The sequence below is a fragment of the Vibrio rumoiensis genome, from assembly GCF_002218045.2.
GTDB lineage: Bacteria > Pseudomonadota > Gammaproteobacteria > Enterobacterales > Vibrionaceae > Vibrio > Vibrio rumoiensis.
Map to the genome: position 1 here is coordinate 1,095,758 of NZ_AP018686.1, position 57,671 is coordinate 1,153,428.

At 43.3% G+C, this 57,671-nt stretch carries 51 protein-coding genes and 2 pseudogenes (1 of these 53 cut by a window edge); 25 read left to right on the forward strand and 28 right to left on the reverse strand.

What is annotated here, in order from left to right; translation table 11 throughout:
* Positions 1–149: 149 nt before the first annotated feature.
* Positions 150–3,029 carry an aminomethyl-transferring glycine dehydrogenase gene (gene gcvP / locus VRUMOI_RS17405; protein WP_089139401.1) on the forward strand — a complete coding sequence of 960 codons (2,880 nt, stop codon included), beginning with the start codon at positions 150–152 and terminating at the stop codon, positions 3,027–3,029.
* Between the two features lie 251 nt (positions 3,030–3,280).
* On the opposite strand, the gene VRUMOI_RS17410 is transcribed toward gcvP, so the two are convergent.
* The 4 genes from VRUMOI_RS17410 to VRUMOI_RS17425 all read right to left on the reverse strand — a co-directional run bounded on the left by VRUMOI_RS17410 (position 3,281) and on the right by VRUMOI_RS17425 (position 6,224).
* Positions 3,281–3,865 carry a GNAT family N-acetyltransferase gene (locus VRUMOI_RS17410; RefSeq protein WP_089139400.1) on the reverse strand — a complete coding sequence of 195 codons (585 nt, stop codon included), beginning with the start codon at positions 3,863–3,865 and terminating at the stop codon, positions 3,281–3,283.
* Positions 3,866–3,957: 92 nt separating this feature from the next.
* A complete protein-coding gene (locus VRUMOI_RS17415; RefSeq protein ID WP_089139399.1) occupies positions 3,958–4,821 on the reverse strand; it encodes a helix-turn-helix domain-containing protein in 864 nt (287 codons plus the stop codon).
* A gap of 122 nt (positions 4,822–4,943) precedes the next feature.
* Positions 4,944–5,276, reverse strand: a complete 333-nt coding sequence (locus VRUMOI_RS17420; RefSeq protein WP_089139398.1) for a zinc ribbon domain-containing protein YjdM — start codon at positions 5,274–5,276, stop codon at positions 4,944–4,946.
* Positions 5,277–5,321: 45 nt separating this feature from the next.
* Positions 5,322–6,224 carry a LysR family transcriptional regulator gene (locus tag VRUMOI_RS17425; RefSeq protein WP_089139397.1) on the reverse strand — a complete coding sequence of 301 codons (903 nt, stop codon included), beginning with the start codon at positions 6,222–6,224 and terminating at the stop codon, positions 5,322–5,324.
* A gap of 136 nt (positions 6,225–6,360) precedes the next feature.
* Between VRUMOI_RS17425 and VRUMOI_RS17430 the strand changes: the two genes are divergently transcribed.
* On the forward strand, positions 6,361–7,080 hold the full coding sequence (locus tag VRUMOI_RS17430; protein ID WP_089139396.1) for an SDR family oxidoreductase: 720 nt from the start codon (positions 6,361–6,363) through the stop codon (positions 7,078–7,080).
* A 76-nt stretch (positions 7,081–7,156) separates the two neighbouring features.
* Here the strand turns inward: VRUMOI_RS17430 and VRUMOI_RS17435 are convergent, their stop codons facing one another.
* Complete coding sequence (locus VRUMOI_RS17435; RefSeq protein WP_089139395.1) at positions 7,157–8,593, reverse strand: PTS transporter subunit EIIC; 1,437 nt, start codon at positions 8,591–8,593, stop codon at positions 7,157–7,159.
* 265 nt (positions 8,594–8,858) lie between these two features.
* On the opposite strand from VRUMOI_RS17435, the gene VRUMOI_RS17440 reads away from it, so the two are divergent.
* On the forward strand, positions 8,859–10,058 hold the full coding sequence (locus VRUMOI_RS17440; RefSeq protein WP_089139433.1) for an enolase C-terminal domain-like protein: 1,200 nt from the start codon (positions 8,859–8,861) through the stop codon (positions 10,056–10,058).
* 17 nt (positions 10,059–10,075) lie between these two features.
* On the opposite strand, the pseudogene VRUMOI_RS17445 reads toward VRUMOI_RS17440, so the two are convergent.
* Positions 10,076–10,787, reverse strand: a pseudogene (locus tag VRUMOI_RS17445) (GntR family transcriptional regulator).
* 134 nt (positions 10,788–10,921) lie between these two features.
* Positions 10,922–11,086 (reverse strand): hypothetical protein, encoded by a 165-nt coding sequence (locus VRUMOI_RS17450; protein WP_231897537.1) that lies wholly within the window; start codon positions 11,084–11,086, stop codon positions 10,922–10,924.
* Between the two features lie 258 nt (positions 11,087–11,344).
* Between VRUMOI_RS17450 and VRUMOI_RS17455 the strand changes: the two genes are divergently transcribed.
* Positions 11,345–11,593: a hypothetical protein gene (locus VRUMOI_RS17455; RefSeq protein WP_089139432.1), complete on the forward strand. Its 249-nt coding sequence runs from the start codon at positions 11,345–11,347 to the stop codon at positions 11,591–11,593.
* 161 nt (positions 11,594–11,754) lie between these two features.
* On the opposite strand, the gene VRUMOI_RS17460 is transcribed toward VRUMOI_RS17455, so the two are convergent.
* On the reverse strand, positions 11,755–12,663 hold the full coding sequence (locus tag VRUMOI_RS17460; protein ID WP_089139394.1) for a LysR family transcriptional regulator: 909 nt from the start codon (positions 12,661–12,663) through the stop codon (positions 11,755–11,757).
* A gap of 87 nt (positions 12,664–12,750) precedes the next feature.
* Here VRUMOI_RS17460 and VRUMOI_RS17465 point away from each other — a divergent pair, with 87 nt between their 5' ends.
* Entirely contained in the window at positions 12,751–13,956 is a 1,206-nt protein-coding gene (locus tag VRUMOI_RS17465) for a multidrug effflux MFS transporter (protein ID WP_089139393.1), read from the forward strand.
* A 12-nt stretch (positions 13,957–13,968) separates the two neighbouring features.
* Here VRUMOI_RS17465 and VRUMOI_RS17470 read toward each other — a convergent pair whose 3' ends face one another.
* Both VRUMOI_RS17470 and VRUMOI_RS17475 read right to left on the reverse strand, forming a co-directional pair.
* Entirely contained in the window at positions 13,969–14,352 is a 384-nt protein-coding gene (locus tag VRUMOI_RS17470; RefSeq protein WP_089139392.1) for a GFA family protein, read from the reverse strand.
* An 11-nt stretch (positions 14,353–14,363) separates the two neighbouring features.
* The gene (locus VRUMOI_RS17475) at positions 14,364–14,804 is read right to left on the reverse strand and encodes an Lrp/AsnC family transcriptional regulator (protein WP_089139391.1); all 441 of its coding nucleotides are present in this window, start codon (positions 14,802–14,804) and stop codon (positions 14,364–14,366) included.
* Positions 14,805–14,914: 110 nt separating this feature from the next.
* On the opposite strand from VRUMOI_RS17475, the gene VRUMOI_RS17480 reads away from it, so the two are divergent.
* Positions 14,915–15,502, forward strand: a complete 588-nt coding sequence (locus VRUMOI_RS17480) for a LysE family translocator (protein WP_089139390.1) — start codon at positions 14,915–14,917, stop codon at positions 15,500–15,502.
* Positions 15,503–15,650: 148 nt separating this feature from the next.
* Entirely contained in the window at positions 15,651–16,973 is a 1,323-nt protein-coding gene (locus VRUMOI_RS17485) for a polysaccharide deacetylase family protein (RefSeq protein ID WP_089139389.1), read from the forward strand.
* Positions 16,974–17,043: 70 nt separating this feature from the next.
* On the opposite strand, the gene VRUMOI_RS17490 is transcribed toward VRUMOI_RS17485, so the two are convergent.
* The 5 genes from VRUMOI_RS17490 to VRUMOI_RS17510 form a co-directional block, all read right to left on the reverse strand.
* The gene (locus VRUMOI_RS17490) at positions 17,044–17,628 is read right to left on the reverse strand and encodes a hypothetical protein (protein WP_089139388.1); all 585 of its coding nucleotides are present in this window, start codon (positions 17,626–17,628) and stop codon (positions 17,044–17,046) included.
* A 112-nt stretch (positions 17,629–17,740) separates the two neighbouring features.
* A complete protein-coding gene (cyoE, locus tag VRUMOI_RS17495) occupies positions 17,741–18,784 on the reverse strand; it encodes a heme o synthase (RefSeq protein ID WP_089139387.1) in 1,044 nt (347 codons plus the stop codon).
* A 48-nt stretch (positions 18,785–18,832) separates the two neighbouring features.
* Positions 18,833–19,993, reverse strand: a complete 1,161-nt coding sequence (locus VRUMOI_RS17500) for a COX15/CtaA family protein (RefSeq protein WP_089139431.1) — start codon at positions 19,991–19,993, stop codon at positions 18,833–18,835.
* A gap of 41 nt (positions 19,994–20,034) precedes the next feature.
* Positions 20,035–20,550: a hypothetical protein gene (locus VRUMOI_RS17505; RefSeq protein WP_089139430.1), complete on the reverse strand. Its 516-nt coding sequence runs from the start codon at positions 20,548–20,550 to the stop codon at positions 20,035–20,037.
* A gap of 168 nt (positions 20,551–20,718) precedes the next feature.
* The gene (locus tag VRUMOI_RS17510; RefSeq protein WP_089139386.1) at positions 20,719–21,558 is read right to left on the reverse strand and encodes an SURF1 family protein; all 840 of its coding nucleotides are present in this window, start codon (positions 21,556–21,558) and stop codon (positions 20,719–20,721) included.
* Here VRUMOI_RS17510 and VRUMOI_RS17515 point away from each other — a divergent pair.
* The gene (locus VRUMOI_RS17515) at positions 21,557–21,787 is read left to right on the forward strand and encodes a DUF2909 domain-containing protein (protein ID WP_089139385.1); all 231 of its coding nucleotides are present in this window, start codon (positions 21,557–21,559) and stop codon (positions 21,785–21,787) included. The genes VRUMOI_RS17510 and VRUMOI_RS17515 overlap by 2 nt on opposite strands.
* Here the strand turns inward: VRUMOI_RS17515 and VRUMOI_RS17520 are convergent.
* The 4 genes and pseudogenes from VRUMOI_RS17520 to coxB all read right to left on the reverse strand — a co-directional run bounded on the left by VRUMOI_RS17520 (position 21,784) and on the right by coxB (position 26,278).
* A complete protein-coding gene (locus tag VRUMOI_RS17520; protein ID WP_089139384.1) occupies positions 21,784–22,704 on the reverse strand; it encodes a cytochrome c oxidase subunit 3 in 921 nt (306 codons plus the stop codon). The two genes, VRUMOI_RS17515 and VRUMOI_RS17520, sit on opposite strands and share 4 nt — an antisense overlap.
* Before the next feature lie 24 nt (positions 22,705–22,728).
* Complete coding sequence (locus VRUMOI_RS17525) at positions 22,729–23,418, reverse strand: cytochrome c oxidase assembly protein (RefSeq protein ID WP_089139383.1); 690 nt, start codon at positions 23,416–23,418, stop codon at positions 22,729–22,731.
* A gap of 74 nt (positions 23,419–23,492) precedes the next feature.
* Positions 23,493–25,052: pseudogene (gene ctaD, locus VRUMOI_RS17530) on the reverse strand (cytochrome c oxidase subunit I); the annotation flags it as partial.
* A 56-nt stretch (positions 25,053–25,108) separates the two neighbouring features.
* On the reverse strand, positions 25,109–26,278 hold the full coding sequence (gene coxB / locus VRUMOI_RS17535) for a cytochrome c oxidase subunit II (protein WP_231897569.1): 1,170 nt from the start codon (positions 26,276–26,278) through the stop codon (positions 25,109–25,111).
* 731 nt (positions 26,279–27,009) lie between these two features.
* Here coxB and sstT point away from each other — a divergent pair.
* From sstT to VRUMOI_RS17560, 5 genes are all read left to right on the forward strand, one after another.
* Positions 27,010–28,248, forward strand: coding sequence for a serine/threonine transporter SstT (gene sstT / locus VRUMOI_RS17540; protein ID WP_089139380.1), 1,239 nt, complete (start codon positions 27,010–27,012; stop codon positions 28,246–28,248).
* A 249-nt stretch (positions 28,249–28,497) separates the two neighbouring features.
* The gene (locus tag VRUMOI_RS17545; protein ID WP_089139379.1) at positions 28,498–30,042 is read left to right on the forward strand and encodes an ABC transporter substrate-binding protein; all 1,545 of its coding nucleotides are present in this window, start codon (positions 28,498–28,500) and stop codon (positions 30,040–30,042) included.
* Positions 30,042–31,001 (forward strand): ABC transporter permease, encoded by a 960-nt coding sequence (locus VRUMOI_RS17550; RefSeq protein WP_089139378.1) that lies wholly within the window; start codon positions 30,042–30,044, stop codon positions 30,999–31,001. The genes VRUMOI_RS17545 and VRUMOI_RS17550 overlap by 1 nt, the downstream gene beginning before the upstream one ends.
* Entirely contained in the window at positions 31,001–31,780 is a 780-nt protein-coding gene (locus tag VRUMOI_RS17555) for an ABC transporter permease (RefSeq protein ID WP_089139377.1), read from the forward strand. Before VRUMOI_RS17550 ends, VRUMOI_RS17555 begins: the two co-directional genes overlap by 1 nt.
* Entirely contained in the window at positions 31,777–33,180 is a 1,404-nt protein-coding gene (locus VRUMOI_RS17560; protein WP_089139376.1) for an ABC transporter ATP-binding protein, read from the forward strand. The genes VRUMOI_RS17555 and VRUMOI_RS17560 overlap by 4 nt, the downstream gene beginning before the upstream one ends.
* A gap of 104 nt (positions 33,181–33,284) precedes the next feature.
* On the opposite strand, the gene VRUMOI_RS17565 is transcribed toward VRUMOI_RS17560, so the two are convergent.
* On the reverse strand, positions 33,285–34,652 hold the full coding sequence (locus VRUMOI_RS17565; protein ID WP_089139375.1) for a PepSY-associated TM helix domain-containing protein: 1,368 nt from the start codon (positions 34,650–34,652) through the stop codon (positions 33,285–33,287).
* Between the two features lie 37 nt (positions 34,653–34,689).
* Entirely contained in the window at positions 34,690–35,136 is a 447-nt protein-coding gene (locus VRUMOI_RS17570; protein WP_089139374.1) for a DUF2946 family protein, read from the reverse strand.
* Between the two features lie 111 nt (positions 35,137–35,247).
* Here VRUMOI_RS17570 and VRUMOI_RS17575 point away from each other — a divergent pair, with 111 nt between their 5' ends.
* The 3 genes from VRUMOI_RS17575 (at position 35,248) to yghU (ending at position 38,150) form a co-directional block, all read left to right on the forward strand.
* Complete coding sequence (locus VRUMOI_RS17575; RefSeq protein WP_231897538.1) at positions 35,248–36,498, forward strand: MFS transporter; 1,251 nt, start codon at positions 35,248–35,250, stop codon at positions 36,496–36,498.
* Complete coding sequence (locus VRUMOI_RS17580; RefSeq protein ID WP_089139373.1) at positions 36,495–37,166, forward strand: peptidoglycan DD-metalloendopeptidase family protein; 672 nt, start codon at positions 36,495–36,497, stop codon at positions 37,164–37,166. Before VRUMOI_RS17575 ends, VRUMOI_RS17580 begins: the two co-directional genes overlap by 4 nt.
* A 129-nt stretch (positions 37,167–37,295) precedes the next feature.
* Positions 37,296–38,150 carry a glutathione-dependent disulfide-bond oxidoreductase gene (gene yghU, locus VRUMOI_RS17585; RefSeq protein ID WP_089139372.1) on the forward strand — a complete coding sequence of 285 codons (855 nt, stop codon included), beginning with the start codon at positions 37,296–37,298 and terminating at the stop codon, positions 38,148–38,150.
* A 76-nt stretch (positions 38,151–38,226) separates the two neighbouring features.
* Here the strand turns inward: yghU and VRUMOI_RS17590 are convergent, their stop codons facing one another.
* Positions 38,227–38,583 carry a helix-turn-helix domain-containing protein gene (locus VRUMOI_RS17590; protein ID WP_089139371.1) on the reverse strand — a complete coding sequence of 119 codons (357 nt, stop codon included), beginning with the start codon at positions 38,581–38,583 and terminating at the stop codon, positions 38,227–38,229.
* 367 nt (positions 38,584–38,950) lie between these two features.
* Here VRUMOI_RS17590 and tssI point away from each other — a divergent pair, with 367 nt between their 5' ends.
* Entirely contained in the window at positions 38,951–43,624 is a 4,674-nt protein-coding gene (gene tssI, locus VRUMOI_RS17595; RefSeq protein ID WP_089139370.1) for a type VI secretion system tip protein TssI/VgrG, read from the forward strand.
* 13 nt (positions 43,625–43,637) lie between these two features.
* The gene (locus tag VRUMOI_RS17600) at positions 43,638–44,369 is read left to right on the forward strand and encodes a DUF7738 domain-containing protein (protein ID WP_089139369.1); all 732 of its coding nucleotides are present in this window, start codon (positions 43,638–43,640) and stop codon (positions 44,367–44,369) included.
* Positions 44,370–44,571: 202 nt separating this feature from the next.
* Here VRUMOI_RS17600 and VRUMOI_RS17605 read toward each other — a convergent pair whose 3' ends face one another.
* The 3 genes from VRUMOI_RS17605 to VRUMOI_RS17615 all read right to left on the reverse strand — a co-directional run bounded on the left by VRUMOI_RS17605 (position 44,572) and on the right by VRUMOI_RS17615 (position 47,558).
* Positions 44,572–45,054, reverse strand: a complete 483-nt coding sequence (locus VRUMOI_RS17605) for a DUF1097 domain-containing protein (protein ID WP_089139368.1) — start codon at positions 45,052–45,054, stop codon at positions 44,572–44,574.
* A gap of 170 nt (positions 45,055–45,224) precedes the next feature.
* A complete protein-coding gene (locus tag VRUMOI_RS17610) occupies positions 45,225–46,094 on the reverse strand; it encodes a DMT family transporter (RefSeq protein ID WP_089139367.1) in 870 nt (289 codons plus the stop codon).
* 204 nt (positions 46,095–46,298) lie between these two features.
* The gene (locus tag VRUMOI_RS17615; protein WP_089139366.1) at positions 46,299–47,558 is read right to left on the reverse strand and encodes a DUF1479 domain-containing protein; all 1,260 of its coding nucleotides are present in this window, start codon (positions 47,556–47,558) and stop codon (positions 46,299–46,301) included.
* A gap of 351 nt (positions 47,559–47,909) precedes the next feature.
* Between VRUMOI_RS17615 and VRUMOI_RS17620 the strand changes: the two genes are divergently transcribed.
* Positions 47,910–48,650, forward strand: coding sequence for a DeoR/GlpR family DNA-binding transcription regulator (locus tag VRUMOI_RS17620; protein ID WP_089139365.1), 741 nt, complete (start codon positions 47,910–47,912; stop codon positions 48,648–48,650).
* Between the two features lie 13 nt (positions 48,651–48,663).
* Here VRUMOI_RS17620 and VRUMOI_RS17625 read toward each other — a convergent pair whose 3' ends face one another.
* Positions 48,664–50,295: a diacylglycerol kinase family protein gene (locus tag VRUMOI_RS17625; protein WP_089139364.1), complete on the reverse strand. Its 1,632-nt coding sequence runs from the start codon at positions 50,293–50,295 to the stop codon at positions 48,664–48,666.
* A 579-nt stretch (positions 50,296–50,874) separates the two neighbouring features.
* On the opposite strand from VRUMOI_RS17625, the gene VRUMOI_RS17630 reads away from it, so the two are divergent.
* The 6 genes from VRUMOI_RS17630 to hpf all read left to right on the forward strand — a co-directional run bounded on the left by VRUMOI_RS17630 (position 50,875) and on the right by hpf (position 56,403).
* Positions 50,875–51,999 (forward strand): polyamine ABC transporter substrate-binding protein, encoded by a 1,125-nt coding sequence (locus VRUMOI_RS17630; protein WP_089139363.1) that lies wholly within the window; start codon positions 50,875–50,877, stop codon positions 51,997–51,999.
* Between the two features lie 80 nt (positions 52,000–52,079).
* The gene (gene potA / locus VRUMOI_RS17635; RefSeq protein ID WP_089139362.1) at positions 52,080–53,231 is read left to right on the forward strand and encodes a polyamine ABC transporter ATP-binding protein; all 1,152 of its coding nucleotides are present in this window, start codon (positions 52,080–52,082) and stop codon (positions 53,229–53,231) included.
* Positions 53,228–54,238, forward strand: coding sequence for an ABC transporter permease subunit (locus tag VRUMOI_RS17640; RefSeq protein WP_394608489.1), 1,011 nt, complete (start codon positions 53,228–53,230; stop codon positions 54,236–54,238). The genes potA and VRUMOI_RS17640 overlap by 4 nt, the downstream gene beginning before the upstream one ends.
* 33 nt (positions 54,239–54,271) lie before the next feature.
* On the forward strand, positions 54,272–55,114 hold the full coding sequence (locus VRUMOI_RS17645) for an ABC transporter permease subunit (RefSeq protein ID WP_089139361.1): 843 nt from the start codon (positions 54,272–54,274) through the stop codon (positions 55,112–55,114).
* A gap of 119 nt (positions 55,115–55,233) precedes the next feature.
* Positions 55,234–55,779 carry a peptide-methionine (S)-S-oxide reductase gene (locus tag VRUMOI_RS17650; protein WP_162598444.1) on the forward strand — a complete coding sequence of 182 codons (546 nt, stop codon included), beginning with the start codon at positions 55,234–55,236 and terminating at the stop codon, positions 55,777–55,779.
* 264 nt (positions 55,780–56,043) lie between these two features.
* Positions 56,044–56,403 (forward strand): ribosome hibernation-promoting factor, HPF/YfiA family, encoded by a 360-nt coding sequence (hpf, locus tag VRUMOI_RS17655; protein ID WP_089139359.1) that lies wholly within the window; start codon positions 56,044–56,046, stop codon positions 56,401–56,403.
* A 96-nt stretch (positions 56,404–56,499) separates the two neighbouring features.
* On the opposite strand, the gene VRUMOI_RS17660 is transcribed toward hpf, so the two are convergent.
* Positions 56,500–57,126 carry a LysE family translocator gene (locus VRUMOI_RS17660; protein WP_089139358.1) on the reverse strand — a complete coding sequence of 209 codons (627 nt, stop codon included), beginning with the start codon at positions 57,124–57,126 and terminating at the stop codon, positions 56,500–56,502.
* 62 nt (positions 57,127–57,188) lie between these two features.
* Positions 57,189–57,671 carry the 3' portion of a DMT family transporter gene (locus tag VRUMOI_RS17665; protein ID WP_162598445.1) on the reverse strand. 438 nt of this gene lie beyond the right edge of the window, so the window shows 483 of its 921 coding nt (coding positions 439–921); its start codon lies off the right edge, out of view; the stop codon is at positions 57,189–57,191.

Here is a 57,671-nt window from a genome sequence, read left to right on the forward strand (position 1 = left end):
GAGTTTCCACTCGCTTTAAGAGGTGTCCGTGTCTCGTGACTAGGACGCTTCGAGACACGAGTAACGAGAAGCGCAGCGCCCGAAAATCGAATCTACATTCCAAAAGTCAGCTTTTATTCGCTGGCTTTTACTTTAATTCAGGTAGCACCATGACAAATCTAATCAATGACTTATGTAACAGCCAAGAGTTCATCGGCCGCCACAACGGGCCAAATGCCAACGATCAACAAGCGATGCTCGACATCATTAACTCATTAAGTGATAGCCAAGCTGAATCATTGGATCAGTTAATCGCGCAAACCGTTCCTGCTAACATTCGTTTAGCCGCGCCAATGAACTTAGATGCGCCAATGAGCGAAGCCGATATGCTGACGAAGATGAAAGGCATCGCACAACTGAACAAAGTGCAGCGTACTTTTATCGGCCAAGGCTACTACAACACCTTCACGCCAAACGTCATCCTACGTAACGTATTAGAAAACCCAGGTTGGTACACCGCTTATACGCCTTATCAGCCAGAAATTTCTCAAGGTCGTTTGGAGTCTCTACTCAACTACCAACAAATGGTGATCGACCTAACGGGCATGGATATCGCCAACGCCTCTTTACTTGATGAAGCGACCGCCGCTGGTGAAGCGCTGACTCTATGTAAGCGTGCAGGAAAAAGCAAAAGCAACGTATTCTTTGTCGCCGATGATGTGCATCCACAAACGATCGAAGTGGTTAAAACCCGCGCAGAATTTATTGGCTTTGAAGTGATGATTGGCAATGTCGATAGCCTACCTCAACAAGACGTGTTTGGCGCTCTATTACAATACCCAAGCACGACTGGCGAAGTGCGTGATTTATCCGACATCATCGCGGCGGCGCAAGCTAACAAAACCTTAGTCACGGTTGCTACGGATTTACTGGCTTCTACCCTATTAAAACCTGCCGGTGAAATGGGTGCAGATGTGGTGATCGGTAGCGCGCAACGTTTCGGCGTACCAGTTGGATACGGCGGCCCACACGCAGCCTTCATGGCGACTCGTGAAAAACACAAACGTACTATGCCAGGTCGCGTGATTGGTGTGTCGATTGATAGCAAAGGCAAACAAGCGCTGCGCATGGCAATGCAAACTCGTGAGCAACACATCCGCCGCGAAAAAGCGACGTCGAACATTTGTACCGCTCAAGCGCTATTAGCCAACATGGCTTCTTTCTATGCTGTGTATCACGGCGCAGAAGGCTTACGCACTATCGCTCGTCGTACCCACCACTTTACCGCGATTCTTGCGGCAGCATTACGATCAGCCGGTCATAAATTAGTACACGATACGTTCTTCGACACCATCACCGTCGATAGCCAAGAACAAACCGAGCGTTTATATCAAGCTGCGCAACATGCGGGCATTAACCTACGTAAACTGCCTTCTCAAATTGGTATCAGCCTAGATGAAACCACCAAAGCAGAAGACATCGAAACACTGTTTACTGTGTTCTCGGTAGAAGGCAACGTAGATACATACTCAAGCGATATTGCCGCCAACGAATTTGCGGCCATTCCAAGCGATTGCCAACGAACTTCTCAGTTCTTAACTCACCCAGTATTCAACACGCATCGCAGCGAAACTCAAATGATGCGCTACTTGAAGAAACTGGAAAACAAAGACTTCTCATTAACGCACGGCATGATCCCGCTGGGTAGCTGCACCATGAAATTAAACGCCGCAGCTGAAATGATCCCAGTCACATGGCCGGAATTCGGTTCTATCCACCCATTTGCGCCACTAGAGCAAGCCGCCGGTTATACCGCACTGGCTGATTCACTGAAAAAGCAATTGTGTGAAATTACCGGCTACGATGAGTTTTCTCTACAACCTAACTCTGGCGCATCAGGCGAATATGCAGGTTTAATTGCAATTCAGCGTTACCACCAAAGCCGTGGTGAAGGCCACCGTAATGTGTGCTTAATTCCAAGCTCTGCACACGGCACTAACCCAGCAACCGCGTCGATGGTATCGATGAAAGTTGTGGTGGTAATGTGTGATGAATACGGCAACATCGATATGCAAGATCTGGCAGCTAAGATCGACAAACACCACAGCAACTTATCCAGCATCATGATCACCTACCCATCGACTCACGGTGTGTATGAAGAACAAGTGCAAAAAGTATGTGAAATGGTACACGCGGCTGGCGGTCAGGTTTACCTTGATGGCGCAAACATGAATGCACAAGTTGGCTTAACTAATCCGGGCGTGATTGGCGGTGATGTTTCGCACCTTAACCTACACAAAACCTTCTGTATTCCACATGGTGGTGGCGGCCCGGGTATGGGTCCAATTGGGGTTAAATCACACCTTGCGCCATTCTTACCAGGCCACATTGAAAATGGTGTGGAAGGTAAAGACTATGCGGTGTCAGCGGCGGATCTCGGTAGCGCATCGATTCTGCCAATTTCATGGGCTTACATCACTATGATGGGCGGCACAGGGCTAACCGAAGCCACTAAGATCGCAATTTTAAATGCCAACTACATCATGGAACGTCTACGTCCACACTACCCAGTGCTTTACCGTGGACACAATGGCCGCGTGGCGCACGAATGTATTATCGACATTCGCCCACTAAAAGAAGCGACCGGCATCAGCGAAGAAGACATTGCGAAGCGTTTAATGGACTACGGTTTCCACGCGCCAACCATGTCATTCCCAGTGGCGGGCACCTTGATGGTGGAACCAACGGAGTCGGAAGACAAAGCCGAGCTAGACCGCTTCTGCGATGCCATGATTGCGATTCGCCAAGAAATGGACAAAGTGCAACAAGGTGAATGGCCACTAGACAACAACCCGTTAGTCAACGCGCCACACACCCAAGCCGACTTAATGAGTGAAACATGGGATCACCCATACACCCGTGAAGTGGCTTGCTTCCCATCGGCACAAGCGAAAGACGCTAAATACTGGCCAACCGTCAACCGTGTCGATAACGTCTACGGCGACCGTAATTTGATTTGCTCATGCCCGAGTATTGAGAGTTATCAGTAAGGGTTAGTGAGACGTTGAAATGAGAAAAGCGAGTACACATGATGTGCTCGCTTTTTTGTTGGGGTTTATTTGAAGACGTTGTTCAATAACACTTACGGTACAAAGAACAAGCTCTTCCCCTTGAGCAACGCACTCACTTGGCAACGGGAGTCAATATAAGAGGAAGTTGGATGGCTTGGATCAAATGAATCTATTGGTTTTGAATACCTAAATGGGGCATCACACGATCTTAGATATCAGCATGGAAGCCGTCATTTAAGCATTCTAAATTGCTCTGCGGTCATTCCGTAATAAAGCTTATCGTCAAAACCTTGCTTTAGTTTGTAGTAGGCACTTTGGCAGCCTTCACGCTGGTAGCCACACTTTTCTAGTGTTTTATAGGAGCCAATATTAGCAGCATAACAATCTGCGCTGATTTTATGTGCCTTCAACTGTTCAAATCCAATTTCGGTCATCAATCGACACGCACTGGTCGCAATACCTTGTTGCCAAGCATGTACTGGTAATTGATAGCCGATTTCAAAATTCCCCTCTAAAAACATGACTTGAGTAACGGCTGTCATTCCCATGTATTGCCCATTTTGATCACGGATGACAAAGGTAGGATTGGCTGGCCAAATACGCTTCTCAATTGCCTGGGTTACCTCATCAATAATCGGAGCAAAGAAAGCTTGAAAAAGGCTGTCGTCAGCGGGAGCGAAATAGAGATATTGATTTACTTGTTCATCATTAAGCATGTTGATGATATCCGCCAAATCTTGTTGGCGAATGAATTGAATAGACAGTGTGCCATGGAAAGGAATCGGCTCGCCTTGTTTCAATTTAGAATATGTCATGTATATAGCCTCATTTAATTTTCAACTAGGTTAATCGAAACCATGCACAATCAATTGGATTTTTGCGACAAATATTGAATGACTCGCTGTTCTTATTCAAAGTCTCCATAAATATCTATCGTGAGATCGCGCTGCTGTAGATAACCAGAAGGCGTGCAATCAAGCTGCTTTTTTAATTCTCGAATCAAATGAGATTGGTCATAAAACCCAAACCGTTGTGAAAACGAAGTCCAATCAAACTCTTGATCTTGGGCATAAAGCGCTAAGATCATGTGTTCTAACTTCATCATTTGTTGGTATTTTTTTACACTTAATCCCATCACTTGTTTAAAAGCCCGCTCTAATGTTCGCCTTGAACACGCACAATGTTGGGCAAGTTGCTCAATTTCCATATCCGTATTGAGCTCGCCTTTAATTAACTTATCAGGCGCAAATGATTGTTGTTGAGAGGCTTCGACTCCAAGAGTGATCGCTTGCACCATGTTAAAAGCTTTGTCTTTCGGCTTAAGCTCTAACTGAGCGAAATATTGAAGTAGAATATCAATAAGCTGTAGTTGCGAGGTGCATTGCCATAACGAATCTTGAAACTTGGCATCAAATAATGTTTCTAACCAATCAAACCACTCACATTGGTTAATTTTTCCAATACTCTTTTGATGTAATAAATATAACCCTTCAGGGCGAAAGGTAATACCGATGCGCTTTAACGGAGGTGTATCTTCTAACAACAGTAATTCATCACTGATCGTGAGTAGATGACTCCCCCTGCCAATAAATGGCTGATGGCCGTTTTGATAACAATATTGTTGATCACGCGGAGTAAAAAGTAGATGAGCCCTTGGGTTGGGAATAAGGCGCGGCCATTTATCAAGCTTATCATCATGCTCAAGCTCTAAATACCAAACTTGGTGAATAAGCCATTCAAAGCCTGACAATGATTGTTTCCAAGTGATCATGAACGTTCTCGGTTACAGATGATAAAAGTAAAGCTCATTAATTTCTGCATTGATATTAAAAGCCGAAACAGCCGTAATTCAACTCAACGACCTGATTTACGTTTAGAAATACAAACGTAGCATCAAGCCTTCTTCACATACTTACCTGACACCAGCATCTCGCCGACGCCTTGTAGCTTACAATCTAGCTCGTGATCTTTGCCTTCAATAATGCGGCGTATTATCCCTTTGGTGCCAATCTTTAGTACTTGAGAGGTGCCGGTAACTTTCAGGTCCTTAATCAAAGTGATTTTATCGCCCTCTGCGAGTAAAGTTCCGTTGGCATCCTTAACCGTAAAGGCATTGTCTAATTCTTCTTGCGGGTTCCATTCATAAGCGCATTCTGGGCAAATCAAATGGTTCTGATCTTGGTAAACATAGCCAGACTGGCAATTTGGGCAAGCAGGTAATGACATAATGATTTTCTCTGTGTGTGGCGAATTGAGTGATAATAATCGCTATTACGATAATTGTGAAAACTGTTGCTGAAAATGTTTGAGCAACGCTTGTAACCGCTTCGGTTGATAACGGTCTTTATGATAAATCACCGAAAGACTGACATTGGGAATTTTCCACTCTGGCATCACTTCCACCAGTTTGGCTTGTTCGATCTCGGCTTGGCAATACAGCTTAGGAACACGGATTAAACCACAACCGGCTAAAGCAGCATTAACCAGCGAACGGCCATTTTTACATTCAAATTGGCCTGAAACCGTCACATCGATATCTTCAATCGGCTTAGTTAAAGATTGGTAGTGCCACTTCTTCACACTACCCGTTAAGCAATTATGCGAGAGTAGATCTTTCGGATGGTTTAGTGCTGCGCGGTTGTGATTGAGATACTCTGGGCTGGCTAACGTCACCATTTCTAAGCTCAATAATTGACGGCCAATAAACCCGGCATCTTCAAGCTCGCCCATGCGAATCGCAACATCAAAATCATCTTTTATGAGATCAATTCGGTGGCTACTAAAATCCATGTTAACCGTGATATCAGGATATTGGCGCATAAATTTTGCCACCATTGGCGCAATGATATCTTCCCCTAAATGCCCACCGACACAGTTTAGGTTAATGTGGCCACGCATTTGGTCAACATCATCCACGGCCGCATGAATGGCTTGTTCAATCCCCGAAAGATGATTTTGGCATTGGTTGAAGAACAGCTCCCCCGCATCGGTCAATTTTAATGTGCGAGTGGTTCGAATCAGCAAGGTCACACCCATTTGCTTTTCTAATTGAGTGATTTGTTTCGACACATGTGAGCGAGACACCTCAAGCGCTTCAGCGGCTTTGGTAAAACTGCCCAATTCTCCGATCAATACGAAGGTTCGGACATCACCCAAGTTGATTTGATTTAGCATGAGAATCACTTCTATTGTTTCTATATAGAAACAGTATTTCAACTTAAGCCGTATATATCAACAGTAAGCTTGCTCTTATAATTCTCGCCATCAAATGAACACCAATTAAAAACAGAATTAAATCAGGATAAAAAATATGAAAAAGCTTATCGTCATTACAGGTGCAAGTTCAGGTATCGGTGAAGCCATCGCCCGTCAATTCAGTGCATTAGGTCACCCATTATTGTTGTTAGCTCGTCGTATTGAACGTTTAGAGGCGTTAAATTTACCCAATACGTTATGCGCGAAAGTCGATGTCAGTGATGAACAAAGCTTTATCGATGCGATTGCTAAAGCGGAAGCACAATATGGCCCAGTCGATGGTTTAGTCAATAACGCGGGTAGCATGTTACTTGGGCAACTAGACACACAAGAATCAAGCGAATGGAAAACCATGTTTGATGTCAACGTGATTGGTTTAATGAACGGCATGAAAGCGGTGTTAGGGCCAATGAAATCACGCCAAACCGGCACGATCATTAACATCAGCTCTGTGGCTGGCCGCAAGACATTTGGCAACCACGCCGCCTATTGCGGAACAAAATTTGCAGTACATGCGATTTCTGAAAATGTTCGTGAAGAAGTGGCCGATTCCAATGTGCGCGTAACCACTATTGCACCGGGCGCAGTCGATACTGAGTTGTTGTCGCACACTTCATCCAACGACATCAAACAAGGCTATAAAGAATGGACCGCCAGCATGGGCGGCGCGTTAGTCGCAGAAGATATCGCTCGAAGCGTAGTCTTTGCTTACCAACAACCTCAAGGCGTGTGCATTCGTGAAATTGTCGTCGCGGCGACAAGACAAACGATGTAAACAATCATCTTATAAACAACAATGAGGCTGACTACTATTCAATCAGTCAGCCTCATATTATTTCTTTGACGTTGTATTATTTATTATCGATACGTACAAAGATGACCGTTAAAGCAAAAGATAAAACAAAGACGCCACAAATCCCAAATACGGCTTGGATAAAGTTCTGTGTACCGCCGGCTAAGTAGGCTGGCAAGCTAAAGATTGAAGATAAAATATAACTGGTTAAGTGGGTATCAATCGTAACGGAAATAGCACCAAACACCCCCGCTGCAAGACTCGCCATAAATAGCGCTTTTGTATACTTAGTTAAAACACCAAATAGCGCTGGCTCTGTGATACCTAAAATAGCAGTAATGCCAGACCCCATCGTGATAGAAGATTGTTCTTTAGAGGCGGTTTTACGTTGTTTATACCACACCGCCATCGTTGCACCAGCAATCGCAATATTGCCTAAACACATGATCGGCATCAGTAGGTCTTTACCATACAGCGCAAAGTTATTGAGACTGATTGGCGTCATACTATGGTGAATACCAAATACAATCGTAATTGGTCGAGTTAAGCCAAACACAAAGCCAGTTAACGTTGGTGAGATTTCTAATAAAGAGCTTACCACCCACCCAGCGCCATTACTTAACCACATACCAGCAGGAGCGACTAGAGATAGCACAATCGTTGAGGTGACAGTAAAGGCAATTAATGGTGTAAATACTGGTTTAGCAGAAGCTGGTACAAATTTATCGACCATAGGTGTGATCTTAGATAGTACCCACACCGCTAAAATAGCGGGAACAATCGCTCCACCATAGTTTAACAATTCGATTGGAACAACGCCGAAAACGGAAAGCTCTGGGCTATTACCTGCCGCAGAGAGTTGCGCTGCTTTTTCAAGCAATTTTGGCGACATCATGGCAGCCGCCACCGCTAAAGCAATGTATTCATTTACTCGGAAAACTTTGGCCGCTGAAAATGAAACCAACATAGGCAAAAAGAAAAATACAGCAACAGAGATAGATCTAAAAAAGAATACCGTATCCGAACTCTCTGAAATCACATTGGTTGCAATTAAACCAGAAAGAAGACCCATCAACATCCCAGCGCCAGCGATAGCCGGAACAACGGGTCCAAAGATCCCTGCCACAATACGCATGGCATTTTGGAATAGTTTGCCTTTCTCTTGTTCAATATTAGAGTCGGAGGAATTATCCGCAGCGCTATTAACTCCAGAAAGCGCGTTGTACCATTGCTCAACTTCCACACCAATAACGACTTGGGTTTGTCCTTGGGCCAGAACAACCCCTTTTACGCCTTTGATACTTTCAATTTTTTCTTTATCGACAAGCGATTCATTCACTAATTTAAATCGAAGGCGAGTCATACAATGAGTGATATTTACGATATTCTCATTACCACCAACGGCGGTAATAAGCAGCTGTAAGTTTGAATCAAAAGTATTAGGTTGTGTAAAGGAAGCATCCGTGGCAGCTACATTTTTCTCTGTCAGTTCCATTATTGTGTCCTATAGATTTTTATCGTTATTTATGCCATTCATCTTATCGGGTAGCGCTATTTATCCAATCGCAAAAAAGGTGATAAAACTCACATTAACCATGCCTAAATAAATAATTTCGGTTATTTTTCCTAATTGGTTCGTTTTTATTAGCAAATAATTATTAAGAACGAACCAGTTAAATTTATACCTAATTAAACGCTTGAAATTTAATTTTTTTAACGGTTATAGTAAGAAAAACCCAGCTTATCCAGAGATGATAAAAGTGAATAAAAATATAATTTCAAACATTGAGTGCATTATTACTAAACCCGATAGACACAATCTCATCACCGTCATTGTTGAAGTCGAATCTGGCACTATTGGGTATGGCTGTGCAACCTTTCAACAACGGCCATTAGCAGTGAAAACTATGGTGGACGAATATATAAAACCACTCTTAATTGGTAAAGATGCCAATAATATTGAAGATCTTTGGCAAATGATGATGGTTAATTCATATTGGCGTAATGGCCCGGTCATCAACAATGCGATTTCAGGCGTTGATATGGCGCTTTGGGATATCAAATCAAAGCAAGCGAAAATGCCATTGCATCAGCTGTTTGGTGGCAAATCGAGAGACGCGATCCAAGTCTACACGCACGCGACTAGCGATACGATGGATGGTTTGTTTGAGCAAGTCGATCGCTATCTTGAGCAAGGGTATAAACATATTCGTTGCCAGTTAGGTTTTTATGGTGGAGTACCAGAAAATATCCATACCCCAGAGAACCCAACGGAAGGTTCTTTCTACGATCAAGACCAATACATCGATAACACTCTGGAAATGTTCAAACAATTGCGTGCTAAATACGGTAACGCTTTCCATATACTCCATGATGTTCATGAAAGATTATTTCCGAACCAAGCCACTCAATTTGCTAAAGCCGTCGAACAATACACCCCATACTTTATCGAAGATATTTTGCCACCGAATCAAACTGAATGGCTAGATAACATTCGCAGCCAATCCTCGGTATCTCTAGCGCTAGGTGAATTATTCAATAACCCAGAAGAGTGGAAAGCTTTAATTATTAACCGACGTGTAGATTTTATCCGCTGTCATGTTTCTCAAATTGGAGGGATCACTCCCGCACTAAAACTTGGGCATCTATGTGCGACTTTTGGCGTTAGAGTTGCGTGGCATTGCCCGCCTGATATGACGCCTATCGGTGCTGCCGTGAATACTCACCTCAATGTACATTTGCATAATGCCGCCATTCAAGAGCATGTGGAATATAAACCAAACACCATGCGAGTCTTTCCAAACGCCGCTGAGCCGAAAAATGGCTTTTTATATGCTTCTGAAAATGATGGTATTGGTGTGGAAATGGACATTGCCGCTGCAAAAGATTTTCCTGTCGAATACCGACCTCATGAATGGACACAAAGTCGTCTACCCGATGGCAGTATCCATACCCCATAAACCCAAAAGGCCGCTATTTAGCGGCCTTTTTCATCTCTATAATTCAAACTTTCAGGGTTAAACTGGGTATGGTAGGTACATTGATAATCAATATCGATAATGTCGCTGACGACAAAAACTTCTCCCGTTTTTAAAAAACCTCGATTGGTAATATTCATTGCAGAACTTGAGCGTTTACCCCAATAAATCCGCGTCCTCTTTCACCAAACTGATCGCTTTATAAGTCGTTAAATAACTATCAATTTCTAACCCTAATGAAATAACATGCTTTTGCAGTGAACTTTCTATAATTTTTTCATCAATTTTTTTAAAAATTCGAACCGGTAGCCTTGTCTCTTCTATTTGCGTCACTTTGCCTTGAATTAAACGAAGGCGCTTAGCATGCCAAAGATACTCATCTTCACCAATCGAAAAAACTTGCATTTCATGAGGTGTTGGTAAGCGCTTATTTAATTTTATTTTTTTATAGGTAATTTCACCAAACTTATTTTCAGTCACCGTATTATAAATTAATGAAGATCCAATCACTGACGTATTAATAAAATAACCAGAACCCACTTTTGATTTAACAATACCAATCGCTTCTAGTTTTGATAGCGCTTTTCTTACTGAAAACCTTGATAGTTCATATTTTTCAGCCAGTTCTCTTTCTGAAGGCAGCTTAACTCGAATCACTCCCTGGCAGACCTTACTGACAATATCTTGGACTAGTTCTTCGTACTTTTTCATTCATCGTATTCTTAATAATCAGTCGTTAAAATCTAACATCATACATAACGCAAGCTTATGGTTTAGCCACAACAAGCTATCTTAACGCCCTATGCCCTTCTAGCAAGTCATTAGGTATCTGCTAATAAACATCTCTAACGCACCACCGCTGATTTCACAATAGTGATACCAATAATACCTAGTACTGCACCGGTGACTTTATCAATATAATAGGCCATTTTGGTAAAGCGCTTCCTAACACTTTGAGTCGAGAGAAGGTAAATGACCGCCGCATCCCATGCGAAGACGACCAATGTCATCCATGTTCACTGATTCCTTCTACAAGATCTTACAGGCTGAAAATATAAAACTCATACTGCGCTTGGTACAAATTTTAGTCAACCATCTAAAAATCAAAGCATTAATAAAAAATAAAACGTAAACTAATTCCCTAGTCTGTGTTTCAAGCTAGGGATTTTTCACTTCCTTTCTTCTCCCTTCGGCTTTCTACCGATATATTTATCGACTTGCCTTTAACTGCTATCCTACGCACATCACGTGTTAATAGAGTACAAATGATGATTGACGATAACCTAGTAATTGAAACCCTAGACGATTTAGAAGTATTTCTGCGCTTAGTGGAAAACGGTGGCCTTGGTCTGGAAAATGTCACAGGCGTGGCGCTGGCAACCAATAACAGCAATGGTCGCCCATTTGTTGCGGTTTTAGATGATAAACACCAGTTATTGCTTGGCCGTTGGGTTACTCAAGAGGTGTTTGATAACGGTAAAGATATCGTTCGTAACGGGCCGAAGAAAGCCCATTAGTGCTTTTAGGTCGAATACAATGATGAATAAAGGCTGATTGATTCAGCCCTTATTTACTTCAATAGCTCCCCAAAGCAACTGGATCTGTAATGGGGCGACAAGGGAATGAACACAGACAACAAAACAGCACTTTCAGGTACGACAGGGTAATTCACCGCTGTTTATACCACCTTCACATCTTTCTCGGTTTCTAAACGTTGTTTTAAGTACTCCACAAACAATTGAGTACGAGTATGTTCATAATCTAATTTCGGATAATAAGCGTATACACGAGTATGATCTGAGGTGACATTAGGCAGTACTCGCACCAATTCACCACGCTCAATTTCTTCTTGCAGCATCACTTGGTTGGATAAAATGATCCCCATTCCCCGCTTAGCACTGTGAAATAACGCTTCTGGATTGGTGGTCGAAAAGTTACCGGTTAAGCGCACTTTTTTACTTCGCTCACCTAGAGTGGTTAATCGCACCTCTCGATCGACTTTCTCTCCCCAAATCAACATATTATGGGCAGCTAAATCATCCATCGTCTGCGGCTCACCATATTGCTTTAAATAACTGGGCGCAGCATAGAATCCAGATTGGTAGTCAATTAATGGCGCGGCACGAAAACTCAAAGTATCAAGGTTTTCAATTTCACGACCAATATAAATATCAAAACTGAGTTCCGGCAACTGACCGGGAAGAGTGGTGATCAGCTGCACTTTAATCTGTGGATATTGATGGAGAAAGTCATCAACATAACGCATGAAAAACTTAGAGCCTAATGCCAACGTGGCACCAACTCGTAATAATCCGGTTGGCGTTTGGTTAACCGAGCGTGTTTCATCCACCAGCGATTGCCATTGTTCTACCTGCGCTTTACCGCGTTGATAAAACATCGCGCCAGCTTCAGTTTGGCTTAATGAGCGAGTCGTCCGTTTGAGTAGCTGTACACCGATCCGTTCTTCTAAAAAATGTATGCGCTTACTTACTGCTGAACTGGTGGTATTCAAACGGCGAGCCGCTTGGTTAAAGCTACCTTCTTCAACCACTCGAATATAGGTTTTTACCGATTCAATCCAATCCATCATTCGCCTCATTGTTTCCCAAGTAGACTCAATCTCTTTCCTATAGAGTCTATTATCATTATATATTCACCAAAGTACACTAGTTGTATGAAAGTAGAAACGATAAACGCCTTTAAAAAAACACCACTTTTGCTCGCGATGATGATCATCGCAACGGGTCAAGTTGGTGTAAGCATTTATCTGCCTTCTTTACCATTAATTAGCCATGATTTAGCGGTTTCCCAAGCGCAAGTTCAGTCGATTGTTACCTTCTTTTTAATTAGCTTTGGTTTATCGCAATTGTTCTACGGCCCGCTATCCGATGCCATAGGACGCCGTCCCGTTTTTCTCGCAGGACAAGGCGTTTACCTACTAGGTACTTTAATTTGTGTGTTGTGGGCCAGTAGTTTTGAAGCGTTATTGTTTGGTCGATTTTTACAAGGCCTAGGAGCAGGTAGCGCCTCAGTACTCGGCCGCAGTGTGCTGCGCGATAGCTATAATGGCCCAGATCTCACCAAAGCCTTATCTTATCTATCGATCACTGCCTCGATTTTACCGATCATCTCACCGGTATTTGGTGGTTGGGTTGCTTATCATTTCGGCTGGCAAAGTGTGTTTAGTGCGGTGCTGGTGTATTTAATTGCGATTGTTACGCTCGGCTGGAAAGTACTCCCTGAAACCTTACCCTACCCTAAAAGCCGCTTTAATCCGGTCAAAGTATTAAAAGGTTATGGTGAGCTGATTACCTGCAAGCAAGTCATTTCGAGTGCCAGTTATAATTGGATCAGCTATTTAGGTGCGGTTGTCTCGTTGTCGGTATTACCATTTTTATTGCAAAAACAATTGGGGATGACGGTATCTGACTACGGTGAAGCGATGATCATTCCCTCGGCGGGATTATTAATTGGTAGCGTCACGGTAAATCGCCTGCATAAATATTTCTCGCAAGCTCGCTTGTTGTGCATGGCATTTAGCTTGATGGTAATTTCAGGGGTTTGGTTGCTTGCGATGCCTTTGTCTGCCTTTCATTTAATTGGCGCATTTACCTTATTAACCGTCGCGCAAGGCATGAGTTTTCCGATTTCGATGTCATTGCTACTTGAACCTCATCCTAACCGTGTCGGTGCAGTGTCGGCCTTATCTGGCTCGATCCAAATGTGTATCGCCGGCTTCTTTGGCGAGTTTTTAGTACGCAACTTTGTGTCGACCCAGAACGATCTCGGCATCTTCTATTGTTGTACTGCATTAGTCATGATGACGGTGTTAATCGTCAGCCGCCGAGCCGAAAGAGAAGCTAAAGTGTCTGTAAACTAAGGTGCCTGTAAACTAAAGCAACCCGGTAAATTGCACTTTCTCTACCGCTTTAAAGCTATTCGCGCCATCAAAATAGCGAATGGCTAATTCTTTAATCAATTGTGGCTCCAACATCCGATAATTTACCGCCACCCGTGAAGTAGGTGATACATCAATAGCTGAATAATGAGTCACGCAGCCACATTGATTACAGCAATGAAATAAGATCTCTCGGTCACCACGGCAATATTGCCGACTCCCATATTCTCCAACAGATATCTCAACCTCAGGTTGTAAATAGTATCCCCACAGTGCCGCATAACGAGCGCAAATAGAACAATTACAACATGTCATGGTGTCTGTTAACTTAGGTAGTTGCAGCTTGATATTGCCGCAATGACATTGAGCTTGGATCATATCGTCATTCCTTAACGAGTATCTTTTGAAGTATCCATCACCACGAGAGTCGTGATGGTATTGACTTGTGGGATCTCGCCTAACACCTCAGAGTGAAAACGCTTATAACTGCTGAGATCTTTGGTTTCCACTCGCAATAAATACTCATTGGCGCCAGTAATGTTGTGGCATTCGGTAACCTCCTTGGCCAACATCACTTCTTGCTCAAATTCCCGTTGAGATTTTTGACTGTGATTCGATAACCCAATCGTGACATAAGCCATAAAGCCAATCCCTAATTTATCGGCATTTAATACCGCTCGATAACCGGTGATCACCTGTTGTCGCTCAAGCTCTTGTACCCGTCTCAAGGTCGCTGATGGCGATAAACCAATGCGCTCTGAAAGCTCTACGTTGGATAATCGCCCATCCATTTGCAGCTCTTGCAATATTCTTTCGTCAAATCTATCCATAACTTAACTTTGTTGCTCACTTTATCTAAATAGCACATCAAATAGACATAAAATGTAGCCACAAACCCAATAATATACAAGGAAATCTCAAACGAACTGGACACTAAGAAATGGATATTCAGCAACTGCTCGCCTTATTTACTTTTGTGCTTATATCAACCGCCTCACCCGGCCCTAACAATATTATGTTGATGACCTCGGGGGCCAACATCGGATTTTTGCGTACCGTTCCACACATGCTCGGCGTGGTATTTGGCTTTAGTTTTATGGTCTTATTGGTTGGGCTTGGTTTGATGAGCCTATTTAAGCTCTACCCTGTTTTACACCAATTATTAAACATCGCTTGTATTACGTATCTGTTTTATCTGGCGTTTAAAATTGCGCGCTCTCAGCCCGGTTCGAGCGATGCCGAATATCAACCGATGAGCTTTTTGGCTGCCTCTTACTTCCAATGGATCAACCCCAAAGCATGGACCATGGCAATCACCGCTGTCAGTGTTTATAACTCGCTTAATAACTGGCAAGGGGTGTTAATCGTGTCGCTGATGTTTGGCTTAGTGAATATGCCATCGGCCACGTTATGGATTTACGCAGGGCAAAAGCTGCAGATCTGGCTCAATAGCCCACTGCGGGTGAAATGGTTTAACTATTCCATGTCGACCTTATTAGTGCTCTCAGTGGTGCCAATGATGCTCTAAAATAATGAGGAAAGTGCTATCAAGGCAATCTACAGATCGCTCATTTACATTGTAAATTCTATATCGATTCCATTAAGAACAGTCTTTACACACGGTGTTTTTCTTCTTCCTATGATTGGTATTGAATTTATCAATCAAGGAGAAAACAATGTTTAAACAAAGAGTTACTGTAGGACTAGGATTGGCAGCAGTGGCGCTTCACAGTCACGCTGCAAATCTTGCTCCCTCTTCACTTCCTCCCGCAGGAATTTCGGTTGAAAACGCGCCACAATTTGTCGCCATCGCCTTTGATGACAATACCTTAGTTGACGGACAAAACTGGGTTCTTGAACAATGGGGAAAGCGCCATAACCCTGCAGGAAACGGCAATAGCGTAACCTTTGATGGTGCGGCCATTCACACCACCTTTTTTAATACATGTGAAGCGATCATCGCTACGAATGAGCAAGGCACCAACGCAGGCCATGTCAAAGAAACTTGGTATCAAGCCAACTTACTTGGGCACGAAATGGCCAATCACACCCTTAATCATTTACACGGGTTAGATTTCAGCTCTGCGGAGTGGCAACAACAAATCAATGATTGCCAGAGCGCCATGAACAAACCCTTTACTCAAACCGATCCTGAATTTCCCTCTGATGCCGAAGGCATTGATGCTAATGCCGTGGGCTTTCGCTCGCCTTATCTCGAATATAACGATGCTTTATTCGCTTACTTAAACCAGAACGGATTTAAATACGATGCCAGTATTGTCGAAGGTTATGCGCCCGATCATCACGCAGGAAACCAGTATTGGCCATATACACTGGACAACGGTAGTCCTGGCGCTGATTTAGCGGCAAGTTGGGGAATCAAGCCACCCATCACGCAACATGCGGGGTTATGGGAAGTTCCCGTTTACGCGTTAACCGTGCCAGATGATGAGACGGCAAAACAATACGGCTTTGATTACTCTCTGCGCGACAAAATTCAACAAAAAATGAGTTGGTTTGATGTTCAGTCAGGCAAGATTGAGTCTGGTGATTACAACTTATTTTACATGGCAGAACTGAGCGGTCCGGAAGTGTTGGCCATTTTAAAATACAACTTAGATAGGCGTCTGGCTGGCAACAAAGCTCCGATGACGTTTCTTGGCCACTCCACCCAATATGATGACCAAATGGACCAATGGGTGCCGACTGCCTCTACCACAGAAGAGCGTCGCCAAGCTCTTGAAGCATTTTTGGATTATGCGCTTTCCAAACAAGATGTGCGTATTGTTAGCCATTTAGAATTGGTGAATTGGATGGAGAACCCGCAAGCGCTGCCCGCTCGATGTGAATCCGCTGAATGGACAAAAAATACGTCTTACAGCCAACCACAAAAGGTCAGCTATGCAGGGTTTGAATGGCAGGCAAAGTGGTGGTCGTATAATGAAAAGCCACAAGATAAAAGCTGGTCTGCATGGCAGAAAGTGAGGGCTTGTCGCTAAATGGTATATCAATAAATTTAAAAAAAGCCTGCTATACCTAAATAGCAGGCTCTGTATGTACTAATGTCTGTTATTCATTGTCTTGTTGAATATCTTCTACCTTTTCTTGCACTTGCGCTTTGGTATCTTGCGCCTTCTCAACCAGCTCATCTTTCTTCTCTAGCAACTGATCTTTATTTTCCATTAGCGAGTCTTTTTTGCTCGCAATGACATCGGCAATACCGGCTAAGTTATCCGCCAACTGCTGGGCTTTATCTTCTGGAAATTTCTCTTGTAGCGTTGTTTTAAGCTTGGCTTTTAGATTCTCAAGCATCTCTTGTTTTTCTGAATCAGAAGCATCGCGAAGCTTAGAAACCGCACCCGCTATTTGCTTTAGTTCAGGGAAAAGGTTGGCATCTTTTAATGGCGCAAGTAGTTTTACATCTTGCAGATTAGCGTTATCGACTTTGTTATCAAGAGTCGTTAATAAAGTATCGACTTTATCCAGGGTTTGTTCGCCACGTTGATACAAAGGAGCAATTGCTTCATTTTCCGCGAAGCTAGTGATCTTATCGACCGTTAAAAACAGTAACACCATGATGATCACAATCGGCAATAACAGCCCACTAAATAAACCGACAAAAAAATTATTAAAGCCAGAACCAAAGCTCTTCATTGCTATTCCTTAAGAAATTAAAATTACATGTTATTTTGTACGCAATACTACCTTATATGACTAAAAATTCCTAAATAACATCCGCTTGCGGTCAATCGTACTTTCAAGATGTTTAACCAACCACCACGTAATGATCAATCAACAAAGCAACAAACAACCCCATTAAGTGATAAATAGAAAACTTAAAAGTTTGCATGGCACTGTTTGGTCTAGGGAAGTATTTCAGCTCACAGGCTTTGTAGATAAACCCTAAAGATAATGCTGTTGAGGCTATCGCATACAGCACACCACTCATGCCAAATAACACTGGCAAGGTACAGATGAGCATCAATAATACGGTATAGAGCAGCACACTCGTTTTGGTAAATTCTACCCCGTGCGTGACGGGAAGCATTGGAATATCGGCTTTGGCATAATCGTCTTTACGATGGATCGCCAATGCCCAGAAATGAGGTGGAGTCCAAATGAAAATAATCATGACTAATAGCCAAGCATGAGGATGAAGCTCATTGGTCATTGCCGTCCAGCCGAGTAGTGGTGGCATCGCACCAGCAATTCCAGCAATCACAATATTTTGTGGCGTCGCGCGTTTTAAATACAAGGTATACACCACGGCATAGCCCACTAAACTGGCACACGTAAGCCATGCGGTTAATCCATTGACGCCAAAATACAAAACCATAAAGCCAGCAATCCCTATCACACCGGCAAACAAGGCGACTTTCCAGCTTTTCAATTGACCTGAAGGCAAGGGGCGATTTTGGGTTCGAGCCATTAGCCCATCAATTCTACGATCAATTAAATGATTCAATGCCGCCGCGGAGCCGGCCATTAAGCCGATCCCCCACATCCCTAGCACTAATGGCTGCAATGGTAATTTACCTTCTATTGATAGGCACATTCCCACCAGCGCGGTTAATAGCATGAGCATCACGACTTTGGGTTTGGTCAGGGAGTAATATAATTTCCATTGTGTTAGCCAATAGGACTTGGAACGCTGGCGAGCATGACTGGCAAGAGAGCTAGAGTCAGAGGTCGATTCATGCTGAAGAGAAGGGGCGGCTGAATATCGACCATAATATTTAACCGAGGCAGAGTGTGCTTTACTCTCCGGAGCCTGCTTGTGTGGAAAGGGAATCACATTAGACTTTGGCATTATTACCTCCTAACGTTCAAATCAAGCCTAGTGCTCACCTTGATAAATTTATTTTTCGATAAAGCGGCTCGACTTAGTGACCATTCTCATTTGAGTGTCACGGCTTTCTATTTGAGCACTTCGGGTACGCTCTTTGATTCGATAAGACAGCCGTAAATGGGTACATATAAACACTACATTTAACAATAGCAGGGCTGCGACTAAATTGTGGCCAACCGCCAAAATAACAGGTAGATGCATCACAACATTGGCAATTCCTAAGCCAACCTGAAGCATCACTAAGCCAATGAGTAAATAAGCAGAACGATTTAGCAATCGATGTGATTGGTTCAGTAATTGATAACGAATTAAACGCCAAGAAAAAACCAGAAGCGTTACGGCGGTAATGATGGCTCCGAATCGATGAAGTAAATGAATCGTCACCCGAGAGCCATAGTCCAACACGCCAAATTCAAAACTATCACCATTCATCAATAATGGATGCTGGAATATGGTCAATGCACCACTGATGTTTAAGGCACGCCACCATTCGCCTTCGCACAATGGAAACGAGGTACAGACTAAAGCCGCGTAATTGGATGAGGTCCAACCGCCCAAAAAGATTTGCACAATCAATACACTAAGCGCTATCCAGCTCATTTTTTGCAATGAGGTTGCCCACAATAAGCGCTGATGACTTAGGTTCTTTTCTGGATTTAAAGCGCTCGTTCGACTTTCATCATGATCTTCACAATAAGGCCGGCTAACCAAATAAAACACCATCAATAAACTCAACAGTGCAAAGCCACCTAATAAATGCAGTACTACGATGATAGGCATCAACTTTAATGTCACCGTCCACATTCCAAGGGCGGCTTGAAACACCACCAGTAACACCAAAATACTAGGCCAAAATTTAGGTAGATTGGGCACTTTAACGCTCACCGCTAATATTGCAGCAATCAATAGTCCTAAAGATCCAGCGACATAACGGTGAATCATTTCGAGCCAAGCTTTGTGAGGTTCAATAATGTGCTCAGGAAATAAGCTAGACGCGCGGACGATTTCAGCATTTTTCATTGGAACACTAAGCTGTCCATAACAACCGGGCCAATCAGGACAACCTAATCCTGCATCGGAGATACGAGTGTAGGCGCCCAACACAATCACAACTAAAGTAAGGCCAATGCTGAACCGAATCAGTTTGGTTAGTAATGCCGCATAATCCATATCGCCCCCTTCACCGGTCATCGTGATTGCACCACTGAGATTTAACCCACTCTTGATAGTTTTAATAACTTACGTAAATCAGCTAGCAGCCCCTTGAGTTCATCTGTTAGTTCACCTTGATCGCGCACGGTAGGATAGCGCATCACCCATTGCCCAAGCGGATCAATCAAAACAAAATCTTGAGTAGCAAAGCTTTGCATATTAGCTTGATGCCAAAGTTCGGGCGCCGATAACAACACAAAACCACTGTCTTTTAAGGTCGCTAAATCTTCTGGGTTAGACGCCATAACAACCGGTACGACTCGTGGCTGATCTTTACCTAATGCAATGTGACTTTGCTTTAATAGATGCAACTGTTGCTCGCACACCGCATCACATTGGTCCGGTAAAAGGTAAGCGATTTGCCATGAGTGAATGGCTGGGTTGATCAATTGCACATCTTGATAATGAAAATTGGGTTCAATTAACTGGCCGTGATTGGTGACTCCGGGTTGATACCAATGCATGGATAAAATTAGCTTGGCGGCAATCACTGGTAAGGCAAAAATCAGCAACATTAGCCATAACACTTTTTTACTTGAACCTGGTGTTAACCCTTTATTTTCAACCCGTATATTCTCTTGCTTCGATATACTCATCACGACCTGACCTCAATTCAAATAATCTAAAAACGCATACGGTCTTGTTGTTCATTACCATCTAAGGTTAAGACTTTCGATGGTGGCTTACGTTGGGCGCTTAACCTGTCGAAAAGCAAACCATATGGCTAACAACAGCAATACACTGGCCATCGAAAACCACTGTACTGCATAACCAAAGTGTCGTTTTGATGACATGGGTAGCGGATGCCATGGATGTGGTAAGTGCTCACTAACAACATTTCCATGTTCACTGGCTAACTCCAAAGGTTGAACAGGCTGAATCACATAAGGAAATAACGTATTTTTCATATCAAAGGATAAATAACGAGGCAACGATTCCAGTAATAAATTCTGCACTCGAAGCGATGCGGTTCCTTGTAATTGCCCCCCTTCCGATTCAATTATTTCCGGCATCAAACCTTGGCTCATCGGGTTCTCTTGTTTGCGATATAAACGTCCTACCATACTTTGTTGTTCCACCACGCCAGCTACATAAGGCAAGACTTGTCGATCACGTCCTGCTGCAATAAATCCCAATTCAATTAACGCGATTTTCTGAACGTTTGGTGATGAACCTGATTCACCAGACAGCACACGTACCGGTTGAAAAACGAGGTAACCGACTTTGCCTTGCCAGGTTTGGTTATCCCAATACACACGTTGCACCTTAAAATTAAGCGGCAATGGTTCTATCGTCAGAGAGACTTTTGTGCCGATGGCGTGGTGATTGTTATCGAATACCCAATCTTTCATTGCCACTGGTGCGGCATCGGCTCTTAATTGTAATTGTTGCTCCAATGCCAATTTTTGGTTACCCCGCTCTAATTGCCAAAAACCTAATTTGACCATCACAATAAACACAACCACAGTAAGTAATAATAAACCGATTTTTTTTACGCCCAATGTCGCCATAGGAGATGCCATGACTATCACTTTCTTATTTAAGTTAACCTTGGTGCTTCTGCTGCTGTTTGTCATTTTTAACCTCGGCAGAGCTTTGTACTCAATGGTGAAATACGATCGCAACGACCCGAATGCGGTACCAATGAGTCAATATCTTGGAAAACGCTTATTTATTTCGGTCATCATTATAATGGTGCTGTTAATTGGTTTAGCGTCAGGCCTCCTCTCGCCCAATACTCGCCCTTACTAAAGCACATAAACAAAAATAAACAGGCATAACCAAACCACATCGACAAAATGCCAGTACCAACTTCCCGCTTGAAATGCAAAATGATCTCGAGGAGTAAAATGGCTAAATGCGATACGGCAAAGCAGTACAATCAAAAACAGAGTACCCAAGGTCACATGCAAGCCATGAAACCCGGTGAGCAAAAAGAAGGTATTACCATAAACGCCGGATTGCAGAGTGAGGTTCATCTCTTGATAAGCATGCGCGTATTCTTGGCCTTGATAAAACAAGAAAGCCACCGCCAACACGATGGTAATTTCCAACCAAATGATCAGTGCGGTACGTTGGTTTTTTTCTAAGCTGAGTTGAGAAAAATGCAGCGTAATCGAGGACGTCAATAAAATAATGGTGTTCATTAAAGGCAGGCCCTGCCAAGGCATCGCTTGGGTCTCTGTACCACCTGGGGTTTTTACTAATGGCCATATCGCTTCAAAGGTGGGCCACAACACTTCATTGGTCATCAAGTTATTGGAAGCGCCACCAAGCCAAGGTACAGAAATCATTCTGGTATAAAAAAGCGCCCCAAAGAAGGCAGCAAAAAACATCACTTCTGAAAAAATAAACCAGCTCATTCCTTGACGAAATGAACGTTCTATTTGGTGTGAATATAAGCCAGACAGCGACTCTTGGATCACATTACGAAACCAGCCAACGAGCATAATCACTAAAGTGACAAAACCGACGAATAATACAAACCCACCAAAGCTACTCAACATGCTTTTAGGCTGAATGAATAACCCCGCGCCAACCGCGATCATAAACAAGGCAAACGCGCCAACAATCGGCCAATTACTTTCTGGCGGCACATAATAAACTTCCGGTTGACGGGAATGAGGGACATGGCCTTGATGAGAGGCGGTAGGACTCGATTTATTCATCTTAGCTCTCCTTAAAATAAGCGATTAATTCCGCTCATTTAGCGATGAATCAAATGGTTGAGCGAACGACTCTGGCGCTCCCCTGCTCAAACTAACAACATTGTTACTCTTTAAATCTTTAGACGCTCTAAGCACTTGAGTCTTGGCGGTATTGGGTGCTTTAGCGGATGGCGATTCGTTTTTGGTAATGTCATATAAAGTATAAGAAAGCGTCAACCGATTAACGGAAGTCGGCAAATCGTTATCCACATAAAAAATCACCGGTAATTCGGCTTCAGCTTTGCCTGCCAAAGGTTGGTGATGAAAACAAAAACACTCCACTTTATTAAAATGGGTGGCCGCTAATCCGGGGGCAATAGAAGGCACGGCTTGGCCAATCATGGCCACATTTGAGTTATTCACTGCCCGATAACTGGTTTTAATCACTTCGCCAGGATGCACATCCATTTGTGCCTGAACCGGTTCAAACTGCCATGGCATATCTGGGCTCACATTAGCCATAAACTGCACTCGTACCACGCGAGATTTATCCACTTGGATACCTTGAGTGCTGGCGGCAACGGTGTTGGTTTTGCCGTTAATACCAAGTTGCTGGCACATAATGTCGTACAAAGGCACTAACGCGAACCCAAAACCAAACATACCAACCACGCCAAGCAGCAAATAGCCGATCAGCTTTTTATTACTTTTTGCGATGTTCGATTGATTCGTCATTACCTGTGCCTCATCTCATCGTGGGCTTATCTCTCTTTCGCCACAACACTGCATGCCTACTCTTTTCCTATCGTCTATTTCTCTATCGTCGGTGGAGTCGAAAACGTATGGTGTGGCGCAGGGCTTGGCACCGTCCATTCCAACCCTTCAGCGCGATCCCAAGGCTTAGCAGGCGCTGCATCACCACCACGAATACATTTGATCACCACCGTCAGAAAGAGCAATTGAGACAGGCCAAACATAAATCCACCGATGGAGACGATCTGATTCACATCCGCAAATTGAATCGCATAATCAGGAATACGCCTAGGCATGCCTGCTAGCCCTAAGAAATGCATAGGGAAAAATAAAATATTGACGGAAATAACCGATAGCCAGAAGTGCCACAAGCTTAATGTTTGGTTATACATATGGCCGGTCCATTTAGGCAGCCAGTAATAGGCCGCCGCCATGATTGAAAATACCGCACCAGTTACCAAAACATAATGAAAATGCGCCACCACAAAATAAGTATCATGGTATTGGAAATCAGCCGGCACAATCGCCAGCATCAGCCCTGAAAAGCCTCCGATGGTAAACAGCACAATAAAAGCAATCGCAAACAACATCGGAGTTTCAAACGTGAGTGAGCCTCGCCACATGGTCGCCACCCAGTTAAACACTTTCACTCCGGTCGGTACGGCAATTAACATGGTGCAATACATAAAGAAGATTTCAGCAAACACTGGCATACCCGTGGTAAACATGTGGTGCGCCCAAACTAAAAACGACAGTAAGGCAATCGAACATGTGGCGTACACCATCGAGTGGTAGCCAAACAACCTTTTGCCACTAAAAGCGGGGATAATTGCTGAAATGATGCCAAATGAAGGCAAAATCATGATGTACACTTCAGGGTGACCAAAAAACCAAAAAATATGTTGGAACATCACTGGGTCGCCGCCGCCTGCTGCATCAAAAAAACTGGTGCCGAAATATTTATCGGTGAGCACCATGGTCACTGCCCCGGCCAAAACAGGCATCACAGCAATTAATAAGAAAGCGGTGATTAACCAAGTCCAAACAAACATCGGTAACTTCATCCAATCCATACCGGGTGCGCGCATATTCACGATGGTCACAATCACATTGATCGCGCCCATGATCGAGCTGATCCCCATAATATGAATAGAAAAGACAAATAATGCGGTACTGTCAGAACTGAATTTGGTTGAGAGCGGTGCGTAAAATGTCCAACCAAAGTCAGGTCCCCCACCCGGCATCAACAGAGAGCCGAGTAAAATCAAAAATGCAAAAGGTAGAATCCAAAAACTGAGGTTATTCATTCGTGGCAACGCCATATCTGGCGCGCCAATCATCATCGGGATCATCCAGTTTGCTAATCCAGTAAACGCTGGCATTACCGCGCCAAACACCATGATCAAGCCATGAACCGTGGTCATTTGGTTAAAAAAGTGCGGATCAACCAATTGCAAGCCAGGCTGAAATAACTCGGCTCGAATCACCATGGCCATCGCGCCGCCAGTGAAAAACATAATCAAGCTAAACCATAGATATAAAGTCCCTATGTCTTTATGGTTGGTCGAATAAAGCCAGCGCTTGATGCCTTTTGCAGGCCCATGGTGCACGTGCTCAGAGTCAATATGATCGGCCGTCTCTGTTGCTGTATGTTGGTAAGAAGATGAAGGGTTCATTGTGCCTCCGATTGACTATCCACTGTCTCTGATGCTGGCTCGGCTTCCATATTTGCTTGTGTGCTTTCTTTATCCGGTAACGTGCCATCAGTAAGGACTTGTTTGATATCTGAAGCTTGCAGCGCATCGCCGGTATCATTGCCCCAAGCATTACGCTCATAAGTAATGACTGCCGCAATCTCTTCTTCACTTAATTGATTAGCAAACGCCTGCATTGCGGTTCCTGCTTTGCCATGAGTAACAATATTGATATGTTGCAGTACATCGCCGGTAGCAATTGGGCTGCCTTTCAAGGCAGGAAAAACATTGGGAACGCCTTGTCCATTAACTTGATGGCAAACGCTGCAACGCTCGGTATAAACCTTTTCACCCATCGCCATAAGCTCATCCATACTGAGTGTTTTGCTTAAGGCTTGTTGTTGCTCCGCTTTTTTGGCAGCGGCCATTTGTTCTTGTTTTGCCAACCAAGTATCAAATTCATCTTCCGGTAGTGCTTGAACCACTATCGGCATAAAACCATGATTACGGCCACATAGCTCAGCACACTGACCACGGTAAACGCCCGGCTTATCAATTTTGGTCCACGCTTCATTAATAAAACCGGGGACTGCATCTTTTTTCACGGCAAAATCCGGCACCCACCATGAGTGAATCACATCATCAGAGGTCATCAAAAAACGGATCTTACGATTGATTGGCAGCACGAGAGGGTTATCAACTTCTAATAGATAATGTTCTCCTTTTTGCTCACTGCCTTCGATTTGCTTTTGCGAAGTGGTTAAGAAGCTATAAAAAGACACATCATGATTAAAATAGCGGTAATGCCATTTCCATTGCGAACCCGTCACTTTAATCGTGAGATCGTCTTGAGAAGTGTCTTCCATCGCAATCAATGTTTTCGTGGCAGGAATGGCCATCAAGACAAGAATAATAATTGGGATCACAGTCCAAAGGATTTCAACCTTGGTGCTTTCATGGAAATGAGCGGCTTTAGCTCCTCGCGATTTGCGATGACGAATGATCGAATAAAACATCACGCCAAACACCACCACGGCAATCGCGCAGCAAATGTAAAAAATCAGCATGTGCAAGTCATAAACCTTACCGCTAATTTCAGTGACGCCTTGGGTAAGGTTAAGTCGAGTTTCGGCAGGCGTTGCAATCATTGGAATCAAAAGCAATATTCCAGCCACCAGCCGTACCATAAAGCGTAGAGCAAAGCTTATTTTGCCAGAGTCCACCATTGAATAATAAGCAGCAACGTTTGTACGTGATCTGATCAAGATGCCCCCTCGTCCTTACAATATTTTTATTGTTATTTACCTAAAGCCATTAAATCTGCAATCAGACGGATGAACAGCGTCAATCAATTTGCTAATTCAATGGCTTTAGATATCGCGGAGCAAGAAGCACACAGATACACCAAGTGAGCATAAGCTCCAACAGGTTCCCTTCATACAGTTTGAAAATACATTCAAATGCATATGAAACCGTGATGAGGTGTCAGGATGAAGTGGCACCACACCACGCTATACTTTTAATTCATATAAGTTCATAACGGGTACGGCTTTTCTACGTTTTTACTTACCTAGTTATCTCTAAAGCTAGTTAGAGTTTTAGATTTGTTCAAGAAATATACTTTTTCTATTTTCAATTTGTGAGCACAAAATCAACAAAAAAAAATTTCTCGTGTTCATTTAGTGTGCTATAAACCTGCGCAACATTTATTTAACAACACAAGTGCGTACAAAATTGCACCAATTGTTAATTCTTGTACTGATATTCAGGCTTTCTAGTAGACAGATTCACTACAGAAGCTATGATGGTTTAGCCCAGAAGCTACTGGGCCGGTCAAACTGGATTTTGACTGACAATAAAACATAAAACAGGCTTAACTATGCAAAACAACAACTCATTGATTCATCGATTGGCCAATGGCAATCTGGTGCTGCAAATTTTGGTTGGTATTATCGCAGGTGTTGCACTTGCTACGATTTCACCTTCAGCAGCTACTAGCATGTCAATTTTTGGTAGCCTATTCGTCGGCGCACTAAAAGCCATCGCACCTATCCTTGTTTTTATTTTGGTTGCAGCTTCGATTGCTAGCCAGAAAAAAGACTCCAGCAGTAACATGCGTCCAGTGGTTACTCTTTACCTTGTCGGCACCTTTTTAGCGGCCCTAACTGCGGTACTAATGAGCTTTGCTTTCCCAACATCGCTTACTTTAGTGAATGCAGCAACAGGTACCACTCCTCCTGAAGGCATTGGTGAAGTTTTAAATACACTGTTATTTAAAATTGTCGATAACCCAGTAAATGCATTAGTTAATGCTAACTACATCGGCATTCTTGCTTGGTCAGTCGGTTTAGGTTTGGCGCTTCGCCACGCTAATACCGCAACCAAAGATATGTTCAGCGATCTTAGCCACGGTGTTTCTGCCGTAGTTCGCTTTATCATTCGTTTAGCGCCAATCGGTATCTTCGGTCTTGTTGCAACCACATTTGCAACCACAGGCTTTGAGGCGATTGCCGGTTACGCTCAACTGTTAGCGGTATTACTAGGCTCGATGGCAATCATCGCGCTAATCGTAAACCCACTGTTGGTTTATCTTAAAACCAAGCAAAATCCATATCCGTTGGTATTCCAATGCCTACGTGAAAGTGGTGTAACGGCGTTCTTCACTCGCTCAAGTGCAGCGAATATCCCAGTAAACATGGCATTGTGTGAAAAACTAAAACTGAATGAAGATACTTATTCGGTTTCTATTCCACTAGGTGCAACCGTCAACATGGGTGGCGCGGCGATTACTATCACAGTATTAACGCTGGCAGCGGTTAACACGCTTGGTATTCAAGTTGACCTACCAACAGCGGTATTACTAAGCCTAGTAGCAGCAGTTTCAGCTTGTGGTGCATCGGGAGTTGCCGGTGGTTCTTTACTACTTATCCCATTAGCATGTAGCTTGTTTGGTATTTCAAACGACATCGCGATGCAAGTAGTCGGTGTTGGCTTCATCATTGGTGTTATCCAAGATTCAGCTGAAACCGGCCTAAACAGTTCTACAGACGTGGTATTCACTGCCGCGGTTTGTCGTGCAGAAGAAGCTCAAGCAGCAGCGCAATCTAACCAAGCTTAATCTTCAACGCCGATTAAACGTCAATGGCCAGCAGAGTGATCTGCTGGCCATTTTTATTTTATGACTTCGGGGACTAAACGATTTATTCCTCTGACGTTATGTTCCCCCCATCGAGTAATAGCCCTATATTTTTCAAGAGTATAGCGACACTCTCACCGTTACACTTTCTTACATTCCCATAAACGAACGATTAGATTTGCATCTTATAGGTATGTTATAACATAACAAAATCTATCTTTAAGAAATATAATGACTATGCTTAATATCAAATTTCCTCTTTTATTGACTTGTGCTTGCTTAACACTGTTACCTCATGCTTATGCTCAAGAACCCAATCGTTCCAATACGCTATCGCTCGCAGGTAGCTTAGAATTTACCAATATCGACCCATCCTCAAATGGTTACCTATTTACTCGTATGCAAGTCACAGAAACCTTGCTTGATGTCAATGCCAAAGGCGAGTTATTACCCGCTTTAGCCCAAAACTATCAAGTTAGTGATGATCGTAAGGTTTGGTCTTTTACTTTGGTACCCGATGTTACCTTCCACGATGGGAAAAAAATGGATGCAGAGGCCGTTGTGAAGAGCTTGCTGATCGCCTTTAATAAACACGGGCCTCTTAAAAATGCACCGATAGAAAAAATTGAAGCGAGTAGTGACAACCAAATATCCATTGCTCTATCACAACCTTATCGACCTTTAGGTGCTGTGCTTGCGCATTACGCTAACGTCATTTTAAGCCCAGAATCCTATGATGAGTCAGGCAAAGTCTCTCATTTATACGGCACCGGTCCATACAAAATATATACGCTTGCCCCACCGCACAAATTAACGGTAGAAAAGTTTGCTCAATACTGGGCTGACGATGCCTCTATTCAGTATGCTACCTACTTAACTGGCCACAGAGCGGAAAGCCGCGCACTTCAAGCCACCAGCGGTCAGGCTGACATTGCATTCGAACTGTCTCCTACCAGCGTGATGAGAATGAAAATGCAACCGCAAATCAAAGTTCATGAATATTCGATTCCGAGAACATTAGTGCTCAAACTGAACGCAGGGGATCCCTTGTTAAGCAGTAAAGAAGCACGTCAAGCACTGAGTCTTGCCATTAATCGCCAAGGTATCGCAGCAGGAGTATTGAGATCGCCAGGGGCTGAGATCGATCAACTATTACCTGCCGCGGTGAGTGATTGGTACCTGAATCAATATCAAAAACCGCAGTACGATATAGAAAAAGCACGACAATTACTGGCCCAGTTAGGTTGGGACAAAAACGGCCAAGGCATGCTAACTCGTGATGGAAAGCCTTTCGAACTCACTTTGATCACCTACGCAGACCGCCCAGAACTGACGAATGTCGCCACCGCATTACAAGATCAATGGCGCCAGATTGGCATCAAACTCAATATCAACATTACCAACTCAAGCGCTATCCCAGCGGGTCATCACGATGGCTCACTTCAAGTTGCACTGATGGCTCGTAACTATGGGGTCATTGCCGATCCTCTTGCGGTACTCAGTAATGACTTTTCACCACAAGGCGGAGATTGGGGGGCTATGAACTGGAGTAATCCCAAGCTCTCTCAGTTATTTAGCACCTTGAACCTGACTAACAATCAAGATGAATACCATCAGTTAGCCCAACAGGCTGCTCAATATATCCATCAAGGTTACTCTTTATTACCGATTGCTAGCTACACCCAGCGTATTGGTGTGAACATCCGCGTAAAAGGGTTTTCTTTCGACCCTTACGAACGCAACTTTAAACTCAGCAAAATGGAGTTTACACAGTAATGTTGGGGATCTTTTATCAACGATTTTTGCAACTGATTGCCGTCATTTTTTCGGTTGGTGGCCTAACTTACTTGTTAATGCGCTCTCTGCCGGGCGATATGGCCTATCGCTTAGCCGCAAGCCGCTATGGACAAGATAATGTCAATGCGGAAGCGGCTGAGTTTATCCGCCAAGAACTCAACTTAGACCAAAATGGTTGGCATAGTTTTATGCAATGGCTTGTGGATCTTGCGCAATTTAACTTTGGCCATTCACTCGTGAGTGGCGAACCCGTGTTAGCGGTAGTGGAGCATCAGCTCTACCACTCAATGCTTTTAGCCGGAGCAGGGATGGCGCTTTCTATTGTGATTGCCATTCCACTTGGTTTACTTAGCGCTCGCTTTCCACGTACCGCCAACCCGATCATTTTAGGCTTTTCGACTTTATTTCGCTCGTTGCCTGTGTTTGTCATTGGTTTAGCGCTTATTACTCTGCTTGCGATCCATTTCTCTTGGTTCCCTGTCGCAGGGTTCGGCACGACTGCACATTTAGTTCTGCCAGCATTAACGTTAGCCGTTAGCCTTGCTGCTGCTTCGAACCGAATTGTTTATCATTCAGCACAACGTGTTTTTCAAGCGCCATTTTATCAATATGCTCGAACCAAAGGACTAAGCTCAAGCATCACATTCAAACGTCATGGCATCATCAATATTGCCTTACCCGTGGTGGCTTATTGGGGCGTGCAGTTAGTGATGGTGCTTGAAGGTGTGGTGATGATCGAATCTTTATTTTCATGGCCCGGCGTCGGGCATGGATTAGCTCATGCTATTTTTGCGCGTGATATTCCGGTTATTCAAGGAACCGCAATCTGTCTTGGTATTTTGTTTGTCATTTTAAATACATGCAATGATTTACTGTGTCGCGCACTCGATCCTCGCTCCACTCAAGCCGAAACTCAAAAACAAGGAGCCTTTGCGTAATGATGTCGTTGTCTCAAAAATTGTCACTGAGTCTGTTATCTCTATTCGTGCTTACTGCGATCTTAGGCCCTTTAGTGATGAATATTGACCCAAATCAGCAGAATTTAATGTCCATTCTAGTTCCGCCAAGTGCTGAACATTGGTTAGGTACCGATCAATATGGACGAAGCATGCTTAGCCGATTGACTTATGCACTCCGTTTATCGTTAGCAATGGCGGTCATTTGTGTGGTCACTTCTGCTGCTATAGGCTGTCTATTAGGCATGTTGGCTGGCTGGAAAGGCGGTTGGATTGATCGCGGATTATCCATGTTGGTCAATATTTTACTCGCCCTCCCGGCTTTAGTGATCGTGTTATTGCTAGCCGCGATGATGCCGGGCTCATTTGCGGCATTGTATTTTGCGATCTCGCTTATTCAATGGGTCGAATATTTTCAGTTATCGCGCACGATTACTCGCAAAGTCATGGCAAATGAGGCCGTCCAAAACTCTCGTTTACTTGGCTTTAACCGGTGGTATTTAATTCGTCGTCATTTATGGCCAGAACTGGCCTCTCCAGTGGCAACCATTGCTTCCTTTGGCGCGGCAAACGCCATCTTATATATGGCATCACTTGGGTTTATTTATGTGGGAATTCAACCACCAACCAGTGAGCTAGGGTTAATGATCGTCGAACTGTTTCCTTATTATAGTGAAGCCCCTTGGTTATTAATTCAACCTATCATCCTAATTGCCCTGCTCATCATGAGTTTTCATCTATTAACAGGTAGTAAAAGATGACCGCATTTTTAGAAGTACAGAACTTAACCATCAAACATGGTGATATTGAATTGGTCAGCAACCTTTCTTTTTGTTTGGCCAATAAGACTCCTTTGGTCGTATTAGGACAAACCGGTTCAGGGAAAAGTTTGCTGCTCAAATTCATTATGGGCACACTTGAACCCACATTATCGGTGATGGGTAAATTATTCATTCAAGGAAAAGAAATCCATTGGCAACAAAGGAAACAATTGTGGGGAAAAACCTTATCCATTTTGCCACAAGAGCCATCTCAAGCTTTAAGCCCTTTGATGAGAAGCCAGCAACAAGTATGTGAAGTTTTTCGTTATGTCCAAGGCAAACCAAAGTCACAAGCAAAACAGGAATCTCTCTATTCTCTCAATCAATATGGTTTAGGCGAGCATGCTCAAAAGCGACCGTATGAATTATCTGGTGGTATGGCACAGCGCTTAGCGATGAGTGTCGCACGCGCCAGTAATAGTGACCTTTTCTTGGCCGACGAACCGACCAAAGGTCTCGATGTTTCCCGTCGAGATGACATGGTTGACCATCTCAAAGACCGCGCAGAACAAGGTGGCTTACTCGTGGTCACCCATGATATTGATGTGGCACGCGGCATTGATGGTCAGATGATCGTATTACAAAATGGTCAGTTAATTGAGCAAGGCAATACCCGCGATATGCTCACTAATGCTCAACATCCATATACTCAAACTCTGATTTCATCACAACCCGAAGCTTGGCAAGCCGTATCTCTAATGAATAAAATTCAAGAGCCGATTTTAAAGGTGAGTAACCTCAGTTTACGTCGAGGAAAGCAAACTTTAATCGATGATCTGAATTTCCAACTTCATGCTGGCGAGGTAATTGGTGTCGTAGGTGATAGCGGGTGTGGAAAGAGCAGTTTGGGCGATGCGATTTTAGGCCAACTACCAATACATTCAGGCAGCATTGAATATTTAACTAAACAAAAGCCGAACAATAAAGTGATGGCTCATCAATCAAAATGGTTAAAACTATTCCAAGACCCTATCGCTTCACTACCTAGCCATGCAACACTTGGACAATTATTAAAGGACTTAGTTAAGTTGCATAAAATAGACACAGACCAGATCCCAAGCATGATGGAGACACTGCGTCTAAAACCTGAAATACTCAATCAAAAACCGCATCAAGCCTCTGGTGGCGAGCTACAAAGATTTGCTATTTTGCGGACTTTATTGCTCAAGCCAGTCTTTTTATTTGCTGATGAACCAACCACTCGTCTTGATCCTATTGTCGCCAAAGAAGTGTCTACTATGTTGATTACTTTAGCCAAGCAACAAGGATGTGGCATGTTAATCGTGAGTCACGATCCACAACTCATCAAGGCGGTATCCGATAAAGTGATTCAGTTGTAAAGAGCGACCAAACGGTATCAGGTTCTTAATATCTCAACTCAACAATAAAAAATGGGTAGCCACTCGCTACCCATTCATTGATTTAACTTGTTTAGTTCACTCGGTTAAGAAGCGGCTTCGAGTCGATATACCGCTCTTCGCCAACGAATCACATCAACGAAGCAAAATACTATCAAGCTGATCCCCATAATCGGCAGTGCCAAACCTAATACGACGGCCACCATTATAGACAATACTTTCATGGCGTTTGAAAGTTTTATCCAGCTATCCACTAAGGTTGGTGTTGTGTTGCTCATCACCGGTCGACGTTTCCACCACATGGTATATCCCCACACGATCACCGCACATAATGCCAAACCAAACACCGCCAATATCAATTGATTAGGCAGGCCAAACAAAATCCCCATGTGAGCATCAATTCCCCAACGGATAAGTTTTGCCACGATCGGAAAATCTTTAAACTCTGCATGCCCAACCACTGACATTGACATAGCATCGATCGCAACTTCATCCACCTGAGTTGGCCATGAACGATCGATTTCTTTTACAACCCACGCGGTTTTATTGTTTGGCGCAGGCACGATTTCAATCTTACCGGCATCAATACCAAATTCACGGGCGCTCTGCTCAACTTGATCAAAGACACCGAGCTTACTGTCAGAACTCATGCCCGACATATTATGGTGATTGGCGTGTAAATCACCATTAGAGTTGCCCTCATGATGAGACGTTAAATCACGAGAAACCGACGGCGTTACCCACCCTATCGCTTGTCGCCATTCAGCAATATTGCCCCCAGCCCATTTCGACCACGTTAAGCCTGTTGCAGAGAAAAATAATAAGCCTAAACTGATCCAAACCGCGACCTTGGCATGACGTGAACGCGCTTGAGCAAAGCTGCCAGCTTTAGCCTGACGAGCCAAACTGCGTCGCTGCTGCCACCATAAAAACACCCCACCTAACGCCGCAACCCACATCCAAGAGGCCGCTAACTCGCTGTAGTATCGTCCTATTGGCCCTAATAACAAATCGGTATGCATAAAGTCGATGGCGATACGAAATGGCAATACTCCACTGGTACCATAACTGGCGAGCTCACCTTTGATATCTAAAGTAACCGGGTCAACAAACACGGTGCGTGCTCGATATCGGTCTAGATCGGGATCGTTAAATAACACGCGAGTCGTTTGTCCTAATGCCGGTGCAGGACGAACCGATTTAATCTCTAGTGGATTGGGTAAGCTATTTTGCGCGGCGGCAATTTGCGCGCTAAGCGGTTGAACCGTTCCCTGAGTCACCGCACTGAGCTGCTGCTTATAAAGCACATTTTCAAGCTGCGGAGTTAAGACATAAAGCGTACCAGTGAATGCCGCCATAAAAATAAACGGCCCAACAAATAAGCCGATATAAAAGTGAAGTCGCTTAATAAAAGCCGTGAAGCTTCCAGCACTTCCTGTTTGTACTGTATTCATTTTGTTCTCTCAATTGATGATAAAAATTCATTTATTTTCAAATAGAGAAAACAGGCGGGGCTCTTGGGGTGGGAAATAAATAAGAGAGACACCGACCCGACTGAACGCCAACGGCCGTCAATATTGCCACTAAACAAAAAATGGCCGCAACAACCAGTGGTAACGCGCCATGTGTTGCAGAAAGCGTCGCCAGCAAATCACAATAGCCACACCAACCATGTTGATGATGAGAATCGGTAGAAGAATGATGATCGGAGTGATGGGTAGAATGAGCGTCGCCGTCCATTTTAACCATCATGTGATGAGAAGTAGTTGCCCTATCCGCAAGCACCACGGACATAGAAACCAAAGGCGCGAGATAGATAAGTAGGATCAATACCACGGGAAGGTAAAGAACCCGACGTCGAAACGACATAGTTACAAGAGAAAAAGCCGGCACACCCATCACAAAAAATCGCCCAAAAATGAGACGTAAATGTAACATAAAGTTATCAATTTAATGACCGATAATTTACCCACGCAACAACAAATTGATAATCCATAGCATTCCCAATGACGAGCCCGTAAAATAGCGAGATTATTCAGGGAGAATTCAATGACCACTCACGCTATGCCATCTATTGCACACTTATCTAAGCCGACCTTACTGGTTTTATACTTCATCATCTTTCTAGGCTCTGCGGGCTTTTTTATTACCATTCCCGCTTATGTGAATTTGTTTTTAACCGATCACTCTTTGGCGATAGCTCAAGCGATGCCACTTGAAGACAGACGCACGTTGTTTGGCACAGTGATGTCTGCCGCGCCTTTTATCTCGATGTTTTTCACCCCATTCATCGCTCGCTTTGCCGATCGCTATAGTCGAAAACTGGTGATGGCATTATGTTTGGTTGTGGCCGCTCTCGGCTTTGTGATGCCGGTATATGCGATTATTGCAGGTTCGGTAGCTTTGCTGTTTGCCGGCAATATGATCAATAGCTTAGGTTCAGCCAGCCAACCCATCGCTCAAGCGATTTTGGCTGATAATAGCCAAGGTAAAACCAAAGCGACGTTAATGAGTTTGGTGGCAGTGGTTATGACAGCCGCCATGTCATTTGGCCCAGCCCTTGGTAGTAAATTGACCGCGCTATATGGCCCTCAAGCCCCTTTCTATGCTTGTTTATTGATTGCTGTTGTTTGTTTTATTTTGTTGCACATCATCCAGCTACCAAAACAAGCCTCTCTAAAACAAGAAAGTCCATTCTCATTAGCGGCGCCATTATCACGTAGTCAAAAAGGTTTATTGCCTTGTTTGGCCATCGTATTTATCTGCCAGTTCAGCTGGAGTTTATACTTCCAAAATATCTCATTTATTTTGCCGCAAAAATGGCAACTGGCGGTAGAGGGTGAGTTTTATCAATACTTTATGTTAGCCATTGGCATTGTAATGATCGCTTCTTTACTGTTCGTTCCTCGTCTATTGCTGGCTATCATGACGCTAACCCAAGCATTAAGAAGTGTCTTAACTGGTGCTGGCATTGGCATGGTTTTACTGGCGATCACACCGACACCAACCACCCATGTTATTGCCATGGTTTGGACATCGATTATGGTGGCATCTTCGTTTCCTTTATATATTACCGCGCTGTCTGATCGTGCTAGCGATAGTGACCAAGGCTGGGCGATGGCATTATCCAGTGCCATGGTAGGATTAGCTTGGACTTTAACAGGCTACCTCACTGCAATTTTGGTGAATATACACTTAATTCTACCAACCCTGATTGCCGCAGTGGGTTATGCGATTGCCGTGTTATTCGTCCCTCGCCAATCGCAAGTAAATAATCAAGAGGCGCAAGCATCATCATGAGTTTTGAAGCTACCCTTAAAAAGCATCACTTTCACCCAATCATTGATACACACTATCAATTTGGAAAAGCGCTGATTGTCGATCTCTCACCTAGCAGTGATATATGGAGCCAAGTGAATGACGAACATGATTTCTCAGCAGAGATAAAGCGCCAAGTTGCCGAAACCAATGCTGTGATAGAAATAGGTCGCTACGCTGAACAACGCATGATTTATCAAGATACCGATAACTTTTCACAAAGCAGCAATCGCACTTTACACATTGGCATTGATTTGGGGATCCCGGCAGGCAACACGGTTTTTGCCCCAATTCAAGGCGAAGTGGTGGCATTGGCTAACCGCCAACAGCAAGGTGATTACGGCCCTGTGATCATTTTACGCCATCAACTAGAAGGCTACACATTTCATACCCTTTACGGGCATTTAGCCACTTCTTCCCTACAAAATCTGTACATAGGAAAAATAATTCAAACAGGTGAAGCTTTTGCCCAAATAGGGACTTTTGCAGAAAATGGTGGCTGGGCATCTCACCTGCACTTTCAAATCATTCGTGATTTAGGGCCGCATTTAGACGACTACCCAGGGGTTGTTGATCCCAAATATAAGACGTTCTATTTACAGAACTGCCCATCGCCAAACCTCATCCTTCAACGAGAAGATTTGAGTTAACATCTAAAAAATACTTTTTAATAACGAATTGTTATGAAGAAAGTAACAGAAATACACGGTCTATCCTTTTAATCTCAAAAATCGACCTAATATCTAACTTAGGTGATAAAACAAACAAAAGGGAAGACAATGACAAACGAATATATTCCACCGAAAGTTTGGACCAATGAACAACAAGGCGGCACATGGGGTAGCATTAATCGCCCGGAAGCTGGCGCACGCTTTGAACGTAAACTTCCCGTTGGTGAGCACCCAATTCAGCTTTATTCAATGGGCACTCCTAACGGTCAAAAAGTCACGATTTTACTTGAAGAGTTACTGGCAAAAGGCATAAGCGAAGCCGAATACGATGCATTCATCATTAAAATTGGTGACAGCGACCAATTCTCATCAGGCTTTGTCGATGTTAACCCGAACTCGAAAATTCCAGCCCTAGTTGATCGCAGTGGTGAGTCGCCAATTAATGTCTTTGAATCAGGCTCTATCCTGCTTTATCTTGCCGAGAAATTTGGTCACTTTATTCCGCAAGACATCGCTGAACGAACCAAAGTACTGAACTGGTTATTCTGGTTACAAGGCTCAGCGCCCTATCTGGGTGGTGGTTTTGGGCACTTCTATCATTACGCGCCAGAAAAATACGAATACCCAATCAATCGCTTTACGATGGAAGCCAAGCGTCAATTAGATGTCCTCGATAAGCAACTCGCCAACAATACTTACATTGCGGGTGAAGAATACAGTATTGCGGATATCGCGATTTGGCCTTGGTATGGCAACTTGGTTCTCGGTAATGCTTATAACGCCGCTGAATTTTTAGACGTTGATAGCTACCAAAACGTACAACGTTGGGCTAAAGCGATTTTAGAACGCCCTGCGGTTCAACGTGGCCGGATTGTCAATAAACCAATGGGTGAACCTTGGGAAGCGATTGAAGAGCGTCATAGTGCAGAAGATATTGATAAAGCGCTAAGTTTAAAGCCTTAATTACCGCTCTATACAAACGAAAACGCCTAGCCGATGACAATGATCGGCTAGGCGTTTTTTTACTTGGCGATATAAATCAATTAAGTTTGGCAACCTTGCAGCAATAATCGATGATCACTTGATTTCCATCGATTTGCACATTTTGAATCTCACCGTCAATCGTAATTCTGTTTTGTAAATACACCACCGCATTCTCTGGTGCAATTTGGTTTTTAAGTGACGGTAAAATGGTGTGTGGCTCGATATCGAGTTGCTGAAAAAATCGACTCACGAAACTTTTGCTAATCTCGCCTTTACCACGAACCACCTCGGAAAATTCTACAATCGTCATTCCTAAACGTTTCGCCATATCCATTTGGGTTAAGTGGCGCTTCGCTTTTTGCGACATCCATAAATGATAAATTGCTTCTCTGTCTTGTTCTGTGAATTCCATGATCGGTGTTTATCCATTACCTATAAAAACTACCGACTAAAATGACAAAATCCGGTTAATCACGTGTCATTGACAGGTCAGGTTTTGTTTAGAGAAATTTAAAACCATGACTTAAGCCACGGTAGTGATAACTTCCCCCAACGAACCCAATATTCTTTGCTGAAAACGACGATAATCCACTAGGCAAAAAGTTGCCGTGTCGCAAGCAATTTTTTGCCTAACTTAGAAAACCTAAAAACATAAACCATTGATTTAAGTAACAATAAATAATGGCTCGATTATTGCTTAAACCGACCTAAACATAGTAGTCAAACCGAACATCTCAATGACCACTATTAAATTCAACATTTAACGGATAGGTTTATCTATGGCAAGGCTACAGTTTAGTATTCACGTCGATGGCGTCAGTGACGAATCTTTAGTAGTCATAAGCTATCAAGGGAAAGATAACTTTTCATCGGTGCAACAAGCCGATGGCTCGTGGTGTCACGGTTTTCGTTATCAGATTGAGCTTGCCAGCCGCCGCCCCGATATTACCGCATTGGATGTGGTGGATAAAAACGCCGAACTTGTCATGCATCGCGATGGCGAAGTAGTGCAGCGCATTAATGGCATTGTGCGCGCTTTTTCGGTTGGTGAAACCGGCCATCACCATACCTTTTATTCCTTGACTCTAGTCCCTGAAATCGAACGTTTATCACTTCGTCATAACAGCCGTATTTTCCAATCCATTTCGGCTCCTGACATCATTGCCACCCTGTTTAAAGAAATGGACATTCAAAATTTCGCTTTTGCTTTAACCCGCACACCTAAGCTGCGTGAGTTTTGCATGCAATATCGTGAGACCGATTTAGCGTTCATCAACCGCTTAGCGGCCGAAGAAGGCATGGTCTATCACATTGAGCAATCAAAGGGTAAACACACGGTATTGTTTACCGAGGATAGCCAATTGATTAGCTCACTCGATGCCCCAATTCCTTACAATGCAATGGCGAGTGGCATTAGCTCGACGCCGTACATCAACACTTTCACCAAAACCACCCAGTTTGAAGTCAGTGAAACGCACAGCGGTGACAGCAGCTTTAAAAAACCGCAATACACTTTTGCTCAACAAGCGGTGGGCAGTGATATGGATTATCAACACGATACGTATCAGCACTTTGATTTTCCGGGGCGCTTTAAAGATGACGCGACAGGCAAAGCGTTCAATCAAATGCGTTTAGATAGCCTACGTCGCAACGCTCATACCGCCAAAGGCACCAGTAATGAACCACAGCTACAAACGGGCGCGAAGTTTGATATGCAAGAGCATAGCGACGATAGCTTTAATCAATCATGGCTGATTATTGCCAGTCACCATCAAGGCGACCAACCGCAAGCGCTCGAAGAATCAGCAGGTGGCAAACCCACCACCTACGCCAACCAGTTTGAAGCGATTCCAGCGGATAAAACCTGGTGCCTGCCGCAGATGACCAAACCACAAGTTGACGGCCCGATGACCGCTTATGTAGTGGGCCCTGACGGTGAAGAAATCTTCTGTGATGAATATGGCCGTGTCAGGCTGCATTTTCCATGGGATAGGTACTCTAATGGCGATGAACACAGCTCTTGCTGGGTACAAGTCTCTCAAGGTTGGGCGGGCAGTCAATATGGCATGATTGCTATTCCGCGCATTGGTCATGAAGTGATTGTCTCATTTTTAAATGGTGACCCAGACCAGCCTATCGTTACCGGACGTGCTTTTAACGCGCAGAATATACCGCCATACACCTTGCCAGATAACAAAACCAAAACGGTGTGGCGCAGTGAAACCCATCAAGGTGAAGGCTTTAATGAAATCAGCTTTGAAGATCAGGCGGATCGCGAGCAAGTGTATCTACACGCCCAAAAAGATTTTAAAGCAGAAGTGCAAAACGATGCGATTACCGACATCAACCACGACCAACACTTAACGGTTGAAAATGACCAATTCATCCAAGTCAAAAACAACCACAATTTAACGGTTGAGGGCGAGAGTCGAACCAAGGTTAATCAATCACAAAGCTTTATCATTGAAGGTAATCTACAGATTAAATCAGGCTCAGTGATCGTCAATGACGCTGCTAATGAGATACACATAAAATCGGGCAATAAAGTCGTCATCGAAGCCGGAGCAGAAATTACCGTTAAGGCCGCAGGCAGCTTTGTCAAAGTTGATGCTGCTGGCGTTCATCTCGTTGGTGCTGGTATCAATATGAACTCAGGTGGTAGTGCGGGTAGTGGCAGTGGGTTTAGTGGTACAACCCCAGAACTTCCGCTGTTAGTCGATGATATAGCTTCTTCTCGACCTACATCCCATACCAATCAAATAGAGGAACACGATCTAGAGTCGAAATTTGCACTGAATCAGCTCAATGGATTACCAAAAGTATTCGATGAGCATAGATTTTCCATGTGGCTAAGTGGCGTATTTGGTCATGATATTCCACCGCAAGCCTATCTCGATTTCTACCAAGCGGTTAAATCTGGGAGTGTAACCAATCCACCAATTGAAGTTGTCGTTGGCAGTGTTGCCTACTATGACAACAAAAAGCAGACAATCGTCATTGGCCAAACCCTTATCAAAAATGCGAAAGAAGAAACAGGAAAAGAGCATAAAATTCGCCTGTTGACTGTCTTAGTACATGAATTTGGTCACCATATTGATTATCTGCTTCGAAACGTGTTCAGTAACATCGGAGGGGATGCCAGCTTGGACGAAGGTGCTGCTTTTGCTGTACTACTATCAAACATAAACATGCGTAAGAAAACGGAAACAGTGGTCGCAAACTACCAAGGCTCTTGGGGAAATGAATTACTATCCATCACTTACATCAATATGCACAATGAACTGCAAAAACAGCGTAGCTATATCGAAAACGATCAAAAAAGCCAAAATGGCGATAGAGAGTACTTTTCAGCGGGCGGCACGGCAGAGCAGGCTAAACATGGCAAGTATGGACATCGCTCAATAGAATCCGCACTCGAAGACATCTTTACGAAAAAAGAAGTAGATACGATTTACTACGGCAACTGGTTGCGTGATTATTCTCAAGTGGTTGATATTAAGCTTTTAGAGTTCAACCTAGATCTGCTGATTGGCAAGGCAGATGCGCAAATCGAGGGAATGGATATCCTGCAAAAGGAGCTGCCTTCCCACCTCAATACTTTAGAGAAAAAAACCGAACAAATTAGAACTCAGTCTATTACGCAACTGGGGCAGGCTGAGTCTAACTTGAAAGAATCTGGTGCTGCCACCTCTGCACAACTCAACAAGATGTCTTTTGAACTATCAACATACAGAAGCGGGCTGGAAACACAGACACGAGCTCTTTTAGCATCTCGCACTGACCTTGTCACTATGCTCAATAACCGCACGCTACCATCTGGCAGTACGGAGCAAATTACACGTAATATCGATAACATTGATTCGGCTGTAAGTGCAAATCGTGCACAAATAAAGTTAGCTGAAGATCTGAGTAATTATGTTGTTGGAGCGGAGCAAAACAGTTCTCTCTCGAATCAAAGAGCCATAAATAGACTCTCTTCGAGTCAGCAGACTCTCGAAAATGCCGATATCGACATATTCTTTGAGCAAGCTCATCAGTCATTGCCGGTTATCAATCAGCTTATAGAACGAGTGCAAGTTGAGTTAAAAAAGGGCATGGCACTGCTTAAAAAGATAGCAGATATCGAAATCACTGATACCACTGGAATCACTTCCGGTGGTCGCCGCGTTGGCAGCAAAGCCATCTCTCGGGAATCCCTTACACAAGTTGTCGAGATTTTGGCAAGAAAAGAATTCCCAGATCGCTTTGCCGAAAACGATAATTCCCCATTCCGGTTGGATCCTGAGAAGTTGGGTGTATATCGACCAGAGGAGCATTTGGATAACCCCAGAGGCATTACCGCACCTGCAAATACCCTGTATAAGGAGGCATTCCGGGGAGATTACACAAAGTCAGAAGGGGAAGTTGATCCTAATAAATGGTACAAAAATTTCTTCAACGACTCCATCTCTTTTGCGAAGAGTCAGCTTTCTCTCGCGGCTAGCTCTGGTCGAACAGCCCAAGGCTTGATCCACTTTGGCCAGGCATTGCATGTGATGGAAGACATTTATGCCCATTCCAATTTTGTTGAACTAGCCATTAACCGGCTCCATCGAGAGGGAAAACTAGTCCTACTTAAGCCCGTCAATAGCTGGGTTACTTCGGTCCAAGTGAATGATAATCAAAAAGTGCACCCACTCACCACAGGGATATTTGGTGCCAGTGACACGGTTGTCAGCTTGCTTTCGGTGCTAGAAAAAGGAAGCGACCACTCAACATCGGCAGAAAAAGAGCATTATCAAACGCAAGTTAGTATAATGTTGGTGCTACTCAATGATTACAAACCGAATGCTGTGGAGCTGCTTTTTGACGCTTTAGGTTTAGATTATCCTTCACAGGACAAGAGCTTAAGCGCAGAGCAAGCGTTAGAAGCAGCCAAAAAAGCGGACGAGGTTTCTTTCTTTTATCGCTGGATGGTAAAGGAATTGTTGAACTTATTGTTCGCATTTGCCAACCAGCTTAAAGCGCTGATTGCTCGCCAGATGATGGAGGCAATTAAATATGCTCAGGATGACACATCTCCAACCGATCCAACCCACACCCAAATAGCCAAAGATCCAGATGATCACCCTTTACACACCATTGCGGCACAGATAGCACAGAGGATGGTGGCAACAATGGGTAGCGAGATGTTTACAGTTTGGGAGGGAGAAAGCTCCTTGGAAACTTTGCTAACGACAGCAGAGAGCTTTTTTGTTCATCCAGATCAGATAGATAGTCATAGCCCAGAGCATGTCCAAACATTGTATGATGACATTCGCCTATGGGCTCTTAAAAACCCAATCAATCTTAGAATGGCAGCCGAGTATGAGGGTCACTTAGATCATGAGCTGGAAAAACTAAAGATTATAGCTGAGTCGAGCACGGAAGCGATTGACTGGTTCATCAAACTAGAAAAACTAATCGGAAATTAATGGATAGCCTTATATGAAAAGCAAGCTCCTTATACTGTTTACTTTGTTGCTGTTGGTTAGTGGCTGTTTCGCTGAAACAACTGTGTCCCAAAAGCCCGTTAGGCTTGTTGTCACTAGTGATACAATTCGCTTTGATGGAAAACGGCTCAGCTTTAAAGACCCCCTTAAGCAATGGATTGAAGTACTGGGCGATGATTATGTGTATATTGGCAAAGAGCCTAGCTACCAAAAAGCCTTTGGCGCAAGCGGGAGACAGCGATTTGTTTATCCCGAATTGGGCATCGACATTACCGTTCAAACAAACCATATCGATGTAAAGTCTGACTTTATTAATGGTAAGCCTGGTACCTTAAAAGATCCTTATAACCGCTTTATCAGTGTCCTCAGAATTAGAATGAATCCTAAATCAAAGGCTAAGCCCATCGTGTATCGTCACTTAGATAAAGAAATGGCAGAGCATCCTTACAACACCATGTATGCTGATTATGCGATTGATTTTTATGGCGCGATTGTTGACAGTGACACCTCGATTGAATCTGTGCTTGACCAGAGTGATATCGTGAAACGTGATCGGCATTTTTCTAGTGTTGGGGTATCTTCTGGGTTCAACAATCTCGGGACTATCATATTTAATCACTTTTTTGGCGAGCAACCCGAGGTATCTATATCAATGCAAATCTCACCAAGTTCAGAAATACGTTTAGACAATGAACGGCGCTATTTTGGAAAAGAGGTTTCACGCTAAGTAAGAAGTGTTTTTAACACAAAAACTAACATGGACTCATTACACCACCAATTTGCCTATATAACTTATAGTGCAATCAACCAGTACTCTCTAGAGTTCCTTACAGCTGATCACGACAGAAAATTTGCCGAGCTCCTCACTATTGGCCTGCTGTTTACCCTTTCGGATAAAGCCTATCGTTTAGAAACAAAAATCGCACCGTTCATTTCTCTTCTATCACTTCTGGTTTTATCTTCACAGCGCTTCTCGCCTGTAACCACACACCACTCGCTTTCATGCTGTAACCGAATACTCCGCCAATTAAAAGTGAAGGGATCACCAACTGCCAATTTCCATCGGCGGCAAAGGTAGCACATGCGCCGATAAAGGTTCCGGGGATAAAGCTCAACCAGTGTTTCTGCGCTTGAATGCACATAAAAAAGGAAACCAATGCTGTCAAAACATAACCAATCACATCACTGCCTAGCCATTGAGAGCCATGAATAATAATAAGCGCCCAAACCACGCCAGATAGATTAGTCAGTACGCTCACACCTAAGCCTTTCAAGCCTTGAATCGGCGAGGCAAAGTAACTGGTGCAGCCGAGAAAACCAGCCCAAGACAATAATCCCAAAGAAATGGCTACCCAACCCCAAATACCAGAAAGTAATCCGGTGGTCAGTGAAATGGCAAATAGTGTCGACATAGGCAGATCTTCAGTTAAAAAATGAGGAAGGGAGATTAAAGAAGGAATAAGCGAAAAGAAGAGATTTTGATCACAGATAATATGAATGAAAAATTGCTATTACATATAAATGTTAACGCAAGCGATTAACCATCATCACTTACGTTATAAACCACTTAAGCTGAGTTAGTTTACTTACGCCGCTCCCACTGAGTGATAAACACAATCGAAGCTATCATGATTGCAGCGCCTATCCATAAGTTCCCCGTTGGTATCCAACCAAACACCAGCCAGCCTAAAAAGACATTAAACGGTAATTTAGCCAAATCAAATGGCTGTACAAAAGAAGCATCTGCTACGGCATACGCTTTGACAATCGCCCATTGCGCTAAAGCGGTCATGACACCGGCGCCAATCAGTAATCCCCAAACACTCCAGCCTGTTGGGGTAGACCATTCAGGTAAGGCCAATAGGATATTAAACGGCGTGAGCAATATAAGTAGGTAAACCACCATCGTAGAAGGCGAATCATTGACTGACATTTTCTTCACCATCAATGAATAACATGCCCAGAAAAAAGCCGCGCCTACAGGTAGTAGTGTTGCCCAGCTAAACGCATCAGACCAGGGCTCTAATATAATCATTGCCCCACCAAAACCGGCTAAAGTTGCCATCCAACGTGCCCAACCCACCTTTTCTTTTAGTAGTACTCCTGAACCGATGGTCGCAAACAATGGAGACGTCATCAACAATGCAATGCCTTGCCAAATGGGAACCGGATACGCCAGCGCCCAAAACCAGAGTTGAATACCGATTACCGATAAAAAGACTCGAAAAGCATGCCAACCAAAGTGTTTGGTATAGAGAGAACGGCGAATACCTAATGTTTTTAAATAAGGCAGGATCGCCACCAGCGCAATCGCATATTGAAGCAAAGCAACCGTGGTGGAAGGAATAGAAAACGTAATGCTAATGTATTGCGCAATACTGTTAACTAAGGCAAAAGATAGCCCTGCGATCAGCATCCAAGTAGCGCCCAGTACCGGCGAATGGTTCGACATGGAGGTATTCTCAAATAAATGGTGGGGATAAAGTGAAGGAAATAATAAAGACAGCGAATAGAAATAGCTAGCGTCCGTTTCTCTTGGCGATTAGCTTTTGTTCGGGATAAAAGCGTTTTAGGCGAGAAAACCAGAAAGCGAAGCGGCGCACTTCGCTTTCTTTATTAACCGTAATCTTTATTAACCGTAATTGAGGCTAATGATTTACAGCCCCATGCCTTTTTTACCAATGCTGTTTAACATGTCAAAAGTAAAACGGCCTTGCCAATCTTGCTCATAATGTTCTCGTGGGAAGTCAGGCGGTGACAACCCATCTTTGAGTGAGGATTGGATCTGCTCGGCATACTTTTTATTTTTAGGACACATTGGCGCGGCAGGAATATACATAACATTCCCCCAACCTTTTTGATCTTCCACAGGAGCCACAGAATGAATCACATCGCAGTGCCACCATACAGAATCCCCCGCTTGCAACTCAGGAATACTGCACAAACCTTTAATCAAATGTGGGTGCCATTGCTCTGAAATAGGCAACACATGACCGGGTGTGACGCCACATAGTTCATCTTCTGGCACATCATCCAGTAAAGGGCGCAATAGAATGTATGCCATCGCTTCAGGTACTGGCACTACGTGTAATAAGCCTTGATTCAAGCTCATATCAGACAACGCCGTCCAGCCTTGAAAAGTACGAAATACCGAACATTTGGTGGTGTAATCAACGCTATATTCATTCACCTCTGGTCGGTGCGCTGCATCCCAAGGGTCATATTGATCAAATTGATTAGTAAAGATTTTCTCAAATACTTTTTGATATTCAGGCAATAACCAGCGTTCTAGTGCCCCAGAATCCGTATGCGCCCCTAAGCCATTAGACGTCGTACCCGGTAAACGTCGACGAATACGATCGGGGTAAATCACACTCACATCAGGGTCGAACCATGCGCCGTTATCGCCTTCAAACTTCCATAAGCGATTTAAAAACGATTGAATCGACGCCATTTGCTCGCTTTGTCGCGCTTTCATTTGGCTTTCAGACCAATAAATTGGATAAATTTCTGGCTTCGAGGCTTCTAAAGTACCGAAGAAGTTATCCCCCGGCCCTCTATAGATTTCATCGAATTGATTATTATCTAGATAATCCAGCACGCCTTTATCCATGGCAAGCGCTTCATCTCGTGCGAACGTTTGACGCACAACTAAACAGCCACGACGTTTGATCTGCGCGATCACCTCCGGTGACACGTTTCCTTGTTGTAAATCGGCTTGGCTGATCTCCGGCCATGCACTACCGTTGATTTTTTCTTCTTCACGTGCCGCTGCCAATTCCGTTTCAATCTTATCGCACACTTGTTTGAATAAAGCATCGACATCGCCAATTTGCTTTTTCAAGGTACGTTTCATGTCAACGATGTTCTTTTTGTAATCGGTAGGGAGTTCTTTCGAGGTAAATGAGGCCGACATATTGCTCTCCTAATGTATTGCGCCCAATGATCGCTCAGCAACAAGATTAAACTTCAAATGAAAGTTAATCTTACTTCAAAAGAAAGTCAAACAGGAAGTTTACATTGTGATCACACTTTAGAAACAAAAGAGAGCAGATAGAGAAAGGGTTGCATACACAGTATAAAGAATACAAGCAATCACAAGGGATAATGGTTCATTTGATCGTTATATTAATTTTGTTTCTCAACTTATTATCGACACCAAACAGCGTCATCTTCCGAAGCAAGTATCATTATTAACAACTCACGAGGTTTCAAATGAAATAAAGAAACTCTATAATAGGGCCTCTTCTTTAATATGGACAATGCAATGAACCCAAGACACAGCCAAATCGTTCAAATGGTAAACGAAAACAAGCGGATACAAGTGAGTGATTTATCAGAAATGATTGGGGTATCTGGGGTGACGATTCGTCAGGATTTAAACTACCTTGAAAGTGAAGGCCATTTAAAACGAGTACACGGCGCAGCAATCGCCCTACAAAGCGATGATATTGATAGCCGCTTAACCGTCAGTTTTGAAATCAAACAAGCATTGGCTAACAAAGCAGCGGGGTTAGTCGCTCCTAATGAAACGGTATTAATTGAAGGTGGCAGTGCCAACGCACTTTTAGCCAAAACTCTGGCTGAGCGTGGCGATGTGACTATTATTACCCCTTCGGCCTACATTGCGCATTTATTAAAAAACACCTCAGCGAACATCATATTGTTGGGCGGTGTTTTTCAACATCAAGGCGAAAGCTTAGTTGGCCCTCTGACCAAACTCTGTATTGAACATGTTCATTTTAGCACCGCATTTTTAGGCGTTGATGGTTATCACCCAGACACCGGATTTACCAGCCGAGATATGATGCGTGCTGATATCGCCTCAAGTATTCTCGCTAAACAACGCCGCAATATTGTGCTGACCGATTCAAGCAAATTTGGCCAAATATTCCCATCTAGCATAGGAAAATCTGACCAAATTTCGATTGTCTTAACCGATGATAACGCCAATTCAGAGCAGTTAGACTCATTACGCAATATGGGTGTTGAGGTTATTTTAGGATAGTCTCAGATTCGGATCACTGCTCATTAAACCAACGAGGCACCATCACGTTCAATGAACGCGGTTGAGTACGAATAGTTAATTTCTTGGTTTCATATAACTCACCATCAATGACATATTTAAAAGCCATCTCACTCGATATGGTGACTTCTTTGGCTTGCTTATGCACAAACCCCATTGGCTCAGCGGTAGGTAATAAATTTGATACCGCCAGTTCAGATAACGATAAGATCCGCCCCGCCACACTTTGATGACTTGGCATATAGGTAATATCTAAAATTCCGTCTTGTAAATCAGGCTCTCCCCCACCTTGCGCGAGTAATGTCGTAAAAGGCGCGGCATTGGCTATCACTAAACTGCTCACTTCTAACACTTGAGGGGACTGCTTATCTAAACTCACTTCAACATTTAAGGTTTCGTTGTTAGCAATTGCCCCCCATAAACCTTTTAAATAAGCCAACTGACCATCATTATTTTTTTGTTCGCGTTCTGCGTATTCAATCATTTGTTGCTCAAACCCAATCCCAGCTACTAGCAGCATGAGATCTTGATTACATAAAGCAGTATCTATTTGAGTCACTTCGCCTTGCAAAATTGCCCCACAGGCGGTTTCAACCGGGATAATTTTATTTTCAATGCCATACAATACATGACATAAAGCATTCGCCGTACCTAATGGCAAAATGCCCAGTACAATATCAGAATGAACCAATTGGCTCGCCACTTCTGTTACTGTGCCATCTCCCCCGCCTGCAACAATCAAGGAAGCCCCGGAGTTAATCGCTTCTTTCGCTAACTCTGTTGCGGACATTTCAGGCGTGGTTTCTCGTATTTCGACTTGATACTTTTCTTTAAATTTTTCAATGATTTCGTCTTTATACGTTCCCCACTTTCCCCCACCGGAAACAGGGTTAACAATCAACCAGGCTGTCTGTTCAGAAACTAATGCTTGTTGTTTATCGAGTTGCTTTAACATTCTCATCTGCTCCTTATTCAGGTTGGCCGTGCTTCGTATCGATTGGATTTTTTTCATTACATCTTCGATGCTCATTCTTGGATAACGACGCAATAAATACGCAGCCAATACGAATACCGAACGCCCTCGCCCAAGCGCACAATGCACCACGACTTTTTTAGAATCCGCTAATTGAACATCCATCCAGTCCAATGCTTTTAATAATTTACGCTTTGATGGCACTTTATGGTCAAGAACAGGCAAATTAAAATAATCAAAGTCACGTTCAGCTTTACGACTTTGTAAGCCATGAAACTCCGCAGTGATATCTAAAATACTGGTAATGCCTTGTGCTTTTAACTCTTTAAGGTCTTTAGTCAATAAACGTCGCGCTAGATACAGTTGAGGATCAATGCGTTGAATAGGTGCTACTGAATCATGAGTGCGTGCCCAATAATTATAGTAATGCGCGCCAATTAAAAAGGGAGCCAGAATCAGTTGAATACTGTTAGGAATAACGCCATTAGGTTTTTTACGAAATAAATGAGGGAAATTACAAAGGTAAGCAATACTGACGACAGACAATGATAAAGCAATCCATGCGAGAGGAATCGACAGCCAAAAGTTCGGGCACAATAATGCCAAAACATAAAATAGAATGCTGCCTGCAATATAATACTTGGTGACGACCATCTTATCTCCCTCAACGATTGATATAGACAAACCTTAACATTAGCCTGTGTGCCCTGCCTTGATTATTTTCAATATAGCCATGTCATAGGCCAATACTCCCGTGATTTAGCACAAAAGAGAAACCGACATTAAAACCGTTATAATTGCATGAAATAACAAACAAAAATTAGTTTCCCTTCTCACAAATCTACAACAAAAAAATCTTATCGAAACCATAAAATTATTCTGATTTACTATTTAAAAATTCGTTTTATTATCCGCATGTTCTTCGCAAGAAAGTACCAACCGCCGCACTCAAACTGTTAACATTTACAGTGTAAACAGCCCATTTTAGTGTCGCTATTCGTTAACGCAAGGTTAATGGGCGCAGGTTGCAAATCTACGAGTTTGGATGATTCTCCCTTCATGCATCCAACTCAGAAAACGTCATATTGAATCTTCAATTATTAAATTAATTTATGTTCAACCTGACTCAAATCAGTTATCTCCCAAGGCTAAAATCAGAAGGAATACTGGCTATAAGCTAGGTTGGTGGGCAATACATACGGATCCTATCGATCCACCATTTTGGACTTTGACATGTCTTTTAAAAATGCTGTGTTAGCTGCATCAATAACGGTGACAACCATTTTCACCGCGACTGCACTGTTTACATCACCAAAAAGTTTCGCTCAAGATGAGCAAGTTCTACACGTTTATAACTGGAGCAGCTACATCGCGCCAAATACCATCTCTGACTTTGAAAAAGAAACGGGGATTAAAGTGGTATATGACGTATTTGATAGCAACGAAGTACTGGAAGCCAAATTACTTGCAGGTCGTTCTGGTTATGATGTTGTGGTGCCATCAAATAACTTTTTAGCCAAACAAATTCGCGCAGGTGTTTTCCAAAAATTAGATCGTACTCAATTACCTAATTGGAAAAACTTGAACCCAGAATTATTAAATGCGCTATCGCCAAGTGACCCTGGCAACTTATATGCCATGCCTTACTTGTGGGGCACAATCGGTTTTGCCTACAACATTGATAAAGTGCAAAAAGCACTCGGTGATGATATGCCAACCGATTCATGGGATTTAGTGTTTAACCCACAGTACATGGAAAAACTAAAATCTTGCGGGGTGTCATTCTTGGATTCACCAACAGAAATGTTACCTGCGGCATTAAATTACTTGGGATTAGATACTGGCACGCAAAAACCCGAAGACATAAAACAAGCAGAAGCGTTGTTCTTGTCTATTCGTGAAAACGTGACTTATTTCCACTCGTCTAAATATATCTCTGATTTAGCGAATGGCGATATTTGTGTGGCAGTCGGTTATTCCAATGATTTATTTATTGCTCGTGACCGCGCAGAAGAAGCGAACAATGGCAATAAGATTGAATACGTTATTCCGAAAGAAGGTGCAGGCAGCTACTTTGACATGATGGCCATTCCGGCTGATGCACAAAATGTAAAAGCGGCTCATGCATTTTTAAATTACTTAATGAAACCTGAAGTGATTGCCAACATTACGAACGAAGTCAGCGCGGCTAACGGTAACCAAGCGGCGACCCCGTTTGTCAACGAAGCAATTCGTAATAACGCTGGGATTTACCCAGATGAAGCAACACTAAAAAATATATACACGATCAGCGATCTACCAGCCAAAGCTCAACGTGTAATGACACGTACTTGGACCAAGATCAAAACCGGTCGATAACGCCGAAAACCTACGTGTGATTAAGGCGTCCACACTCGGACGCCTTTTTATTTTAAGCAAAATTTTGAAGAGAGTTGTAGATGACTATCACTTCCAGTGCCTACAAAAAAGCATTAGAGCGTCAATCAAAGCCGAAAGAAATCTTGGTGAAAATTGACCGTGTAAGCAAACAATTTGACGACACACTTGCCGTCGATAACGTCTCACTCACCATTAATAAAGGTGAGATTTTTGCTCTACTCGGTGGTTCAGGTTCAGGTAAATCAACTCTACTTCGTATGTTAGCGGGATTTGAGAAACCCACCGAAGGACGCATTATTTTAGACGGTGTCGATATTACCGACATGGCGCCTTATGACCGCCCGATTAATATGATGTTTCAGTCATACGCATTGTTTCCACACATGAGCGTTGAACAAAATATTGCCTTTGGATTAAAGCAAGATGCGCTACCAAAAGATGAAATCAAAGCTCGTGTAGATGAGATGCTGAAACTGGTTCACATGACGCAATACGCAAAACGTAAACCCCACCAACTATCTGGTGGTCAACGTCAGCGTGTCGCGTTGGCTCGCTCACTGGCGAAACGTCCAAAGCTATTACTGTTAGATGAACCAATGGGCGCATTGGATAAAAAACTGCGCTCACAAATGCAATTAGAATTGGTTGAAATTATCGAACGTGTTGGCGTGACCTGTGTGATGGTAACCCACGATCAAGAAGAAGCAATGACCATGGCGCAACGCGTTGCCATTATGCACTTAGGCTGCATTGAGCAAATCGGTAGCCCGATGGACATATACGAAACGCCAGTTAACCGTTTGGTGTGTGAGTTTATTGGTAACGTAAACCTATTCGATGGCATGTTGGTAGAAGATGAACAAGATCATGCCACGATTGCCTGTGTCGATTTACCTCAACCAATCTATGTTGGTCACGGTATTAGTACCCAAGCAGAAAACAAAAAAGTGACGTATGCACTGCGTCCAGAAAAGTTGTTGATCAGCACCACGCTGCCAGATGATTTAATTCATCCCGACTTTAACTGGACAACCGGCAAAGTGTACGACATTGCGTATTTAGGTGGCTCTTCGATGTATCACATCCAATTGCCGTCAGGAAAAATTGTACAAGCGTTTATTGCCAACGCAGTCCGCCACGTCAAACGCCCAACATGGGAAGATGAAGTGTATTTGTACTGGGAAGATGACAGTGGTGTGGTTTTACAGTGAGTGAGCCGCTTTTAAAACATCAGCAAGCTCAACCTCAACGAATTTCAGGCGAAAGTGGTATGAATCAAGCAGTAGCCAATGCAAAGGTAGCAACCAACAAAGATAACCTGTGCAAGAAATGGCAATTAGATAAAAAAATTGGGCGTAAGCTGGTCATTGGGATCCCATTCTTTTGGCTATTTACCTTCTTTTTATTACCGTTTGTGATTGTGCTTAAAATTAGCTTCTCACAAGCTGATGTCGCCATACCGCCGTATACCGAGCTCGTCAGTTGGGCGGATGAACAACTGACTATTTTGCTCAATATGGGCAACTATTTATTGCTCAGTGCAGATGAGTTGTACCTAGCAGCTTACTTAAGCTCGTTAAAAATGGCGCTGATCAGCACATTGGCATGTTTGCTGATCGGTTACCCAATGGCGTATGCGATTTCTAAAGCAAAAAAAGAAACGCAAACCATTTTATTGCTTTTGATCATGATGCCAACGTGGACAGCGATTTTGATCCGAGTATATGCATGGATGGGGATATTAAGTAATAACGGACTATTGAATGGCTTCTTATTACACCTTGGTGTGATCAGCCAGCCATTGCATATTTTAAATACGGATTTAGCGGTGTATATCGGTATTGTTTACTCATACTTGCCGTTTATGGTTTTGCCACTGTACGCCAACTTATCCAAGCATGATCACAGCTTACTAGAAGCAGCATCAGACTTAGGTTGTCGTAATGTCTCAACTTTCTGGCAAATCACGGTTCCGCTATCAAAAGGCGGCATCATTGCAGGTTGTATGTTGGTGTTTATTCCTGTAGTTGGTGAGTTTGTGATCCCTGAGTTATTAGGCGGACCAGACACCTTGATGATTGGTAAAGTGTTGTGGCAAGAGTTTTTCAATAATCGCGATTGGCCGGTAGCGGCAGCACTCGCAGTGATCATGTTGGTGATTCTGATGATCCCAATTATTTTCTTTAACCGCACTCAAGCCAAAGAGCTGCAAGGCTAATCAACCTCAAATGCGGATAGTTTAGGAATGACAATGAAACGTTTTGGTTTTGCAAATCTAATGTTAGTGCTCGGCCTAGTTTTTATTTACTTGCCGTTAGTTATCATGGTGATTTACTCATTTAACGCCTCAAAACTAGTGACAGTATGGGGCGGCTGGTCAACGCAATGGTATGGCTCGCTATGGCAAAACACCCAATTAATGAGCGCGGTATTTCGCTCGTTAGAAATCGCCTTTTACACCGCTATTTCAGCGGTAGCATTAGGTACCATGGCGGCCTTTGTATTAACGCGTATTCCACGTTTTCACGGTAAAGCGTTACTGGGCGGTATGGTTACCGCGCCGCTCGTAATGCCAGAGGTGATCACCGGACTTGCATTGCTACTGCTATTTGTCGCCATGAATAACCTAATCGGTTGGCCTGTAGAGCGCGGCATGATGACCATCTGGATTGCGCATACTACGTTCACCAGTTCGTATGTAGCAATTTTGGTGTCTTCGCGTTTACGTGAACTCGATATTTCAATGGAAGAAGCGGCGATGGATTTAGGTGCCAAACCTTGGAAAGTATTTATGCAAATCACCATTCCAATGATTGCCCCTTCATTAGTTGCTGGTGGCATGATGGCATTTGCCCTATCGTTAGATGATTTAGTGTTGGCAAGTTTTGTGGCAGGCCCTGGCTCAACGACTCTACCAATGGAAATTTTCTCCTCGGTTCGTTTAGGGGTGAAACCAGAAATCAATGCCATTGCGAGCGTTATTTTATTGTGTGTCTCGTTATTTACCTTCAGCATGTGGTTCATCATGGCACGCGCAGAAAAACGCCGTAGAAAAGAAATCTACCAAAGCAAAAAAGCTTTGGTGATGGTCTAAAATTAATACGAGTCTATTCGTTTTAATCAGGGCTTCAAGTTAGAAGCCCTTTTTTATATGAAAGAGAAAACAATGTTTGAAGGTCTGCAATAGACTCTCTCAAATAAGGTATGATCGCCATGCTGAAAAAAATAGCATTAAGTGGTAGCTGTTATTGGTGTATGGAAGCTATTTTTCAATCACTTAAAGGCGTTATTCACGTAAATCAGGGTTGGGTAGCTGAAAAGTCACCGCCAACGGATATAGACTCTCAAGACACACAACAACCTTTTTACGAAGCTATCATGGTGAAGTATGATTCCGACATCATATCCGCCGATGTATTGATTGATATTCACATTCATAGCCACAGCAGCACACACCGTCATCCACTACGTCATCGCTACCCAAGCACCGTCTATACCTACACTTGTGATGAACAGTCAGCAATCCGTGCATTACTGCAACAAAAAAACGCTGAATTTAATGGTCAGCTCCTCACCCAAGCACAAATTATCGGTCACTTTAAGCCTTCACAACCAAACATGCAGGATTACTTTTATAACAATCCAGACAAACCATTTTGCCAAACTATTATTTCGCCTAAGCTGAAAAAGTTATTAAGCGAGTTTGGCCAATGGGTAACCCCAGAAAAAGCAGAACAAATTCATTCACATCAAGACTAAAGCTAAATTAACAGCCTATGTTTTAACCTGAACATGGCTAAAAAAAACACGAATCAGACAAACGAAAAAAGAATTTGTAACTAGACTTAATAAAGGCAACAAAATGGAACAAAGCCCTTTGCCTATTGTCTTAAAGTTTGTTAGCTTGAAAGAACAGTGACGAACCTCTAAAGCAATTAGGCTTTTGAATAACAATCACTTATGGATATGAAATCCGCATTTTGCCTTGTATTTTCAAGGCGCTTCAACAGGAAGGTATTGTGTATGAAAATAAACATCCAAACGCATCATGTTTCTCTCAGCGAAGACTCACGTTCTGAGATTGAAGGAAAATTCGATAAAATATCTTCACACTTCCCCGACTTAATCAGCTGCGACATTATTATCACTAAACAGCACAATGAGCACCAAGTTGAAACCTTTACCAACTATGAAGGCGTTCGTATCTCAGCCAAAGCTGAAGACAAAGTGATGTATCCAGCAATTTCAGCTGCAGTTAAAAAATTAGAGACTGGGCTTAAAAACCGTAAAGGCCAATTAAAATCGGAGTTGCATGCCACTCCGACAAGTACTAAACCGGAAATTGCCTCAGATATTATTCAAGAAATGAAGCTCGTTGATTAATCACTTCATTATCTAAGAACATAAAAAGGAGCTCAAATTGAGCTCCTTTCTTTCATTTTATATACCCAAAGTAATTGGAATGAATGGGATATAAAATTAACTTCTAGTCATCATTAGCTTAATACCTAATGCCACCATCGCGCCACCCAGCACGCGATCAATCCAATGACCGCATTGCTTAAACTTGGTGTTAATCGTTGGTCGAGATAAAAGCGTCACAATCAAAGCAAACCATCCAAATTGTAACGTCATGATCCATGCACCATAAATCGCGATTTGGTAAAGCGGCATATCCGCCGACAACACTAAAGTGAATAAAGACACAAAATAAATCGGCGCTTTAGGATTTAATGCATTACACAAAAAGCCCATGCCGATCATTTTTTTCGCTGACTGCGCTTTCCCAGCAGGAAGCGTCATCTCTTGTGGTGTGGCAGCTTTTGCTTTTAGCCCTTGCCAACCTAAATAGATCAAGTAACCACCCCCTAATACCTTAATCATCCATAATAAACTGGCTGAACTGGCAATTAACGCGGCTAAGCCAAAAGCAGAATAAAGAATATGGATAGACAGGCCCAGCGCAATACCGATACTACATAACAGCCCCGCCTTCTTACCGTTAGATAAAGTTTGTTGAGAAACTAAGATAAAATCCGGCCCCGGTGACGCTGCTGCTAATAGATGAATCGAGGTAATCAATACCAATCCATGCCATAAATCCATTACAAAACCCCTTTTCCTATCAATATTTTGTATATAAAAGCATTAACTCATATCCTATTCAATCACTTATTTATTCTTTTATTTTCCGCTACTTTAACCGGTTTTATTTTTTGAAATCGATAGACCGCCACCACCACAATGATGATTCCAGCCACCGTTATTTCACTTAGCTTTTCACCAAAGATTAAGTAATCAAACAGGATGGCCAATAGCGGTATGCAGTAGAAAAGTACACTTACTTGACTGGCGCTGCCTCGTTTCAGCATATAAAGCAACAACATCACGGCTCCAACCGACACAACAATACTCATCCAAAAAAGAGACAGATACAGCTCGCGAGTCCATGTCACTTGCCAATCCGTACATAAGGCCACGATACTAAATAGCAATACAGTCAATAGATTTTGGTAGACCACCATACTTTCAATATTCATGTTGATGCCTTTTTGTTTAATCGTGCCAAAGGTCAAAGACATCAAAGCAAGGAAGGCAAAAAATAGCCCGATAGCATGCGTCATATCGATCCCTTTAGCTCCAACCACGGC

Bases quoted from the DNA above. Each gene is read 5' to 3' on its own strand.
- gcvP (WP_089139401.1), top strand. From the start codon at position 150: ATGACAAATCTAATCAATGACTTATGTAACAGCCAAGAGTTCATCGGC.
- VRUMOI_RS17410 (WP_089139400.1), bottom strand. From the start codon at position 3,865: ATGACATATTCTAAATTGAAACAAGGCGAGCCGATTCCTTTCCATGGC.
- VRUMOI_RS17415 (WP_089139399.1), bottom strand. From the start codon at position 4,821: ATGATCACTTGGAAACAATCATTGTCAGGCTTTGAATGGCTTATTCAC.
- VRUMOI_RS17420 (WP_089139398.1), bottom strand. From the start codon at position 5,276: ATGTCATTACCTGCTTGCCCAAATTGCCAGTCTGGCTATGTTTACCAA.
- VRUMOI_RS17425 (WP_089139397.1), bottom strand. From the start codon at position 6,224: ATGCTAAATCAAATCAACTTGGGTGATGTCCGAACCTTCGTATTGATC.
- VRUMOI_RS17430 (WP_089139396.1), top strand. From the start codon at position 6,361: ATGAAAAAGCTTATCGTCATTACAGGTGCAAGTTCAGGTATCGGTGAA.
- VRUMOI_RS17435 (WP_089139395.1), bottom strand. From the start codon at position 8,593: ATGGAACTGACAGAGAAAAATGTAGCTGCCACGGATGCTTCCTTTACA.
- VRUMOI_RS17450 (WP_231897537.1), bottom strand. From the start codon at position 11,086: ATGACATTGGTCGTCTTCGCATGGGATGCGGCGGTCATTTACCTTCTC.
- VRUMOI_RS17455 (WP_089139432.1), top strand. From the start codon at position 11,345: ATGATTGACGATAACCTAGTAATTGAAACCCTAGACGATTTAGAAGTA.
- VRUMOI_RS17460 (WP_089139394.1), bottom strand. From the start codon at position 12,663: ATGGATTGGATTGAATCGGTAAAAACCTATATTCGAGTGGTTGAAGAA.
- VRUMOI_RS17465 (WP_089139393.1), top strand. From the start codon at position 12,751: ATGAAAGTAGAAACGATAAACGCCTTTAAAAAAACACCACTTTTGCTC.
- VRUMOI_RS17470 (WP_089139392.1), bottom strand. From the start codon at position 14,352: ATGATCCAAGCTCAATGTCATTGCGGCAATATCAAGCTGCAACTACCT.
- VRUMOI_RS17475 (WP_089139391.1), bottom strand. From the start codon at position 14,804: ATGGATAGATTTGACGAAAGAATATTGCAAGAGCTGCAAATGGATGGG.
- VRUMOI_RS17480 (WP_089139390.1), top strand. From the start codon at position 14,915: ATGGATATTCAGCAACTGCTCGCCTTATTTACTTTTGTGCTTATATCA.
- VRUMOI_RS17485 (WP_089139389.1), top strand. From the start codon at position 15,651: ATGTTTAAACAAAGAGTTACTGTAGGACTAGGATTGGCAGCAGTGGCG.
- VRUMOI_RS17490 (WP_089139388.1), bottom strand. From the start codon at position 17,628: ATGAAGAGCTTTGGTTCTGGCTTTAATAATTTTTTTGTCGGTTTATTT.
- cyoE (WP_089139387.1), bottom strand. From the start codon at position 18,784: ATGCCAAAGTCTAATGTGATTCCCTTTCCACACAAGCAGGCTCCGGAG.
- VRUMOI_RS17500 (WP_089139431.1), bottom strand. From the start codon at position 19,993: ATGGATTATGCGGCATTACTAACCAAACTGATTCGGTTCAGCATTGGC.
- VRUMOI_RS17505 (WP_089139430.1), bottom strand. From the start codon at position 20,550: ATGTTGCTGATTTTTGCCTTACCAGTGATTGCCGCCAAGCTAATTTTA.
- VRUMOI_RS17515 (WP_089139385.1), top strand. From the start codon at position 21,557: ATGACTATCACTTTCTTATTTAAGTTAACCTTGGTGCTTCTGCTGCTG.
- VRUMOI_RS17510 (WP_089139386.1), bottom strand. From the start codon at position 21,558: ATGGCATCTCCTATGGCGACATTGGGCGTAAAAAAAATCGGTTTATTA.
- VRUMOI_RS17520 (WP_089139384.1), bottom strand. From the start codon at position 22,704: ATGAATAAATCGAGTCCTACCGCCTCTCATCAAGGCCATGTCCCTCAT.
- VRUMOI_RS17525 (WP_089139383.1), bottom strand. From the start codon at position 23,418: ATGACGAATCAATCGAACATCGCAAAAAGTAATAAAAAGCTGATCGGC.
- coxB (WP_231897569.1), bottom strand. From the start codon at position 26,278: ATGATTGCAACGCCTGCCGAAACTCGACTTAACCTTACCCAAGGCGTC.
- sstT (WP_089139380.1), top strand. From the start codon at position 27,010: ATGCAAAACAACAACTCATTGATTCATCGATTGGCCAATGGCAATCTG.
- VRUMOI_RS17545 (WP_089139379.1), top strand. From the start codon at position 28,498: ATGACTATGCTTAATATCAAATTTCCTCTTTTATTGACTTGTGCTTGC.
- VRUMOI_RS17550 (WP_089139378.1), top strand. From the start codon at position 30,042: ATGTTGGGGATCTTTTATCAACGATTTTTGCAACTGATTGCCGTCATT.
- VRUMOI_RS17555 (WP_089139377.1), top strand. From the start codon at position 31,001: ATGATGTCGTTGTCTCAAAAATTGTCACTGAGTCTGTTATCTCTATTC.
- VRUMOI_RS17560 (WP_089139376.1), top strand. From the start codon at position 31,777: ATGACCGCATTTTTAGAAGTACAGAACTTAACCATCAAACATGGTGAT.
- VRUMOI_RS17565 (WP_089139375.1), bottom strand. From the start codon at position 34,652: ATGAATACAGTACAAACAGGAAGTGCTGGAAGCTTCACGGCTTTTATT.
- VRUMOI_RS17570 (WP_089139374.1), bottom strand. From the start codon at position 35,136: ATGTTACATTTACGTCTCATTTTTGGGCGATTTTTTGTGATGGGTGTG.
- VRUMOI_RS17575 (WP_231897538.1), top strand. From the start codon at position 35,248: ATGACCACTCACGCTATGCCATCTATTGCACACTTATCTAAGCCGACC.
- VRUMOI_RS17580 (WP_089139373.1), top strand. From the start codon at position 36,495: ATGAGTTTTGAAGCTACCCTTAAAAAGCATCACTTTCACCCAATCATT.
- yghU (WP_089139372.1), top strand. From the start codon at position 37,296: ATGACAAACGAATATATTCCACCGAAAGTTTGGACCAATGAACAACAA.
- VRUMOI_RS17590 (WP_089139371.1), bottom strand. From the start codon at position 38,583: ATGGAATTCACAGAACAAGACAGAGAAGCAATTTATCATTTATGGATG.
- tssI (WP_089139370.1), top strand. From the start codon at position 38,951: ATGGCAAGGCTACAGTTTAGTATTCACGTCGATGGCGTCAGTGACGAA.
- VRUMOI_RS17600 (WP_089139369.1), top strand. From the start codon at position 43,638: ATGAAAAGCAAGCTCCTTATACTGTTTACTTTGTTGCTGTTGGTTAGT.
- VRUMOI_RS17605 (WP_089139368.1), bottom strand. From the start codon at position 45,054: ATGTCGACACTATTTGCCATTTCACTGACCACCGGATTACTTTCTGGT.
- VRUMOI_RS17610 (WP_089139367.1), bottom strand. From the start codon at position 46,094: ATGTCGAACCATTCGCCGGTACTGGGCGCTACTTGGATGCTGATCGCA.
- VRUMOI_RS17615 (WP_089139366.1), bottom strand. From the start codon at position 47,558: ATGTCGGCCTCATTTACCTCGAAAGAACTCCCTACCGATTACAAAAAG.
- VRUMOI_RS17620 (WP_089139365.1), top strand. From the start codon at position 47,910: ATGAACCCAAGACACAGCCAAATCGTTCAAATGGTAAACGAAAACAAG.
- VRUMOI_RS17625 (WP_089139364.1), bottom strand. From the start codon at position 50,295: ATGGTCGTCACCAAGTATTATATTGCAGGCAGCATTCTATTTTATGTT.
- VRUMOI_RS17630 (WP_089139363.1), top strand. From the start codon at position 50,875: ATGTCTTTTAAAAATGCTGTGTTAGCTGCATCAATAACGGTGACAACC.
- potA (WP_089139362.1), top strand. From the start codon at position 52,080: ATGACTATCACTTCCAGTGCCTACAAAAAAGCATTAGAGCGTCAATCA.
- VRUMOI_RS17645 (WP_089139361.1), top strand. From the start codon at position 54,272: ATGAAACGTTTTGGTTTTGCAAATCTAATGTTAGTGCTCGGCCTAGTT.
- VRUMOI_RS17650 (WP_162598444.1), top strand. From the start codon at position 55,234: ATGCTGAAAAAAATAGCATTAAGTGGTAGCTGTTATTGGTGTATGGAA.
- hpf (WP_089139359.1), top strand. From the start codon at position 56,044: ATGAAAATAAACATCCAAACGCATCATGTTTCTCTCAGCGAAGACTCA.
- VRUMOI_RS17660 (WP_089139358.1), bottom strand. From the start codon at position 57,126: ATGGATTTATGGCATGGATTGGTATTGATTACCTCGATTCATCTATTA.